Below are 54881 nucleotides of genomic sequence, written 5' to 3'. Positions count from 1 at the left end.
GCGGCGTCCGGCTCGGGGGAGAGCAGGTTGTTGGTCCAGGTCCGGAAGTCCTGGCGAGCGTCGGTGGGAATGCCGAGGAGTTCGCATATGACGGCCATCGGCAGCGGGTACGCCAGAGCCTGCATGAGGTCGGTCGGACGGTCGACGACGGCGTCCAGGAGCGCATCCGTGTGTGCCTGGATGCTGTGACGGAGTCCGTCGAGCCGGCGCGGAGTGAACGCCTTCGAGACCAGTCGGCGGAGTCTCGTGTGGTCCGGCGGATCCATGTTCAACAGGTGGGCGTCGAGCTCGGGCGGCATGGAGGACCGGTATCGGCCGGTGGTGTGGGCGTTGGCTTTGTTCAGCGACAGCCGTGGGTCGTTGAGAGCCTCGCGCACGTCCTGGTACCGGGTGATCAGCCACACGGGTGCCTCGTCCGGCGTGCTCGTGCGGTGGACCGGGCCGGCTTCCCGCAGCTCGGCGTAGACGTTGTGCGGGTCCGCCATGAGGCGGTCCGTGAAGAGCGTGGGGGTGGTGGTCATGGTTTCGCGGCTCCCATGGTCTGTGGGTGTCCGGTCCTGGTGCCAGCCACTTCCTGAACGACGTCGTTGCGTCGGAAGGCGTCGGCCACACGGATGAGCCAGTCTCGTTCGCCGATCATGTCGCCGGCCGCCGGGTCATGCGGGACGTCTGCGGCGTGGGAGCGATCCTGTCCGGCCTTGAGTGCTTGGAGGGCCGCCTTGATCTGGGCGGCTTCGATGATGGCTTCGACCTGGTCGGCCGGGACCTTGTTGGTCGTGCTGATGTCGCGTGCGGCATGAGCAACAGCGGGGTCGAAGTACGGCTGGAGAGCCAGTTGTCCGTCGCGGATCTCGATGACCTGACGGTTGACGAGGAACGCCAGGTCGTCGTCGCGCAGCGCCCGTCGTGGGTCGTCCGGGTGCAGATCGGGGAAGAGCACGACCTCGGGGAACGCGCGGGTCAGAGCAGACCACAGAGGCCAAAGCCGCCTGTAGGCGCGGTAATCGCCGACCCGCCCGCGAGCACGGTCGAGACCGACGCCCCAGGCCGGCATGGTGAACCCGAGTGAGAACAGCCAGGCGGAAACGCTGGCGCACATGGGTGCCACGACGTTGTTGACCGTGTCCAGCGGAGAGGTCCCGACGAGGTCCCAGACCAGAGTGACGACCTTGATCGGTCCGTAGCCGAGTCCGGCGATGGCAGCGGCGGCGATGGTGCGCAGACCGCGGCGCAGCCACACGCGATCGACCACCTTGGAGTACCGCCAGCACATCTTGACCAGGCCCACCATGCCGACCGTGTAAAGGAGTTGGTAGACCAGCAGGAACTGGGTGATGTACGGGGTCTCGGCATAGTGCGTGTCGAAGTCGACATGGTGCTCGCCGTCACTCACATCGCCGAGCGAGAAGAAGGTGATCATCGCGGCCACGGTGATGACCGCATACGACACGATCAGCCGGTGCCACATCTTGACCCGGTTCTGAGCGGACGACCAACTCACCAGCAGGGCCAGGAAGCACGTGATGCAGATCGCGACGGAGCAGTACACGATCAGGGTGGCGATGTTGGTGATGCCCAGCAGCCCGTCGATGCGCACATAGAGCCAGGGCGAAGCGACGACGAAGGGGGTGGCGAACGTGGCGATCGACAGGCACACCAGTCTCAGTTCGCGGTTTCTCCAGTCGCGGAGCAGATCGCGGAACTTGTAGAGGAACGCGCTCCAGGAGATGACGGCCAGAACGCCGTAGACGAGGTTGAACAGAAGCATCCCGCCAGTGTTCCCCATGTCAACTGCGCTCCAGCGAGCGCCCGATGTGGACGATGAGGTTGGCCACGCCCGGCGACACGTTCGCCACGGGACGGTGGACGGCCACATCGCCCTGCATGGGCATCAAAGAGGCGACCAGCTCGGCCGCGCGTTCTTCCTCGTTCGAGTACTGGGTCCGGCCGAGCACGCTGCGAACCAAGTCGGGTGACAGCGTGGGCATCAGCAGCCGAATCACCTCGTCGGGCATCACGGGCGCAGCCTCGTGCCCACACACCATGTGTCCGAGTTCATGGCGGATGATGTGTTGCTGATGCGCTTGCGTGGTGAACTTCTGGTAGCCGATGTAGTCGGCGTCGTCGGTGGACAACCACAGTCCGCACGGCTTCCCGGCACCGGTGGGCATCGGGAGCTCGATGAGGGAGATGGGGCGACCGCGGAGTTCCTCCATGCGGTCGCACAGGACGTTGACATCAGCCCGCTCGGGGATGTCCAGCGACTTGACCACGTCGGTGCAGTACCGACGAAGCTCCTTGTTGTTCATCCCCTCACCCCCCGGGTGACTGATCGACCAGCGCCATATCACGTACTCCACTGCACCCCTGCTTTCCCCACGCCCCGGCGGGGCTCATTGGCCGGCGGGGGTGTCAGGGTCCTCGTGCGAAGCGCTGCGTCGTGGCTGCAGCCTTCCGCGCGTTCCGTCGGCCTTCCCCAGATGCTCCAGCATCGGGACGAGCGCGCCGAGGGCTTCGTCGGGCAGTGAAGCGACGGTGCGCAGTGCAATCTGCCGGACGCCGGCCTGCTTGAGCGCGCCGAGGAGGTGGAGGTTCCGTCTGACCTCTTCGCCTTCGTCACCCTCGAAGAAGGTGGCGACAGGTACCTTGAAGAAGTCCGCAAGGTCCTTGATCAGCTCGTACCCCGGGTTGGTGCTCTTGCCCTTGCGGAGGTTGCCGATGTAGGTCTTCGACACATCGACCGCACGGGCCACTTCGGCGTCGGTGTACGGGTAGCCGCGCTCGACCGGGTAGACGGTCTCGAAGAGGTGGTTCAGCCTGTCGGCGAAGGTGTTTGCCTCGGGCTCAGCCGGCTGATCAGCTTGAGCGGCGTGAGCGTCCGCCATGCTACCTCCCTCGTTCAAGAATCAATTGACTTGCGAGCGAAGGCGCATGGTCGCGCCGACGGGCGTTGCTCGGACGGTTCGACCGGACCCATGGAGTCAACTTGCGGCGAGAATAGCAGACTTGGTCGTCCATATGAGTTGACCGCCGGGTGACGGTGGAGCAGAGCGGGTACCTCGATGCCGCAGCGCTCCGCAAGACAACAGGAAAAGGCTGCTCGCAGGCCCAATCGCCGGGGGACGCCTGTGAGGACGACGCCCGCTCCCGGCGGTCTCGGGGCCGGAAATGCTCGACACCACGGGCCGGTTGACTGCCTGCCGTCGACGTGTTCGGCGTCGATGTACACCCGGACGACGCTCCACCCCGCCTGCTTGGCGGTGTCGTTGAGTTCTCGCAGGTCCTCGGATGCGCCCTCGACGACCTTCTGGGACGGCTCAGGCCCGACCCCCACCGGGACGTCGACCCGGTCGTGCCCACGGCCACCGTGGCCATCGCAGCACAGACACTCGGCGCGGACCCAGTGGGATGGGCAGTGCAGACCGCCGACGCCATGGCGGCCGAGATCCTCGAGCAGGTGCCCGACCACAGCGGCGGCCGAGCCGCCGTGACGACCCTGCGGCGCTCCACCGAGTCGGCCGTCCTCACCGCGCTGCAACTGCTGCTGTCCGACTCCCCACGATCCATCACCGCACTGACGGACGAGACACTCGAAGGATGCCGCGAGTTCGCCCGCCGTGGCATCCCCCTCGACCAGGTACTGCGCGGCGTACGGCTCGGACACGCCCGGCTTGCGCACGAACTGGCGGCGGCGATCGAGGAACACCTCCCCGCCGCCGAGCGGCTCACCGAGCTGCGCCGAGTATCCGACCTGCTGTTCACCTATGCCGACGCTCACGCGAGTCTCATGGCCGAGGAGTACATCGCCGAACGGGACCGCTGGCGCGGCAGCGACCAGGCTGCCCGCCGCGCTGTCGTCGACGATCTGCTCGCCGGGCGCCCGTTCGATGCCCAGGCCGCCGCGCTGCGACTCCGATACGACCTCTCCCGCACCCACATCGCCGCCGTGCTCTGGTGCGACGACACGAAGACCACCATTCCTGCCGCCGAGCGCCTGCACCGTACGGCCAGGGCGATGGCACGCGCGATGGAGGCGACCGGCATTCTGCTCATCCCCGCCAACGAGACCAGCACCTGGGTCTGGTTCGCCCTCGCCGGCGAAGGGCCGTCCGACCCGGCCGAGCAACTACGCAGCGGCCTCGACAGCCCCGAGGGAGTACACGCTGCCCTGGGCCCACCCGCCCACGGCCCGCAGGGCATGCGCCGCAGCCATCTGTGCGCCCTCCAGGCGGAACGCATCGCCCTCCTCACCGCCGACGACTGGCTGTGCGATTACCTCGATCACCGTCTGGTGGCCCTGGCGACGACGGATCCCGAACCCGCACGCTGGTTCGTGCAGGACATCCTCGGCCCACTCGCCTCCGAAGGCGCCCGGATGAGGGAACTGAGGGAGACCCTGCGCATCTACCTCGCCGAGGAACGCAGCCTGCGAACCGCGGCCGAGCGCCTGCATGTCGCCCGGAACACCGTCACCTACCGCGTCAAACGCGCCGAGGAACTCCTGCCCGCAAGGACCGCAGCCGGCCGCACACTGGAATGCGCCTGGCACCGGAGATCGCGCAGACCCTCGGCTGCCGAGGCCTGGGAAGCGCGTGAGCGCACAGCCCGTCACCGCTCCGCCGCGCCGGGGAGCCCGGTCCGGAAGCAGCGGCTCGATCCGTGACCGATGTTCCCGGAGGGGACAGTCCCAGTTCGGAGCCGGGTATGGCCATCCGCCCGATGACTGTCGCGGCAGGCTCGGTTCACCGTCCGTCAGCCCTCATGGGATTCGGGAGAGTGTGAGAATTCGCCCGAGACGTCCCCGGAGAGGTCGAGCCCGTCGGGATTCAGCGTCATGACGGGGGCGCCGGGCGACAGATCGAAGTGATCGATCCGGGCCCACAGAAGGTTCGGGCTGGTGGCCAGTTCGAAGAAGTACCGCTTGCCGGTAAGGTCGCAGATGGTGCGGTACTCGGTGTTGTAGGTCTTGAACCTCCCCGAACGATACGGCGCGCCGAAGGGCACCGAGGCGTTGCGGGTGACGGCCAGGATGGCGGCGACCGCCTGCCGCTCGTCGGCCGGCTCGGGCAGCAGTGCGCTGAAGTAGGCGGCGCGCTGGAAGCGGTCGACCGCATTGACGTTTCCTGGCAGGGGGATCTCGCTGTTGGGCTCGTCGTGGCCGAGTTCCCGCACCCTCCGCACCTGCTCCTCCAGCAGACGGAGTTGTTCCCCGTAGGCGGGTTCGTTCGTCATGATCGTGTAGCTGCGGTGGTGATGCACCTGCCGTTCACCCACGATGTACTCGATGATCGCCGAGTCTCCGGACATGTCCTCCAGGGCCACATGAACCGTGGCCGCGAAGCCGCGCATCTCGACCGGTACCAACTGGAACGTGTCGAGCAGGTCCAAGGCCTCCTCGACGGTCCCGGCGCAGTCCAGCAGGTATTGGATCCACAAGGCGATCTGGAGACCCGGCTTGTCCGGATCACGGGGGCCGAGGTCGGTACTGTCCAGATAGAGCATGTGCGCCGCAAGGCCGGCTTCGTTGAGGCCGTCGGCCGTTCCCGCGCCGTAGACGGTCGTCACGAGGCTGCCGAATCTGCTCGTCCACAGGAGGGGGTTGTCGCTGATTACGGTTGCGCTGCCCAACTTGCCACCGTTGCGCTTCAGTCCCTGGGGGAAGACGGTCAGGACCGGCTCGGTCGACTCCGGCCAGTCCATCGTCCGGCCGGCGAAAACGGCATGATCGTTGGTGTTCCACAGAATCCGCGTGCACATGGGTGAATCCCTCTCTGTGTGAACCACGCCCATCAATTCGTGGACGAGGGATGTACCCCATGGTCCCGTTACGACGAGCGTGCCACCGACACCTATGCACAAGGACTGCCACGACCCGGTGGACCCGCCACCCCCGCACGGCCGAAAGAACCTGATCAGCCCTGTTCAGGCACCCTTGCATCGGCGGTGCCGGCGGCGTGGAACGAGACCGGTCTGTGGACAGTCCGCTCGCGTCCCGCTCACGGAGCTCGGCTCGGCGAAGTACCTGGACTGGTCACGTCCGGGCCGCTCGGCGGGGCCCACGAGGGGTCCGGGCCCGGTCGACCGCGGAAACGGCCGGGCAGCAACAGCACGTCCCCGTCGGCGAGCGGGGCATTGCGCTCGAGGTGGCGACGACCGGCGGGCACCGCAACGAATGTCCCCCAGCTCATGACCCTGCGGTCAAGGGCCCTCGTTTCCCCGGACCCGTCGGCCGGCCACAGAGCCGAAGGGAACCTCGCATCGACCCTCGCCACCTGCCTCAGCACCCTGTGACACGTCCCCGCCTTCGTCGGGGGCCTCTACTGAGCCTCGGGGCCGCCCCGTACACGCGCCGCCCGCCCGCCGCATGCCCGTCACATGCGTCGCTCAGGCCCTTCCTGACGGGTCCTGGAACCTGGCTGCTGCGGCCTGGACCTGGATCTCGATGTCGTAGTGCCCGCTCACGTGGTCATGGATGCGGGAGACCCGGAGCCGTTGCTTGTGCGCGTCGGGCACGTCCTGGTCCGCGCGTGCGGGGTCCAGCGTGCCTGCGTCCGACGACCGCGCCTGACCGGGTCCCCACGCAGCCCCACCGGGCAGTGGTCGGTTCGGCTGAACGGACGGCGATACGGCCGGATCGGGCGCCTCACTGTCGTTGCCCATCAGCGAGGAGACGGCGATGAGACCACCCACGGCCCCGACCCCGCACACGCCCGCGAGCCGCCCCGGCTTCACGACGAGCCGCGCGACGTCGATGCCTTTGGCTCTCGCCTTCGGTCGGGCAGGTGCGGGTGACGTCACCGGGGTCACGGGCCACGGGAAGCAGTTGGGCCCAGGGGTGAACGGCGGCACTGCATCCTCGTCCGCCGTGTCCCACAGGGGGTGACCGGGGCTCGGGGCGTTGTCAGGAGACGAGTCGGGCTGCGGGATGACATGGTGGTGGGTGCCGACGGGGGGCGATCCGACTGCCGCTGTTCGGCCTGCGACCCAATCCGGCTCGCGTGCGACCGTGGGCTCGTCATCCGGTTGGGTCCCGCGCTCCCACAGTGGCTCCACCATGACCGCCGTCGTGGCAACCGGGCGTGGACTGCGTGCCTCTCGCATCGGCCGTCGTGGTCGGAACGCGTCCCAGTCGTCGCCGGGCTGCCGTGATGGGTGCGAAGGCGCGGTCCCGGGGGCGGACGAGCCGCTGGAGTCCGTGCTGCGTCCCGCCCCGCCGAGCGGGTGTTCCATGGACGTTCGGATCTCGGGGGCTCGTGACGCACCGGCCGTTCCATGCAACGGGGCGACACCGCCGCGGAGTTCGGCACGAGCGGCGTCCAGCGCGTCCAGAACCTGCTGGAAGGAGTCCATGATCGAGCGCTCGAACTCAGGCCCTGGGGAATGGGCTTCCTGACGCTCGCTGTCGTCAACTTGCACCGGCAGTCCTCCTCGACCGACGTCCTCGGCACTGCCCGACCGGGACAGTTGGAGGATGTCTTGTAGCGGACGGATACGCATCGAAACGATTGAGCCGGCACCTTGGGGCACCGGGGTTGCAAAGGGGCGTTCGGTCACAGAGTCATACGCGGTCGGCGCGGGTTTGTCTCATGTGCTGTGCGAGGAACTGCTTCCTCGTCGATGAGCACCCTTGCCTGCCGGAGACATTTCTGCGGGCTGTCCGGTGCGCGGAAGGTACCGGCCCGGATGACCCGGGCCGGTGTCGTCGCGCGGCAGCGGAAGGCGACGGCGACGCGGATGAACGGACCGCCCGTACATACAGGAGCGCGTCCAGTCAGCAGCTCCGACCGCCGCACCGGATCGACGAGAGCCGCGACAGCACACTGCGGACCGGCGCAGAGGAACGGTCACCATGACCTGCGGTGTCGTCGAGAATGCACCGCCGCTGTGTCGACCGCGCGGTGCGTAGGCCCCCGCAGGCCGGCCGAGGCCACGGTGGCGATCGCGGGGTCCGTGATCAGGGTGCGGCGGTCGGAGCCGGATGCCCTGACTCTAAAGTTGGAGAGTCAGGGCTCTGTGGCTGAAGAGGGTGCCCCAACCGAACGGAAGTGGTGTTCCATGGCGAGACGTCACGCGGTGGTGGTCGGGGCCGGAATCGGCGGTCTCACGGCCGCCATCGCACTGCACCGTCGCGGCTGGCACGTCACCGTCTGCGAACGCGCCCCCGAACCCCCCACCACCGGCGCCGGCATCGGCCTCGCCCCCAACGCCCTGCGCGCACTCGATGCCATCGGCGTCGACGCCGCCCGCGCCGCCGGCAGCGCCGTACCCACCAGGATGGGCGTACGCCGTTCCGACGGCCAGTGGCTCACCCGCACGGACACCGCGGACATGGCGGCCCGCTACGGCATGGCCCCGATCGCCGTCCCGCGCCCGGCCTTCACCGCCGCCCTGACCGCCGCCCTGCCGCCGGAGGTCCTTCGCTACGGCACCGCCGTGACCGGCGTCGACGACGCCACGGGCCGCCCGACCGTTCGTACGGAAGCCGGCCCGGATCTTCCCGCCGATCTGGTCGTCGCCGCCGACGGCATCCACAGCCCGCTGCGCCGCGCGTTCTTCCCCGCCCACCCCGGCCTGCACTACATCGGAGAGACGGCCTGGCGGACCATGGTGGACGCCTCGGACCTCCGGATACAGGCCATGAGCGAGACCTGGGGGCGGGGGGAGCGGTTCGGCGTGACCCCGCTCTCCGACGGCCGGTTGTACCTCTATGCCACCGCAGTCGTCCGGGCGGGCACCCGGTCGGCCGACCCCCGCGTCGCACTCCGCCAGCGCTTCGGCTCGTGGCACGACCCGATTCCGGCCCTGCTGGACCGCGTCGACCGCCTCGACTCCACCGACCTCCTCCAGAACGACCTCTACGACCTGGCCGCCCCGCTCCCACACCTGCACCACGGCCGGATCGCCTGGCTCGGCGACGCCGCACACGCCATGGCCCCGAACCTCGGCCAGGGCGGCTGCCAGGCCATCGAGGACGCCGTGGTCCTCGCCCACCTGCTTCCCGCCGGAGACCGCGGAGACGGCACCGGTTCCGTCCCGGCCGCCCTCGCCGCGTACACGGCCGCCCGCCGCGACCGCACCGACGCCGTCCGCGTCCGTGCCCGCCGGATCGGCCGCCTGGGCGTCCTCCGCAACCCGCTCGCGGTGGCGGCCCGCGACCTCGCGGTCCGTGCCACCCCCGCCCGCCTGGCCCTGCGTGGCATGGACGACCTCTTCAACGGCTTCCGCCTCCCGGCGTAGCAGGTACTCGCGTGCCCGGGATGTGTGGCGCCCAGGGGAAGGATGACGAGGCAGCCGAGTCCGCTCCTCAGCCGGGCGGACCGAGGCCATCGGCCCGGGGAGGCCTGTCCGCAGTACCGAACGGGTTGTCGATCACGTACCGCCACAGGCCGTCCGGGCCGCGCCGGGCCACATCCGTGGCGGTGCCTTCGATGTGGACGTGTTCTCCGTCCGGACCCTCGCCGTCGATGACCCAATCGACGATGAGCAGCGCGATGTCGTCGGCGACGTAGGTGTGCCGAGGGCGAACGCTCATCGGCAAACCCAACGACTGGAACGCGGCGTTCGCGGCCCAGAGTTCCGCTCCGGTGACCGACTCGCCGGCGCGCGTGACGAACACGGCGTTCTGGTCGTAGACGGCGGCGAGGGCCTGCGGGCTGCCGGAGTTGAACGCGGCCTCGAGGACCGAGGGATGTTGCGCCGCGTGGGATGTCAGAGCGACAGTAGGGGCATGATCGTGCGCGAAATCCGTGTTGATGTCCACAACGGCAGTCAAGCCCGTGCCGACGTGGGTGACCAAACGGAAACCGACAGCCGGGGCTGGGACACCGGCTTGGTCCCCTCCGCGCCGGGCCGCACGGTACGCCCGGACGCCGACTGCCCGGTGGAGATCGCCCTGGCGGCGATCTCCGGCCGCTGGACCACGCTCGTGCTGCGTGAACTGATGCATTCCGACCACTCCTTCGGCGCTCTGCGGGAGAGGTTGCCGGACATCAGCTCCAAGGTGCTCACGGACCGGTTGCACATCCTCAGGGAACGCGGCTTGGTCACCCAGGAGCGCCTCCCGGGGTTCCCGGTGCGCACGCGCTATGCGCTGACCGAGGCCGGCCGGTCCCTGCGCCCGCTCCTCATCGAGCTCTACCGCACGGGCGAGATGCTGAGGGACGGCGGGCGCGGCGCGTCGCTGTGAGGGAATCCCCTGGACGAAAGTCCTGTTCCGGTCAGGCGATCGCCACAGAGGGTGACCTGCTCCCACAGCCCGGTTCACGCAAGAGCTGATCCTGGTCCACGGCGTACGCCGTACGTCCGGTTCCGATTGGGCATACCTGTGTCCGCCTGCAGCGTCCCTGCTTCGGCGGGGCATTTTCCTTGTTCGGATTCGCAGGCCCCGACACGTCGAGTCGGGACCTTCGCGCGCTGGTACGAGGGCAAGCCAGGTGGACATGGAGCTGGTCTTGTTGCGGGTCGTGCTGCTGGTGTTGTGGTGGCAGCGCTGGCGTTGGTTGCCGTCAATGTCCACGGGCACATCGTCGGCCGACTGGTGGAGCTTGCACGCCGCAAGAATCTCCCGCACCCGGCGTGTGCCAGTGGCACTCGGAAATCCGGCGTTGTTGGGGATCAGGAAGGCGTTCTCGGCTCCGATCGTCGCCACAACGAAGCGGCGAATGTCGTCCCGGACGGCGTTCTCGTACCCAGTCGCAGTGCTCGAGCGGCGCTGGACGCCGTCCGGTCGGAGGCGGCCGACGGGCCCGGGGTGGCGGAGCGCGCTGTCACAGGCTGGTGAGACAGTGGGTGGCATTGATCGAGAAGGAGTTGCACATGGGTGACTACTACGAGCGCATCATTGATGTCGAGGTGTCCCAGGAGGAGGCGGGTCCGCTTGCCGAGCGGATGGTCGACTGGATGGTCGGCGAAGGCCTGCTCACACGGCAGATGTCGGGCGACGCGATGTACAGCTTGCAGGTGGATCAGGGCCATGTGCACGGACCGAACTGGGCGCGGGCCGCCGAGGACTGGGGCGACGACCACATACCCGGACCGGTGGCGGTGATCGTCGGGCGTGACCACCATGTCGGGGGGCAGGGGGAGGACACCGCGGAGTACGCGGACTGCCCACGCTGCGAAACCCGGACCGTGTTCATCGACTATCCCGAGGCGTTCGAGCCCAACGAGGAGGTGTGGCAGCCGTTCCGGGCTGCTGTCGACACATGGAAGGAGACGGGCGAGGGCAGCGCCGGATGCGCCGGCTGCGGAGCGGCGGTACCGATCGCGGAGTGGCAATGGGATTCCGATTTCGCTCTCGGGGCGCTCGCCTTCGACTTCTGGGGATGGCCGCCGCTCACGGATGAGTTCGTCGCCGAGTTCGGACGGCAGTTGGGACACCGCACCGTGCAGCACATGGGGAAGTTCTGACATGGGTGACCGATTCCAGACAATCGTGGACCGCGATGCCACAGCTGCAAGCGCTTCGGCCCTCGCCGAGAGCGTGGTCGCATGGCTGGTCGCGCGGGGGATCGTGCTCGCCGAACGGACCGACTGCGTACCCGGGCAGCCGCTGGGCCACCTGCCCGGCCCCCGCTGGGCGGAGGCCGTTTCAGCTTCGGACGATGACCCGGAGCCGTCCGGCGGCTTGGTCGTGAGCACCGGACGGACCGTCTTCAACGGGGGCCAGGACGCTCCGGAGTGGGCCGACTGCCCGAGCTGCGGGGCCAGCAGCATGTTCAGAGCAGTGGTCCGGGGCGATCTGTGGGACGACGACGAGCCGTCCCATGGTGCCGGTGATCAGGAGTGGCAGCTCTTCTCGGAGGCCATCGACGCCTGGCACGCCACTGGGGAGGGAAGCGTCGAGTGTCGGAACTGCGCCGTCGACGTAGAGGTCACCGACTGGAGTTGGCAGCCCGGCGCCTTCGCTGTGGGCCACCTGGGCCTGGAGTTCTGGAACTGGCCGGAGTTCCGGCCGGAATTCAGAGCCGAACTCGGCCGGCGGCTGGGGGACCACCGGACAGCCTTGGTGTGGGGCAAGCACTGACGCCTTGAGCGGACATGACGGTGGGGCGGCGTCGTGCCTCCGCCCCCACCTCTCAAACCATGGCGGTGCCGCCACTGCTGGCTCGGCATGGCAGCCCACCTCCGAACTCCGTTGCGTCCCCGAGCCTTTGGGCTGCGCCTCCGGTGCCGCGGGGATACACAGCTGGTCATGTCGACATCGCTGCACGCCGGGCAGTCCCGTGTCGAGCCGAGCAGGGCGGGTGAGGCCCGCAGCAGATCCCGAGCGGGTCGTCGGGACCTGGACTTTCATGCCATGCCGACAAGCCTGCGGGCCACGCCATCGGCCGGTCCGAGGCGGGCTGACCACCAGATCCATCTCGCGCTGCGGCAACTGCAGACGGGTGGCTCGAAGAGTAGGGCATCCGCGTCTCATCGTGAGCGGATTCGGCAGCCAGCCCTACACCGCCGTTGTCCGCGAACGCGCGTGCCGACGGCGAGGCTCGTGAGATGCATCCCGGTCAGCTCCCGGTGACGGCACCGTTCCGGACATGGCCAAGGTCGATGGGCGTCGCCGGTGCACCGCCTTTCCGCATGCCGACGAGCAATTCGGGCAACTGCGGCGGCCACAATGCCTCGGAATCACCGGACAGGTCATCTGGAGACCACCATCGCCACCGGAGGATTTTGTCTGTGGCATGCGAAGCAGCAAGGTCGCCGACTGGATCTCGACGAGGGCCATGAGCGAGGAAGATGTGCTCGTGTTGGCGAACCGGCACCCCTGCTCTGGTGAAGTCGTGTTCCCACAGGCACAGCACGGTGCCGTCCACCTCGACGTCGGTCCATCCGGTCTCCTCGCGCAACTCACGCTCAGCTGCTTGCAGAGGTGACTCGCCCGGCTCCAGCCCGCCGCCGGGCATCGCCCAGTGGACGCCGACTTCCTCGTTGTCGTACCGGAACATGAAGATCGATCCCGCTGGGTCCAGGACCGCGACTCTGGCTGCTTGTCTGGGTATCCGCACCGCGTCAGCCTGCCAGTGCCGAACGCTGCTGTCGATCATGTCAGGGTCGCCTGCAGGCAGCCCACCACCGTGCCGTCGCCTCCCCGGTTGTCGGCGACTTCGACCAGGACCAGCATTTCGTGGCGCTGGTCCGCGTCAATCGCCGCGAAGCCGAGCTTGTAGGCCTTCGTGACCGTAACCGTCGCCGGGTCCACCACCATCTCCTCGTCCGGCGAGCAGTTTCTGTACACGTCCTGGACGTACAGATCGCCGTCGCCGCCGACGCCGAACGAGAAGCGGCTTGCCAGGCGAGGTCAGTTCACCCCGTGCCCGGAGCAACGACCGGGTCACGAAGCAGTCGCCTGATCGGACGTACAAGTCCCAGGGGGCGTGCCCCGGGTGTCACCGTCGAGTTCATCCTCGCGTTCGTCCCTGTCGTCGGGCACCGCCTCGTGGTCGGCGGCCCGGTGGTGGTACGCGTCCGCCCACCAGTCGTCGTCCACCCATTCCTCGTCCGCGTCACCCCCCTCGCGCTGCGGCGGCCCCGTTCGTCCCGGTCGGGCGCGGACTCCCCGCTCGGTGTCCCACCGCCTGCTGTGGTCGCCGATGCTCATGAGGACGCGAAACCGCTGCTGCTCGTCCAGCGCGGCGAGGGACGGATGCGGCTCTGCGCGGATCCGGTCCCCCAGCGGGTCCTCGCATGCCGTGCGCGCACGGACCGCCTGGTGGGCACCGTCAGCGAACCAGAGCGCCGCCAGGCCCGCGGCGGCCGCCGCGGCGGCCGCCCATTCCAGGAGGCCGTGCGGGCGCACCATCACCAAGAGCACGGCCGCCAGGATCCAGAAACTCACCAACAGGGTGACGCCCATGCAGGCGCAGCAGGCCATCAGCTGCCGCCCATCGCCGTCCGGCATGCGCGGAATCTCCGGCAGCAGGGCGTCCCGCTCGCTCCGGTACGCGCTGCGCCGCGCCTGGTACTCCTCGTCGTACCGGTCGATCCAGCCGATCGATACCGGCTCGGGATCCTGCCGGCGCACGGCCTCCAGCAGGGCAGCAGGCAGCGGATGAGCGGGCGTCCGGCCTGGGTCGCGGCCCGCCTCGGTAAGGAGCGCCACCCCTTCCCGGTCGATGTCGAGGCACCCACCGAGCAGCAGCTCGGCGGCGGCTGCCTCGGTCGCCCGGGATTCCAACGCGGCGGCGTGGTACGGCTCGAGGTCCAGGGCGGCGACCAGCCCGAGGATCTCGCGCCGGATCCGGGCCCGCCGCCGCCACCGGAGGCCGATGGCCCCGTACAAGGCGGCGGCCACGGTGAACACGGATACGGCAAGAACGAGTGGGAGCACGCCCCGAGGCTACGTCCGCGGCGGCCGGAGCCGACACGGAATATCTGGCCCGCCGGCGTGCCCACCGGGCGTCCCCTGGCCCGTCGTTGAGGGCGTCGGGCGAGCGCAAGCGGTTCTTCGTCAGGCCGACTTCGTGCCCGTGCTGGAGCACTTCCCCGGTTCGACCGCCGACCTGTCGGCAGAGACGGTCACCCGCCTCACCCAGCAGAGGCAGGCCGACCATGCCGGGTTCGGCGAGCATGACTTGTCCAAGGCGGCAGGGTGGCGATGACGTGGAGCCAGATCTTGGGGGCTCGTAGCCGTTGATAGCGTGCCACTTCCCGACGGGATCGATCAAGACAGGACGGAGCCGTGCAGGAAGTGGCGTACCACGCGGTGAGCGAGGAGCGCATCGCCCAGGCGCTCGACGATATCGAGGGGCGGGCCTTCAGCCGGTGGCACAGCATGCGCTACGACGCCTTCTCCCTCAGGAGACTGCGGGAGTTGGGCGACGAGCTGCTCGACCACGTCGCCGCGCGCGCCCTGGAGGACGGCGCGCTCGACGAGCCGTCGCGCACCGTGCTGCGGACGGCGGCGGAGTGCTCGCTGGGCGTGATCAGCCTCGGCTGCTACCCCAACGGCGACCAGGAGATTCCCCTTCCGCTCGTCGGCGAGCAGCTGACGAGCGAGGAGATCGCCTTCCACGCCGTCGTCGGCGACGCCCCCACGGCCCGGACGTGGCTCGACACGTTCGCGGCTGCTGTGGTCAGCGGCCTGGTGTGGGACTGGCAGCGGGTTGTCGGACTGCTGCTGCGCGGCGACCTCGCGCCCGCGATCCGCGACGGAGTGCCGTACTCGAAGCTGACGTCGACCTCGGAGCCGGCCGACCTGGCCGCGATGGAGGCGCTGTGCGCCTACCTGACCGAGGCGAGCGGGCACCTGCCCCGCGACTGGCCGACCGTGCCCCTGCGCAGGCCGGACGCCAAGGAGCGCGCCGAGGCGGCCGGGCGGCTGGACACTGCCGGCGCCCTGACGCCAGATCAGCGGCTGCTGCGCGTCCTGCTCGACGACGATCGGAGCGCCTTCGAGCAGGCCCTCGTGGCCCGGCTCGCCGAGCACCGGGAGAGCGTCGGCACGGACCCCGCTCCGCGGACGCTGCTGCCGCTCGACACCCTCGCCCTCGCGGCCCTCGCGGTCCAGGTGCACGGGTGGGAGCTGGAGGTCCGCTCCGGCTACCTGCCGCACGGCATGCTGGGCAGCACGGACGCGCTGCGGCGGGCCGCGGACGAAGGCGAGAACAACCTCGGGTACTGGCGCGCGAAGTAGCGGAAGCATTGGCAGGGGCCGCCTGCGGGGCCGCAGTGCGTGCTCGAGCACCAGTGCGTGGCAGGCGGTGCCACCGGTCGCCGCGATCACCTTCCGTGCCGCCGTCGAAACTCCGGAACGGTGGCCCATGGCGCGGCAGAGGGACCGCGCCATGGTGGTGGGGCAGCCTCTGGCGGCTGCTCGTAGCACTGCCCGGCGCAGGCGGAGGGTCTGGATCTGCACGTCCAGGGCGTCAGCGTGTGCTTCGGTGGGGAGACATGCGGGAACTCCTCTCCGATGTGGCCGTGGAGCGGCTCCGCCCGGAATCGGCACCGGCCGACATGGGAAGCCTGCACGGCGACCTGGAAGCATGGGCCGTGCAGTTCCTGGAGGAGATGTCCTCGACGGCAGGCCGCGCCTACATCCGCGACGCACTCGCTGACGATCCCGACGGCAGCAACGCAGGCCGGTGCTCCGCCTACGCCGTCGAACAGGTCGAGGCCATCCTCACCCGCGCGCGCGAACGCGACGAGCCGGCGCCCGCCGTCGATGTGGTCATCGACCACGTGGTGGCGCCGATGATGTACCGCATCCTCTTCCGCCCCGGCCTGCTGGACACCGACTACACCCGCTCGCTGGTGGACGAGGCCCTCACGGGCTGATGCCTCTGTGCCTCAACGCCGTGTGAGGCTGTGACGTCGTGTGCGGCCCACAGAGGGACCATCAGCTGAAATCACTCCGGTCCCTCGACACCTCATTCGCGCCATGCTCACCAACAGACCTTCGCCCAGATGGCGTTGAGGTCGCCGGCGTTACAACTTGTCCGTGTGTCGCCCGTAGAATCTCTGGACACGCAGAAGGAGCCCTGCAGCCCCGACTCGGTTTCCTAGGCCATGTGGTCGGGAGGGCTCCCTACGTGTGAACACGACCCCGAGAACAAAGGAGCAACGTGTCTCACGTGAAACAGGTTAGCAAGTTCTGTCGCGCGGTGTGCTACTCGAGTGGCACACGCCTTGACCTGCCCGGACGCATCGAACGACACCAGCGAGAGATCCGCCTGCGCTTGATCTACGGATCCGTCAGCGCCTTCGGCAGTTGGGGCGCGGGCATGATCATCGCTTGGTGGATGGCGCGCTAGCGATCGGACAGCCCGAGGCCCCGACTCCACTGTGGTGTCGGGGCCTTCGTCGTACCCGCCCCGGTATCGACGTCGGCACCGGAGCGAATCTGTATCTGTGGGTGCTACTGATGCGCTTCGATGGTGCCAACCCGCGGTCAGTCGGCAGCGGGTGCCAGGCGGAGCGGCATTGCGCGCCTGATCCCTTTACTTTCCATCCCATCAAAGCAGGCCGACCCCCACGTACCTGACCTTGGGTCGCGTGCGGCAGCCGTCGCAGCGCGGCGCTAACGGGAACGGCTCGTGCGGCTCCGAGGGAAACGCTGAGCTCTTGCGCGGCGGGAGCTCGGAGGCGCGAAGCTCTCTTCGGTGCCGTGCGGCGAGGGTCCGGAGAATCCCTGCGGTACGGCGGGCTTGGCCAGCTCGGCGGATGATTGAGCCGTTTTCTCGCCTGAGGTCCTGGGCGGGCGCGCCGCGCGGCCGACGATGCGGGCGTGGGGCAGGAGGGGTGCGCAGGTACCGCAGACCTCGGCGACCGTCCAGACCCGTCCGACGGTCGGGTCGTGCCGTACGACGAGGACGATCCCTCCGGCGCAGTGGACCCGCTGGTCTGCGTGACCGGCGCACTGCTGGGCGCGGCACTGGCAGGCAGCGTGCTGGCGGACGTTGGCCGCGCGGGCGTGGGCGGCAGCGTGCGCGGCGGCGAATGCGCGAAGGTCGGCAATGTTCTTGGACCGGGGCGGCATCCGGCAAGCAGTGATGGAGCAGGTGACGGCGGCGGTCTTGTCGCTGTAACCGGTCAGTCGGATGATCCAGGACCGGCCCGGGGCGCGGTCGGTGGAGGGGTCGCTGTACGCCGTGTTCACGGGCAGCCTTCCATTCATGATCGTGAGGATGTCCGTCCCCTATGGGATACCCGGCAGCAAACCAAAAGAGCGCCGACGACCAACTCTGCCTCAGCCATGGGGAGAAACGTGCATCGCCTCGCTGCCGCCACCGTGATCGTCGACGGCGGCCCTGCAGCACCCCACTTCTGCCGACTCGTGTGGTTGCGGGCGGCTGTCGCGACGGACTCCGATGAATCGGCCAGCAGCCGCGTCAGGTCCTCGGCCGGGAGCCGGGGATGGGTCGCTGCCGCACGGCGCACCGTGTGATCGGGAGCCAGCCGGGGGCCTGGCCGGGCGTGTGTCCCATCCGTCGTTGTCCCGCCGACCTGGCTCCCGGTCAGCGGCAGTACCCGTGTGCGGTGCCCATGATCTGGGCGGTCTGCTTCGAGGTGGTGCCGAGTTCCTTCATCGTCTTCTTCGCCTGGTCGGCGAGCGCCACGCCCTGGGCGGCACAGAAGGCATTGCCGTGGATGAGAAGCGCTTCGTCCTTGATGCTTGCCATGTCCGGATAGTTGTCCCGAATGGTCTTGAGATAGAGCTTGGACAGAACGTCTGTCAGCTGGCGCGGCTTGGCGCGGTCCGTGGAGGATCCCGCCGGAGTGCCTTCTTGAGAGGTTTCCGAGGGTGCGCCGGCAGCCGATGCCGCGGGGGCAGGGGCGCCGGAGCGGTTGTCGCCGGAGTCGTCGCACGCCGAGGTGCCAAGCAAGGTCACCGTCAGGCAGAGGATGAGCACAGGCAGGCGCTTGTACATGAATCTCCTGGTCGAGGGGGCAGCGGCGCTCATTCTCACCCGTGGCCGGTGGGTACGGCGAACGGATTCCTCGCCCTGTTCGCCGCGTTCAGCGCGGCAGGACCGGCCCGACGGTATGAGTTGGTGCGGGGGGCGTATGGGCGTTTCGGCCAGAACGTGCCAGGGTCGCGGATCCCCGCGCATGACCTCCGCAGCACACCCGCTCGATGTTCTGGCCGCGCTCTTCGAAGGCGACGGCAGCGCCGAGTACTTCGGCGAAGCCGTCACCCAGGCCGGTGCCCCGAGGCCGCCGGGGCTCCGCCGCACCTCGTTGCCGCCGCTCTGTTGCACGACGTCGAGCACTTCCAGGGTGCCATCACGGGCCGCGACCTGATGGAACGCGGCACCGACAACCGGCACAGCCACCGGAGCCGACTGGCTCGGCGAGTGGTTCGGCCCGGAAGTCACCGAGCCCGTACGGCTGCACGTTGCCGCCAAGCGCTACCTTTGCGCGGTCGAGCCCGGTTGCTTCGACCTGCTGTCCCAGGCCTCCGTGCACACCCTGGAGGTACAGGGCGGGCCGATGACCGCCGACCAGGTACGGGACTTCGAGACACACCCGGGGGCGCGCGACGCCGTCGCCGTACGCCGCTGGGATGAGCAGGCGAAGGACCCCGAAATGCTCACCCCGGACTTCGCCTACTCCCGGCGCCGCTACTGGAGGGACTGCTTCGCCCCGGCCCCGGCCGCTGAGCCGGCCGGGGCAAGCGTTCTGTCCCGACGCCCGCCCTGCTGCCGGGGGAGGCGGCACGCGGCTCTTGCGACGCTGTACAGGTACTCCTGCCACAGCCGGGCCGCGGCGGGGTGCGGCGCGTCCTTGTTGATCGCCTGCGAGTAGTACCGGGCGTAGACGCCGTCCGAGGGGACGGCGACCTTCCAGTCGAGGCCCTTGGCTTTGAACTGCTCCGCGTAGCCGGAGTTGAGGGTGACGGGGGCGGGCAGCACGGTGGAGTCGGGTCGGAGGCTGTGACGTCCGTGCTCGGGTCCTGAGCCTGTGCCGACCGCTCCCCCGGAAGGGGGAGGCGGATCGTTCGGGCGGTTGATGCTGCGCCGGCGGGGTCGATGGGACGTTCGGAGCGTGAGGGAAAATGAACAGGCGTTGGCGGCCCTCCGGGGCGTGTGGTGGCATGGATGGCCGCGTTGGGTTGGCCCGCTCTCAGTGCTCTGGGCGGTGGCGTACTCCGTCTTCGGCTTCGCCTGTGCACTGACCGGGACGCCGCTGTTCGAAGGCGGCGGCGCCCGGGCGTCCTCCGCGCTCGACTGGGCTGTCGTGGCGGTGGGCACTCTGGCGGCCCTGACCTGTGCGGCGGTAGTGCGCCACGGGTTGCGTCCGGGGCTGCGGGCGCTGCTCTGGACCGCAAGCGGGCTGTCCGGTGTCGCCGCGTTCGGCTTGCTGATGGACGTGATCACGCTGATATTCGGTCAAGGTGTGGACAGTTGGGCAGCAGCCGCGAACCATGCGCTGGCAGCCATCGGCGCGTTGCTGCTCACGGCAACCGGCCGCTCTCGCCACCGCCCCCCTCGCGGGGCCCTCGCACCGGCACCGTCCTGCGCCCCCGCGCGAGTCCAGCGCGCTGTCCTTGCGGGGACGTTGGCCTTCCTGCCGTACACCGCAATGAAGTTGCACTGGGCGCTCGGAGGCACCTTCGCCGGGGTGCGCAGCGAGGAGATGCTCACGATCTCCAAGCGCAACGGCGCCTCGGGATCTGGCTCACCCTCGCGTCCTGGGGCCTGGACGCCACCGCGTTGCTGGCCGCACTCGGCGTCTTGCTGCTCTGGGGCCTGGTCCGCCCCTGGGGGCAGGTATTCCCGCGCTGGACGCTGCTTCTGCACGGCCGACGCGTTCCGCGCTGGCTCCCGCTGGCCCCGGCCCTGATGGGCGCCGCCACTCTCGCTCCGTACGGGGTTCTCGGGGTCTCGGCTATCGCGCGCTGGCCACGGCCGGCGTGGTGACCATGCAGCCGGGCGACTTCCCTTCCTCGCAGGACGCGCTGACGGTCAGCTGGATCGGCATGACCGCGTTCGCCGTGTACGGAATCACACTGGCCATCGCAGCCCGCTCGTACTGGCTCCGAACCCGTCCGACCGGCCAGGCCGATCCTTGCGCCGAATGAAATCCAGGGCCACTCACCTCCCCGCTCACTGGCCGCCCCTGGGGCAGACCAACTGGCCACTGACGGGAACGTACATCCGGACAGAGGTCTGTCTTCGGAACTGCAGCGTCGCGGGCACCGGCTGCGAGCATTGCACCGCGTGGGAGAACTACGGCTGTTTTCCGTAAGCCCTGTCCCGCGTCGGCCCGGAGTGCGTAAGAACGGGTCTTCGTACTCCCGTACGCCGCCCTGCCGACAGCACTGGGCGGCGCCCCACGACGGGGATGGCTTCGGGATCTCGCGGCCGTTCCGCGCAGGTGCCCTCGCCCCGGCTAGGCGGGGGCACCAGAGGCCTTCGGCTCAAACGGGAGTGATGTTCTCGGCCTGGGGGCCCTTGGGCCCCTGGGTGACGTCGAATGTCACCTTCTGGCCCTCCTGCAGCTCACGGAAGCCGCCGCCGGAGATGTTGGAGTAGTGGGCGAAGACATCGGGGCCTCCTCCGTCTTGCTCGATGAATCCGAAGCCCTTCTCCGAGTTGAACCACTTCACAGTTCCGCTGGCCATGGACGTCCTCCAAGTGACTCGGGGTACGGTCCCCCCACCGTGTGGGGACCGGAGGTGATCGCCGGGTCCTCAGCGATGCTCAACAGCAAAACCGCCCGTACAAATGCTTACGGGCGGAAGGGACTTCGGAACCACGACAGCTGGAGGCGAAGCTACACGGGCTTCGCCCCCGCTGCCGCGAAAACCCGCCGTATTCTGCGGGGTGTCGCCTCACCGGCTGGTGGACGGGGACGACGTCTGGCCACAGAAGGAGAGGGCGCAGGGCTGAAAGGGTGAACGGCCCCCCGCGGGCGCGGGTGCGGCTGAGCCACTCGTTGGAATTTGTCCGGCGTGGTGAGAAGGATGGCTCCGAGAGCCTCCGATCCGGGCATTCGATCTGAAGCCCCGGTCCCCGGCCGCATCTCTCAAGGCGCACCAAGGCCGGCCCCCCGCTGAGGCGCTGCCCTTGCTGCGCCGGGTCGCCGACCAGGCCGTCTGGAGTTCACTCACGCCGACCCCGAGGCCTCGACCGTTTCGCCGAGTTCCTCGCGGATGTCTCCCACCCGCTCGCGCAGTTCCGCCGGGGTGGGCGTTCCGAAAAGAGCCATGCAGGCGGGCCGCCAGGGCCAGGGCCAAGGTCCGGCCGACGCGTTGCGGGCGGCGATGGGCGAGGCCGATCAAGGGAAATAGGATTCGAGCGTGCCGCGGCGCCGGACATCGAGGGTCGCGCAGTGGAATGAGCCACCGAACGGCGCGTAGTGCAGCAGGTTGCAGGGGATGGGCTCGAACCCCCACTTTTCGAGCGCCTTGAGCATGCCGGTGTGGTGACGCTCCGCGATCACCCGTTTGTCGTCGATCATGAGGACGTTCATGCTGAGCCACTTGCCGCACATCGAGGTGATTTTGAGCAGGTGGTCGTCGATCGGGTCGGGCTCGGGGGCGATCAGGATGTCCCACGAGCTCAGGACGTCGGGCAGGCGGTTGACGTCGATGTACTCCGGATTGACCAGTACTTTGCCGGGCGACAGCGGAACGAACGTCGTGTCGATGTGCATCGGTGTGCGGCAGCGACTCTCGATCTCGTGGATGCGATAGCCGGGTCCGAGGTGGCGGCGCAACCAGTCGATGCCCATCTCGTTGGTGACGTTGCTCCGCATGGCGAAGAGATCGCGTCCTGCGCGCACGAAATCCGCCGCGTCGAACACCGGCTCGAACTCGGTGAGGATGTAGCGCATAGGCTCGCCGACCTCGGGGGCGCGGAAATTCGCCTCGAACGATGCGCCGGCGAGCCGCGGCTTCGGCGCCGCCGTCCAGCGGGCGCCGCGCCGGAAGTAGTCGGTGAGGATCGAGCGATAGGAGTGGGTCTCGAAATATCGGCACGGCCACGCCATTGGGGTCTCGATGATCTCGTCGCCGATCACGAGCATGCTGTCACGCGGGCAGGTGTTGCCAAAACCGCGCGACGACCAGTCGGGGGTGCCGAATCGTTGCCTGTGGTCGACCGCGTCCGGGCGCGTGACCGTGATGCCCAGGGACTGCAGGAGAGCAATGAACTGATCGAGCTCCTGCTGCGCTGGCTCGATCAGCTTGCGCGGGAACTTGAAGCCCGCGGCGAGCCCGTGCAACCGTGCGGCCCATGAGGGGATATTGCACGCCACGACCGGGTGGTTGGAGGGGATCGTCGCGCCGTCGAGGCGCCCGACGATGATTTCTTCCAGTGGATCCCACTCGTTGTGTGAATTGACGGGCGAGACGTGGTGTTCCTCAGGGCTGCCGACCGTGCCCGATGGCGCCGACATCACTCGTATTCCAGAGCCCACGAAGGGGTGCTGCCGCTTGCGGCAGCCGAAGAAATACCGGGCTTTTGCACTACCACCACGCTCCATCGCTTTCGTTCACAGAAGGAGGGAACTCGATGGTATTCGACCTGATGCCCAAAGCCAGGCAGCGCGGTGGCTCGCAACGCCGAGACGTCAAGTCGTTGAAACGTTCGGTGTTCCCTGCTTGGTGAGTCCCATGTACATGCGTCCGAGGCCTTTTGCGGGGCGGTTCGGGGGTGGAGTTCCGGCCCAGCCGGGTGGGCGGGGGCGATGACGGTGGCCGCGGCGGCCGTCTGGCCTGGTTGGTGAGGGGCTGGTGGCGCGGGCTCCCATCGCCCTCATCGCCCTCATCGCCCTCATCGCCCTCATGGCGCCGTGGGCCGCGTGGCACGATCGTCAACGTCTGGTCCGTCACCAAGACGTTGACTGCGCTGTGCGCGCTGGTTCTCGCCGACCGTGGCGAACTCGATCTGGCCGCGCCGGTCGCCCGGTACTGGCCGGAGTTCGCCGCGGCGGGCAAGGAGAAGGTGCTGGTACGCCACCTGCTCGCGCACACGGCCGGCCTGCCCGACTGGGACGGGCCGGTGGCCGAGCTGTACGACTGGACGTCCGCCACGGCACGACTGGCAGCGCAGGCTCCGCAATGGGAGCCGGGTGGAGCGTCCCGCGCTCCCGGACCGGAGCAGCAGCGAGGGCTGCGCGAGATCGGCTCCACTCTGCGGGCCACGGCGCCTGACCTGATTCGCCACCAGCCTGCCCGCAACCCGTCCGGCAAGCCGTGACGGTCCGCCAGATTCGGCGGACCGTCACGGAAAGGCTGGGGCTGTCGACCTTTCTAAGAGACCGACAGGTCACCCATGAGGCGGATCGACTTACTCCGTGAAGACTTTCCACGGCGAGCACTTCACGGGAGAAGTGTCTTCAACTCCGTCAAACGTGCATACCTTGATCCGATAGACCCAAGGCTTCTGGACATCACGCTTGAACTCACTGTAACTGATGTAGCCGTTACCGTTGTACGAGGTGTGCAGCCGGTTCCAGCCGCCAACGGCATCACCCACCTCGAGGTAACCCCGGACACCGTGCCCGTCAGCGTAGTTGTCGTAGACGCGGAAAATATCTCCGTCGTCGACGTGGACCATGGCGGCCGAGTGCCCGTTCGGTGCACTTGAGTTCTTCAAGTACACCCAGGTGTTGCCGCTGGCGGCCAAGGCTTCAGTACTGAACCCCAGGGCGACCACAGGGGCAGCGATCAGCGCCGAAACGCGAAGTGACCAAGACTTGAACAAAGGAACTCCTCGGTCGGTGGAATTTTGTGCGACACCAAATTGCGGCCGAGTGCCATGAGCGTCACTTGTCGACTCATTCAAGGAAGCAACCAGGCGACTCGCGGAAAATTTCGTTACTCTGTGAAAGTCTGACGGATTGAGCATTTGTTGGGAATGGAATCTTCTATTCCGTCCACGGTGCACACCCTCATCCGGTACTGCCGATTGGGCTTGACGTCGTACCTGAACTCGCTGTAGGAGATATAACCCCTGCCGTTGTACGACTCGTGCACTCGTACGTAACCGCCTTCCAGTGGCTTGAGCTCATCAAGGTAGCCCCGGACGCCGTGCCCGTCAGCGTAGTTGTCGTAGATGCGGAAAATATCTCCGTCGTCGACGTGGACCATGGCGGCCGAGTGCCCGTTCGGTGCACTTGAGTTTTTCAAGTACACCCAGGTGTTGCCGCTGGTGGCCAGGGCTTCAGTACTGAACCCCAGGGCGACCACAGGGGCAGCGATCAGCGCCGAAAGGCGAAGTGACCAAGACTTGAGCAAAGGAACTCCTAGGTCTGAGGATTTGATTGGACTAGAGAATGCCATGAGCATGCCAAAGCTAATCGTCAGCTGCACAGCATTCTTTGGCAGGGAAGCGGATGCACCGGCGGTCGGTTGGGAACACGTCCCAGCCAGCCTCCTCTCCACACCCAGCCGTATCGGCCCTGGTTGCAGTTCTGCCGATGGTCGTGAGTTCTCCCCTGTTGGTCGATGCACTACTGGATACGCGGACGCGGTGACGACTCTTCGCTCACCGTCCCGGCGCCGTAGGTCCCCTGCGCCGGCCGCCGCGTCATCGACTCTCTCGCGGCCGCGGCGCAGCCACCACCGTCATGTTGTTGCACTGCAGGAAGCTGAGCCGTGCAGAGGCACCCCTGCCCGGACGTCGCCAAGGCCAGGCGGCTGGAAGGGCAGTTCTATCCGCCTTCCAGCTGAGCCATGAGAGGGCAGACCGTTACTCGTTTGCCCGAGCGGCCGGACGAACGCCGGGACTATCGGCTTGGGCTCGGCTGGGGTGCCCGGTGTGCGTCGCGAAGGAGATCGGGGGCCAACTGGCGGTGCTTCCTGGCCAGCGGTGGCCAGATGCGCGAGGCCACCGGGCGGTCGTACTGGATGAACGTGGCGAGCGAGACGTGTTCGTCATCGGCCTGGACGACCAGATGCCCGGTCAGGAACCGGGAACGGGCCTCGAGTCTGATCCAGTCGTCGCCACGGTCGGCGATCCGCCATCCGGCCACCCGGTCGGGTGAGGCCCTGAGCCGCAGGCCGAGCAGTACCCGCCAGATGAACTGTCCCCCGCGGCCCGCCACGTCCTCGAACAGGACCCTTGCCCATTGCTCCGGCGATCTGCCCGGCCGGCCGCCGGTCATGGTGAAGAGATCGACGTAGCTGGGATCGGTCATGGTGCTGAGGGCGCGGATCCGCTCCGGGACCGGCTGCTGTTGGCGGACGGCCGGGACAAAGGCTTTGCCCGCTCTCGAGTCACGTGCTGGTTCGACGTTCATACGGCCCCCGTTGTGGTCTGACTGCTCAGCGGTACGACGATGCTAACCTACGTGCATGTACGTATGTAAGTGGAGGGGGTGGTGGTGATGGCCGGGAAGCCGGAGGGGGTTCGCCGGACGCAGGCAGACCGGCGAGCCCGGACCAGGGCCGCTCTGCTGGAGGCCGCGGCGCGGGGGCTGTCGTTGTACGGGTACGCCAATCTGGTCCTGGACCGCGTGGCCGGGGAGGCGGGCTATACGCGCGGCGCCCTGTATCACCTGTTCGCCAACAAGGAAGAACTTGCGCTCGCGGTGGTGAAGTGGGTCGAGGAGACCTGGGAGGCCGAGGTGGGCCGTCTCGTCGCCGCTGAATCCGACCCTGTCGAGGCGCTGTTGGCGCTGGCGCGCGGGCATGCCGTCTACTGCCGCCGCGACGTGGCCGGCGTCCTGATGACCTTGAGGGTCGAGTTCGCGGGCCAGGACCATCCGGTCGGCCGGGCGATCACGGACAGCGTCGACCGGCTGGAAGCCGACTGCGCCGGCCTGATCGCCGCCGGGCGCAGCAGCGGGGCCATCCCGCCGGGGCCGCCGCCCGCCGAGACGGCGTCGGCCTATCTCGGCGTCGTCGAAGCGGTCGGGATCCAGCTCGCCGGCCACGCTCCCTACGACGTCGAACTCGCCGAAAGAGCCGTCCGAGGCGTGCTCAACCTGCCACCTGTCCTGGAGGTCCACACATGAGACTGGCCAATACCGCGCACACGTCGCGCCCGTGGCGGATCCACGAGATCACTCCCGACTTCGAGGTCGAGGACGTCTGGTTGCTGCCGACACCGGGCGGTCCCGACGAGTTCCCCCGGCTGGTGTCGATCATGGTCTCGGACGCGGAGTCGGAAAGCTTTCCTCAGGGCGCCCCCTTCCTGGTCCGTTGCCTCTGGACGGCCCGTCAGAAGATCGGAGGACTGCTGGGACTGGACCGCAAGGATGCCGGTGTGGACTCCCGGGTGCCTTCGCTCCGGGACCGGCTGCCGAGTGATCTGCGTACGGCACCACGGGGCCCGGATTTCACCGACGTGCCCTTCACCTCGCTGTATCTGCGCCAGGACGAGTGGGCGTCCGAGATGGCCAACCGGACCGTACACACCGTCATGCACATGAGCTGGGTTCCGGACGGCTCCGGCGGCTACCGCGGCCAGATGGCGGTCCTGGTCAAGCCGAACGGACGACTCGGTGCCGCCTACATGACCGCCATCAAGCCGTTCCGTTCCCTGATCGTGGTTCCGGCACTCATGCGCAGCATCGAACGCGAGTGGAAGGCCGGCGCCGCCGACGCCGCCAAGGCTTAGCAGCCGTCCCGCAAGGCGGGTTGTCCACCAGGGACGACCCGCCGCTCGGAACGCGCCCGGCTGTCCCGTCCTGGCTCGGAAGGTGCCAGGGCGCGTCCCGCGGGACTACAACGCGTCGACCCCTGCCACCTTCCAGCCGTCAGACGTCAGCGTGAGCGTCATCCGCACCCGGTTCAGATCGACGCGGGGCCCCTCGACCTGACTGCTCCGCGTCACCTGGTTCACGAAAAGCAGCACGATCGCCTTGTCGGACGAGGCCGACACCACCGACGCCGCGGGGGCGCCGCCTCCGGACGGGGACGCCACTGTCGCCTTGACCACCCCCTGGTACTTCTTCGCGGTCGGAGCCACCACGGTCTTGGTCGTCCTGCGGTACTCGTCACGGAAGGATCCGGTCAGATGTCCGCGCGCCGCGGCGAAGTCGCGGTCCAGATGCCGGTAGTCGTACGACAGGACGGCAGGCGCCGCTGTCCGCGCGGCCGCGAGTGCCTGTTGCCGTGCCTGCTCCGCCCGCCGGCCGTCCCAGTAGCCCTGGGCGAGCACGGCGGCCCCGACCAGGGAGGCTGCCGCCAGAACGGCGAGCAGGGCCATCACCAGCCTGCGCCGCCGGCCGCCCGAGGTCACGGCGGCGCCTTCGGCCTCCGGCTCCGCGGCCTCCGGCTCCGCGAAGTCCTGCTCCGCGGAGTCCTGCTCCGGCTCCGCGCCGGGAACGTACCGGTCGGAGTCCTCCCAGTCCGGTGCCTCCCAGTCCGGTTCGCCGGTGTCCGTTTCCGGGTCCTTCGTGCGCAGGGTGCGTCCGGAGACCGGTCCGGACGAGGACCGTCCGGTGGGCCGGTCCTCGGATACTGCCAGGGCGAGGCCGTCGCCGCGCGCGGTGCGCTTGGCCGCCGCTCGGGCGGCCGCGGTCATCGAGCGGCGAGCTGGGGAGCCGACGCCACGGCCTCGGGTGATCGGGTTCGCCACGGGCTTTCTCCTCACTGGTGGTGCGGGGGTACGGGTGTGCAGGGGGCTTGGTCGGCATCGGGAGTGCCTGTCGCGGCCCCGCCTTGGACGGGCTCCGGGCGCCCGTCAGCCGACGAACTCGACGTCGGACGTCAGCCATCGACCCCCTTCGAGCACAAGGTCGAGCTGCAGCCGGTACGTGCGCGCCTGGCCCTCGGGAGCGGCCGTGTTGGTCACCTTGCTGTCGGCGACCACCAGCACGCGGGCGGACTTCTCGTCGGCCCGGGTGATGCCGGCTTCGAGCACCTGCCCCTGGGACACCGACCTGTTCGCGGCGACCAGCTTCGTCAGTTCGCCCGTCTGCGCGGCGAACTCCTTCTTGAAGTCGCCGGTGGCGCCCTTCAGTACGTTCTCGCTGTCCTTCTTGTAGTGCCGGTGGTCGAGCGAGGTGAAGTTCAGGGCCGACTGGCGGGCCGCTGCCAGGATGTCCTGGCGTCGCTCTTCATCCGCTCGCTGTTCGTGCACCTGAAAGCCCAGCCAGACGGCGAGGACCGTCGTGACGACGGTCGCCGCCGCCAGCGACACGGGCATCGCCCTGCCACGGCCGGCGGCCTCCGCCGCCCTCGACCACAGTCGGCGCAGCAGCCGCGCCGCGCGCACCGCGAGGCTTCCTGTCATGCCATCGGTCCGACGAGCAGCCATTGCCACGAGTCCTTTCCGAATACGCTCTGTTCGCCGCCGGTCGAGCCGATCTCGACCAGCGTTCCGTCCGGCCCCGCAGCCGTGCCGGTCTCGGGGTCGTACGGGGTGACATGGGCGGCCCGGTCAGCGCCGGAGCCGCTGCGCCCCGAGTAGCCGGGCGCGTTCTGTGCGCCGCGCACCGAGGTGGGGCCGCCGCGCGGGGCCGAGCAGTGCGCCCCGGTGTTCGCGGGCCGGTCGCTCGTGTCCGCGGGGTCGCGTCGCTGGGTCCCGTATCCCTGCCGGCACGGCGGCGGTTCGTCCGCGTTGACCACCATCCCGAAGTGGGTGGTGCCGTCGCCCGGGATCACGGTGTAGCTGCCCGCCACCACCACGGGGAAGGTGACCAGGGCCTGCTCCACACCGGGCAGCCGCGCCACCGTGATCTGGCCGCCGCTGATCAGATTGCCCAGCAGCACCGGCAGATGGGGCCGGGTCGCCGTCAGCAGCGAGTTCACCTCCTGTGCCGCCGGAGCACCGGAGCCGATCAGCTTGCGGATGTCACCGTCGCTCGACTTCAACTCGGCGGAGAGCGCCGCGAGGTCGTGGGAGAAGGACTTGATGGCAGAACCCTTGTCGGCCTGTGTCTTGAGCACCTTCCGTGAGTCCTCGATCAGCGAGACCGTCTGCGGCAGGGAGCGGGAAGCGGACTCGACCAAGGCGTTGCCCGAGTCCACCAGCCGGCTCAGCTCGGGTCCGGTACCGGCGAACGCCTTGCCCAGTTCGTCCACCGTGATCCGCAGATCCTCCTTGCCGACGGAATTCACCAGCCGGTCCAGACTGAGCACGAGGTCCGTGGTGGGCATCGGGACCCTGGTGTCGTGGCGGGCGATGGTGCTGCCGTCGCGCAGATAGGGGCCGCCCGGGGCCCGCGGCTGCAGATCGACGTACTGCTCACCGACCGCCGAACGGTTCGCCACCACGGCCACGGTGTCCGCCGGGATGTCAGGCCCGTCCTCGATGTCCAGCGCTATCGAGACCCCGTCCCGGCCGGTGAGCCGCAGCTCCCCGACACGGCCCACTGGTACACCACGGTAGGTGACCTCGGCGCCGGGGAAGACGCCTCCCGAGTCGGCGAAGTCGGCCCGTACGGTGTAGCCGCGGTCGAGGAGGGCATCGGTCAGCCCCGTGTAGCGGGCTCCGACGTACGACACGCCGACGGCGGTGACCGTGGCGAAGGCGAACAACTGGATCTTGACCGTACGTGTGATCACGGCTGCATCCCCTTCAGCATCAGTTCCGCCAGGGCGAGATCGACCCCGGGCGGGAAGCGGCCCTCACTCCGGGTGCCGTACGACACATGACTGCCGGTGCAGACCGGCGGGCACAGCGGGGCGCCGTCCGAGGGCGGCGGGGGAGTGCCGGGCACGACCGGTGACGGCAGCGAAGTCGGCCGGGGGACTCCGGGCAGCTCGGGTACTCCGGGGATCTCGGGAACGGGAACGTCAGGGACACCCGGCTTCTTCGGGCCGCCCGGCTTCCCGGGTTTCTCGCCGAGATTCCCGTAGATGCCCGCCAGATCGAGATCTGCGGTGATCTTGAGGTTGACGTAGTCGCCCTTGATGGCTTCCGTCGCGTTGCGCGGGAACGGATACGTCGTCATGAGCTCCAGGGCGTTGGGCAGATCGTTGCCCGCCTTGTTCAGCTGTTCCAGGATCGGCCGCAGACTGCGCAGATTGGCCACCACGTCGTCGTGCGACGCATTGACCACCTTCGTGCCGGTCTCCCCGAGTTTCGACAGGGACGTGAGCATCGAGGTCAGCTTGGTCCGCTGGTCGGCCAGCACCTTCAGCGCGGGCGGGACGGTGTCGACGGCCTGGGCGATCGTCCTCTTCTCCCGCCCGAGCCGCTTGGCCAGCCGGTCGATGCCGTTCAGCGCGCGGATGATCTCCTTGCGCTGTGCGTCGAGCCCGCCGACGAAGGTGTTCAACTCCGTCAGCAGGGACTTGACCCGGTTCTCCCGGCCCTCCAAGGCCTTGTTGAGCTCCGTAGTGATCGTTTTGAGCTGGGCCACCCCGCCACCGTTGAGCAGGGCGGACAGCGCGGACAACACCTCTTCGATCTCGGGATTGCGGCCGCTGCGGGACAGCGGGATCCGGGCACCGTCGCCGAGCCTGCCGACGGGCACCGCGTCCGCCGGCGCCGACAGCGCCACGTACTTCTCGCCGAGCATGCTGGTCTGCCGCAACTCGGCGACCGCGTTGCCGGGAAGCTTCACCGACTCCGAGATGCGCAGACCGACCCGGGCGTGCCAACCGTTCAGCTCCACCTTCTCGACCGAGCCCACGGTGACGTCGTTGACCTTCACCGCGGACTGCGGCACGAGGTCGAGAACGTCCCTGAACTCGACGGTGACCCGGTAGGCGTCGCCGTCGGCGGCCGCTCCGCCGGGTAGCTCGATGTCGTACAGACCGTCGAAGTCGCAGCCCGACAGCAGCAGCGAGCCCGCCGCCGCCCATACGGCCGCACTCGTACGGAGCAGCCTCCTGCGCTCCACGCTCATGCGCCCGCCTCCAGGATTCCGCCAAGGGTCCGGTCGACGGAGCCGGAGCCGGACACCGGCCGGGTGCCGCCCGGTCCGAGCTCCGGCAAGGAGTCGAAGAGCTTCTCCAGGTCCCGGCAGTCCGCCGCCTTGCCGTCCCCGGTCGTCCTGAGCACCGAGCACAGCAGAGCGGCCGGGTCCTGCGGGTGGTCCGGGTTGTTGCGGGTGTCGAGGGTTCCGGAGGCCGGGTTGTAGGCGTTCTGCAGATTCGAAAGCCCCGCCGGGGCCACCTCCAGCAGCTCGGCCAGCGCGGCGCGCTGGGTGACGAGCACCTTGGTGACCTTGCTGAGGCCCTCCACATTCGACGTCAGCGACTTCTTGTTCTTCCTCACGAAGTCGGAGACATCGGCGAGCGCCACGCCCAGGTGCCGCAGCGCGGCGGCGAGGTCCTCGCGCTCCCCGGCGAGCTGGTCGGCCACGGTGGCCAGGCTGTCGTTGAACGACCGGACGTTCTTGTCGTCGGCGCCCAGCGCGGCCGTGAAGACCTGCAGATTGCGGACCGTGCCGAACAGGTCCTGCCTGCCGTCGGACAGCGTGGTCACGGCCAGCGAGAGATCCTCGACGGTCCGGTGCAGGTTCTCGCCCTGCCCCTCGAGGTTGTCCGCGCTCACGCCGAGCAGCCGGGACAGCGATCCGTCCTTGTTGGCTCCGCGCGGGCCCAGGGCCTCGGCAGTCGTGTGCAGACTGTCGAAGACCCGGTCCAGCTCGACGGGTACGGCCGTGCGCCGTTCCGTGATGACATCGCCGCTGCGCATCGCCGGCCCGGACCGGTACACCGGCAGCAGCTGGACGTAACGGTCGCTGACCACCGAGGAGTTGATGATCGCCGCCTTGGCGTCGGCGGGCACCTTCCGGCCGGCCTCGTACTCCAGTTCCACCCGCACCCGGCCGCCTTCCGGAGTGATCGCCTTGACCTCACCGATCCGTACGCCCAGCACCCGTACGTCGGAACCGGGATAGATGCCGACCGTGCGCGGGAAGTACGCCGTGACCCGGACCGGGTCCGGCTTCGGCCATATGACGAAGGCGACCGCGGCGACGACCGCCAGTGCCGTGGCCAGCGCCGCCCGGCGCAGCAGGCGCCTGCGCAGCGCACCCGAGTCCGGCAGACGCATACGGGGCAGACGCGTGCTCATGAGGAACCTCCCGTCCGCGGGACCACCGGGGTGGCGACCATGTTCTGGATGTAGCTGTCGAACCAGCGGCCGTTGCCGAGGGTGTTGGTGAAGACCCGCACATAGGGCGCGAGCAGCCTGACGCTGCGGTCGAGACCGGCCTGATTGCGTTCGAGCATGGTGACCACCGAGTTCAGGCCCGCGAGCGCCGGTCCGATCTCCTTGCGGTTGTCCTCGACCAGGCCGGACAGCTGGATGCCGAGGGCGGCCGAGCTCTTGAGCAGCGCGTGGATCGCCGCCCTTCGCCTGGAGATCTCCTTGAACAGCGCGTCACCGTCCTTGACGAGCTTGGAGAACTCGCCCGAACGTTCGGCCAGCACACCACTGACCCCGTTGGCATGACTGAGGAGTTCACGCAGCGCCTCATCGCGGGAAGCGACCGTACGGGAGATCTTCGACAGGCCCTTGATGGACGCCCGCACCTCGGCAGGGGAGTCCTCGAAGGTGGTGGAGATGGTCTCCAGGGCAGTCGCCAGCCGCTCCGTGTCGACCTTCTCCGTCGTCGTGGTCAGATCGCTGAAGGCCGCCACCACGTCGTACACGGAGGTCGTCCGGTTCAGCGGGATCTCGCTGCCCGGCGCCAACTGCCCGGACCCCTTCGGCTCCAGCGCGAGGTACTTGGCCCCCAGGATCGTCTTGACGCGGATGGCGGCGCCCGTCCTGCTGCCGAACCCGGGGTCCCCCTTGACCCGGAAGACCACCTTGACGTGGTCTCCGTCCAGATCCACCTCGTCGACCTTGCCGACCTTCACCCCGGCGATACGGACCTCGTCGCCGGGCTTGAGACCGCCCGCCTCCGAGAACGCCGCACTGTAGGTCTCGCCGTCGCCGATGAGCGGCAGGCCGTCCGCGTTGAACGCGGCGACCGCGAGGAGCGCCAGTGCGGTGAGGCCGACCGCCCCGATCACCACCGGATTGCGCTCGCGGAACGGCACCATCATGTGCACCTCGCACGGGCGACGTGGAGCTCGGGCGTGAGGACCTCACGGGTCTTCGGCAGCACGATCCGGCCGTCGAAGTCACAGAGGTAGAAGTTGAACCAGGAGCCGTACGAGGCCGTCCCCGTCAACTTGTTGAGCTTGTTCGGCAGCCGCTTCAGCACGCCCTCCACCGTCTTCTCGTTCTTGTTCAGCGTTCCGGTCAGATCGGTCAGCTCGGCGATGTCGTCGCGCAACGGCGGCCGGGCATCCTCCAGCAGGCCGGAAGTGGCCTCCGTCAGCTCGCCGATGTTCACCAGCGAGTCGCCGATGGGCTTGCGGTCGGCCGAAAGACCGGAGATCACCCGCTGCAACTGCTTGACCAGCCCGGAGAAACGGGCACCACGCTTGTCCAGCGTTCCCAGCACCGTGTTGAGGTTGTCGATCACCGAACCGATCAGCTTGTCGCGGTCCGCGAGCGTGGTGGTGAGCGAAGCCGTGTGCGCGAGCAGGCTGTTCACCGTTCCGCCCTCGCCCTGGAGCGTCCTGACGATCTCCGTGGCGAGCTGGTTCACGTCCTTCGGGCTCAGCGCGGCGAAGAGCGGCTTGAACCCGTTCAGCAGCGCGTTCAGATCGAGCGCGGGCTGGGTCCGGGACAGCGGGATCCGGCCACCCGGCGGCAGCCTGGTGGAGTCGCCTGCGCCCTCCGTCAGCGCGATGTACCGCTGCCCCACCAGGTTGCGGTACCGGATCACCGCGCCGGTGCTGGTGAGCAACGGGCGGTCCTGCGTGAGGGAGAAGGTGACCTCGGCGCGAGTGCGGTCCTTGATGCGGATGTCCTCCACCTCACCGACCCGTACACCGGCCACCCTGATGTCGTCGCCCTTCTCGAGGCTGGTGACATCACTGAACACGGCGCGGTACGTGTGCTCGGGAGAGAAGGAGACGGTGACGATCGTGGCCGCGAGCAGCGTCGTCGCGAGCACCGTCACCACGGCGAACAGACTGAACTTGATCAGCGGCGACGCGGTCTGCCTGGCGCCCTTGGCTCCTGCGGACGTCATGCGACACTCACCGCCGTACCCCGGGCCATCGGCCCGAACAGCAGCGTCGCCACCGCGGGCACCTCATCGGCCGGCACACCCATGACGGGCGACACGAGAGAACCCACGGCACGCTGCTCCGACTCCGTGGCGGACACCTGGGGCGCGCCAGACGTACCGTCGTCGAGCCTGGTGGCAGGTGCCGGGACCTGCGGATGGGGCATCCCGTGGCAGCTGGGCCCTGAACGCTCCGCATAGCGCGGTTCCTCGCCGGGCCGGTACGCCGGCCGGGGCCGGACGACTTCGAGAGTGATACGCATTTCTCCGCCTCTGAATGCCTGTTCCGACGCCGCCTCCTGCCTCACCAGGCCCTTGAGGAGACAGGGGTACTCCGGTGCGTAGCGCGCGAACAACGCCAGCGTGGGACGGGAGACCCGGCCCAGCGTGATGAGCCTCCCGGCGTTCTCGTCGAGGACCTCGTCCGTGGTCCTGGCGACGGTCGCCGTGGAGGTGAGCAGCTCGGCCAGCTGGTCCTGCTTCTCGACGATCGTGCGGCTCGTGGTGACCGTGTTCCGCACGATCCTCATCAGATCGGGAGCGGCGTCCCCGTACACCTCGGCCACATCGGCGAACCGTGAGATGTCCTCCTTGACCGAGGGCATATGGGGGTTGATCCGGTGCAGATAGTCCTCCAGGCGGGTGAGGTTGTCGCCGATCCGGTCGCCGCGGCCCTCGAGTGCCGTGGCGAATGCCGAGAGCGTGGCGTTGAGTTCGGCCGGCCGCACCGTGCGCAGCAGCGGCAGCAGGTCGTTCATCAGCTGCTGCAGCTCGATGCCGACCCTGGTGCGGTCCTGGGTGATGACGTCCCCTGCGCGGATGTGCCGGGCCGAGGACTCCCGGGAGGCCACGAGGTCGACGTACTTCTCACCGAACAGCGTCTTGGGCAGCAGCCTCGCCCGCACGTCGGACGGGATCCGGGCGATGTGTTCAGGCTTGAGCGCGATGTCGAGCGTCGCCTTCTCACCGTCCGCCCGCACCGCCCGCACCTCGCCGACCAACAGCCCGCGCAGCTTGACATCGGCCCGGGGCTCCAGCTGGTTGCCCAACGTGCCCGCCTCCAGCGTGATGCGTACGGCGGAGACGAACGCCTGTTGGTAGACGGCCACGGACAACGACAGCAGCAGCGCGATGACGGCGATGAAGACCATGCCGTACACCCTCAGTCTCACGATCCGCATCGGCCCTACCCCGCAATCCGTACGGTCGTGTTGGCGCCCCAGATCGCCAGGCTGAGGAAGAAGTCCAGGACGTTGATGGCGACGATGGAGGTACGTACCGCCCGCCCGACCGCGACCCCCACGCCGGCCGGTCCGCCGCTCGCGTAGTAGCCGTAGTAGCAGTGGACCAGGATGATCACGACGGCGAAGACGATCACCTTCCCGAAGGACCACAGCACGTCGACCGGCGGCAGATACTGCTGGAAGTAGTGGTCGTACGTGCCCGCGGACTGCCCGTAGTAGCCGGTGGTGATGGTCCGGGCGGCGAAGTACGAGGACAGCAGCCCGACCACGTACAGCGGCACCACGGCGACGAAACCGGCGATCATCCGGGTGGTCACCAGGAACGGCAGCGAGGGGACGCCCATCACCTCCAGCGCATCGGTCTCCTCGCTGATCCGCATCGCGCCGAGCTGGGCGGTGAATCCGGCCCCGACCGTCGCGGACAGTGCCAGCCCGGCCACCAGCGGCGCGATCTCACGGGTGTTGAAGTACGCGGACAGGAACGCCACGAAGTTGGAGGTGCCCAGCTGGTTGAGGGCCGCATAGCCCTGGAGGCCGACCTCTGTGCCTGTGAAGAACGACAGGAAGGCGATCACACCCACGGTCCCGCCGACGACGGCCAGCGCGCCGCGGCCGAAGCTCACCTCGGCCAGCAGCCGCAGGATTTCCTTCTTGTAGCGGCGCAGAGTGCGCCCGGTCCAGGCCAGCGAGCGTCCGTAGAAGGACAGTTGGGTCCCCAGCTCCTCGAGGGAACGGAGCGGGCGCCCCACGATACGGTTCAACAGAGCCACGGTCAGCCCCTCTGCGGAACGACTTGGAAGTACACGGCGGTCATCACGAAGTTCGTCACGAACAACAACATGAAGGTGATCACCACCGACTGGTTGACCGCGTCGCCCACGCCCTTCGGACCGCCCTTGGCGGTCAGCCCCTTGTAGGAGGCCACGACGGCCGCGATGGCCCCGAACACCAGGGCCTTCAGCTCGGCGGCCCAGAGATCGGACAGCTGGGCGAGGGTGGTGAACGAGGCCAGATAGGCGCCGGGAGTGCCGTTCTGCAGGACGACGTTGAAGAAGTAGCCGCCTGCCACTCCCACCACCGACACCAGTCCGTTGAGCAGCACCGCCACCACCATCGAGGCCAGGACCCTCGGGACGACCAGCCGGTGGATCGGATCGATGCCCAGCACCTGCATCGCGTCGATCTCCTCACGGATCTTGCGCGCTCCGAGGTCCGCGCAGATCGCCGTGCCGCCGGCGCCGGCGATCAGCAGCGCGGTGACGATCGGCGAGGCCTCCCTCAGGACCGCGAGCACCGAAGCCGCGCCCGAGAACGACTGTGCGCCCAGCTGTCGGGTCAGGCTGCCGATCTGGAGGGCGATGACCGCCCCGAACGGGATGGAGACAAGCGCGGTGGGCAGGATCGTCACACTCGCGATGAACCAGGCCTGCTGGATGAATTCCCGGAGCTGGAAAGGGCGCCTGGGCACCGTCCGCACGACGTCCAGGGCCATCGCGAACAGGCTGCCCGAATGCCGCAGCGCTCCGACCGGATCGATGCTCATGCGTCCGCCGCCCTTCCGCGGACCGCGGCCCGCACCTGCCGCAGCGACTCCCGTTCGGCGATCGTCTCCCAGCGCGGCGGACGGTCGATCCCCGCACTGGGCAGCAGCCGCGGGGTCAGTTCGGGCAGGCCGGGTGACGCCGGATCCGTATTCGCTCCGAGCTGCGCCAGCTCCTGTTCGACCTGGGCGGCGTCCTTTTCCTCCGCCATGCCGATCGGCCCCTGCACACGGCCGTTCAGGAACTGCCGTACGACCGGTTCGTCGCTGGTCAGCAGCTGCTCCCGGGGACCGAACATCACCAGCTCCCGGCGGAACAGCAGCCCGATGTTGTCCGGCACCTGCCGCGCCGATGCAATGTCGTGGGTGACGATCAGGAAGGTGGCGTCGATCTGCGCGTTGAGATCGACGATCAGCTGGTTGAGGTAGGCCACCCGGACCGGGTCGAGCCCGGAGTCCGGCTCGTCGAAGAGAATGATCTCCGGGTCGAGCACCAGCGCCCGTGCCAGCCCGGCCCGTTTGCGCATACCGCCGGATATCTCGCCGGGCAGCTTCTCCTCCGCCCCGATGAGCCCCACCATGTCCATCTTCTCGAGGACGATCCGCCGGACCTCGCTCTCCGGCTTACGGGTGTGCTCGCGCAACGGGAAGGCGATGTTGTCGTACAGGTTCATCGACCCGAACAGCGCGCCGTCCTGGAAGAGGACGCCGAACAGCTTCCGTATCTCGTACAGGTCGTGCTCGCGCAGGCCGGTGATGTCCGTGCCCGCGATCCGGATGGAGCCGCGGTCCGGCTTCAGCAGCCCGACCAGGGTCTTGAGGAACACCGACTTGCCCGTGCCCGAGGGGCCGAGCATCACCGAGATCGCCCCGGCGGGCAGCGTCAGCGAAACGTCCTGCCAGATGACCTGGTGTCCGAAGGACTTGGTCAGTCCTTCCACGCAGATCTCGACACCCATCCGGTTCACCCTTCAGCCGTGGAGCTCCGACATCTGCTCTACGGGGAGGGCGGGCCCGTCCGTCGCTGTTGGGTGGGATTTTTTTTCGCCGCCCCGAAATCGGCACGCGACGAGCGCGCAGCAAGGGCGTGGTCCGGGCGGTGCCGGTGCAGGGATTGCCGGCGCACCGGGCTCAGCGGCTGCGCAGCAGCTATGGTGCGGGCGCGCGCAGCCCGGAGGTGCGCGGTTCGGGCACCTCCGGTGTGTCACCCGGTTCCGGTGTGACGGCCAGGTCCGGCACGGGTACCTCCGGCACCGCCGTCACCTCGGGGACGTCCGGGACGGCGGGCGCGGTCAAGGGCACGGAGGGCAGCCGAGGCAGCGGGGGTACGAGGGTACCGGCGTCCCCGGACCGCCCTGGCCGGGTGGCGGCCGGCTGCCCGGCACCCCCACCGTCGGCAGGGGCGGACGCGGTGGGGTCCGCACCGGGCATGGTCTCCGAGGCCTGCGAGACCGAGGGGGAGGGGGGCCGCGAGGAGGGGCCTTCCGCGTCATGGGCGTAGGGCAGGATCAGCCCGGCCACCGCCAGGGTCGCCGCGGTCGAGGCCAGGGCCACCGCCTGGGCGTTCCCGCCCTGACGGCCGCGCCCGATCACCCAGAGCGCCACGCCCAGCGTGGCGGCCAGCGAATTGCGCAGTGTCCGGCGGGCCCGCGCCAGGAGGGACTCGACCGTCCGGTAGCTCAGGCCCATCCTCACCGCGACCTGGCTGACGTCGAGGTCCTCCGACTTCAGCCGCAGTGCCTCGGCCTGGCGGGCGGGGAGCTCCTCGGTCCGCACGGCCAGCCACTTCGCCTCGGCACGGTCGCAGACTGCCTCCTCCACCGGCACCGGGACCGGCGCGAGCAGAATGGGACTGCTGCGTACCTCGGTCTCACGGTGGACCTGCCGGTAGCGGTCCACACACAACCGCATGGTCACCGTGGTCAGCCAGGCGCCCAGCCGCTCGTCGTCCAGGTGGGGGTTCTCGGCGGCGCGGAGCATCGCCTCGTGCACGGCGTCCTCGGCGTCCTCCAGGCTCATCGACCTTCGGCGCGCCACCTTCAGCAGCTGCTCACGGTGGCTCCATGCGCGCTGCCACCGCTCGCGGGCCGCGTCAGCGTCCGTCGTCATGAGGGCCCCTTTGCTCTCACCGGCCGGGCAGGTGCGTGGCCCGGCACGGGGGAGATTACCGTTGGGTATCCGGGATTGTAGAGGGGCGGACGCTCATCGATTCCTTTCCGTTGCCCGGCTGTCCGTCCCTGGTCAGAGCCCCGCGCGGTTGCCGGTTGTCTGCTTTGTACGACAACGGTCTTTCGGTCCTCCCCCCTCTCCATCGCGCCGCACCAGCGACCGCCTCCGACGCTCCGGGAGTCGGAAACACATCCGCGACGGCCGCGATGAGGCCGCATGGCGGGTCGTCTTCGTGTCACACGTCGCCCAGAGCGGCGGCGAGCACCTGAGCACCGATGTCGTCGCCGGGGAGGACGTCCCTTCCTCCTCGACCGCATTGGCAGAGCTACGTCGGCAGGGGTGTGCGCACGGCCAGTACGGCCATGTCGTCGTGGCCGTCGCTGGGGTGGTGATCGACAAGAGTCTGGCAAAGGTCGTCCAGGGACAGGTCGCCGTGACTGGCCGCGGTCCGGGCGAGGGCGTCGAGGCTGCTGTCGATCGGGTGCCGGGGGTGCTCGATGAGTCCGTCGGTGAAGAAGACCACGGTGGAGCCGGCGGAGAGCGGGTGGGTGTGGTCGGGGCGGGGTTGGTCGGCGTCCACTCCGAGAGGGATCCCGGGATCGGCAAACAGGTACCTCGGCCGCCGGCCGGGGGCGATGAGCAGGGGCGGAAGATGGCCCGCGGCGCTCCAGTGCAGGGTCCAGGCAGACCCTTCGGGCTCGATGCGGGCCAGACAGGCGGTGGTGACGGGGTTGTCGGTGATGGCTTGAAGAGTGTGATCGAGCTGTGTGAGGACTGCGCTGGGCGGCGTGCCGCGATCGTAGAGCAGGGCGCGCAGCATGTTGCGGGTCTGGGCCATGGCCGCCGCAGCTTTCAGGTCGTGGCCTCCCACGTCGCCGATGACGGCGGCGCACGCCCCGTCCGGGAGCAGAAAGGCGTCGTACCAGTCACCGCCGACCCGGGCCGGGGCGGTCGCCGGCCGGTAGACGGCGGCGCCCTCGTACGGTCGCAGGTCGGACAGCGTCGGCAGCAGCAAACGCTGGAACTGCTCACTGCGCGCCCGGACATGCCCGAACAGGCGCGCATTCTCGATGGCCACTCCGGCGGCGCCGGCCAGTGCAACGACGACGTCCTCGTCGTACTCGTCGAAGGGCTCCCCGTCACGCCGGTCGGCCAGGTAGAGGTCGCCGTAGACCTCGCCCCGGACGCTGATCGCCACGCCGAGCAGGGTGCGCATCGGCGGGTGACCGGGCGGGAACCCTGCGGAATGTGCATGCGAGGAAATCTCTTCGACCCGGAGCGGTTCGGGGCGGTGAATCAGAGCCCCGAGCAGACCCCGGCCGCGCGGAAACTCGACGCCGCCCAGGTCGGCCCGCTCCTGCTCGCTCAGCCCCACGGGGATGAAGTGCGCCAGGCCCTTGCCCTGCTCATCGAGGACGCCCAGCGCACCATAGCGAGCCTGGACCAGGTCCATGGCAGCCCTGACGATCCGGTCCAGCACCACTGGCAGCTCCAACTCCCGGCTGACTGCCATGACCGCATCCAGCAGCGCCTGCAACCGGTCCCTGGTCCGGGCCAGCCCCCGGAGCTGCGCGGAGATCTGGTCGAGCTGGTCGTCAAGGAACTGATGCAGGTCAACGATGTTCGGATGTTGCGGTTGGTCACGTTCCATGGGCTCTCCCGACGCCGCCGCACAATCCGTCCTACCCGGCGGGCGTGCATTACTCAACCTCACCCGGGCGGAGCCCCGGCTCACCGACCCGCGGATGCGGCCTCTTGGACTGTGCGGCTTCCCGCGAGTTGCCACGTACGCGGGAATTGCCGGACCGCAGTACCTCACCACCCCGGGAAGCTGCGGAAGCTGCGGCGATGAGGTCCAGGGGATGACCGTCCTCAACCGGTGGAGTACAGGGCATCGGCAGGCGGAGTCACCGACCGCCCCGAGCAAATCCGATGGCGCCGACAGCCTTCGGACGACAAGACTGCACTGGTGGACCCCCTGCCGCCGTTGCCCGGCCCGCCACCTCTGCCAGTACCGGACCCGCGCGCCCGCGATGTCGCTCTCGACTATGCGGGCATGCACGCCCTGGTTGCCGACCTGGTTCTGCCCGAAGGCGCGTCGATGTACGTCATGAGCGCGATGGAAACCTCCCGCGAGCTCATCCGGCATTCCTACTTCCGGTACGAGTTCGCCACCGTTGCCGTCACGCATTCCCTGTTCGCCCTGGAGCACGTCCTTGCCGAGCGTCTGGCCGTCGACGAACCACTCCAGGAACTGATCGAGCGGGCCACCGGCGCAGGGCTCATCACGGCCGAACTCGCCGCCGAACTCGACCGCAGCCGACTGCTGCGCGACAAGCTCACCCAGGGCGCCGTGACAAGTGCCGTCCTCGGCCCCGCCAGGGCCATCGACATGGTGCGTGCCGTCTTCGATGCGATTTCCCTGCTCCTTCGCCCACCAGCTGCGGCAGATGCGGCATCCACGGACATGAGCGGAGCACAGCCTGACGACCGACTGGCCCGGCTGTGGGAGGAACACCGGCGTGCACTGTTCCCCGCAAGCTTCCGCGGGGTGGACATCGAGGGCGTGGAGCTGATCCTCCTGGACGCCGACGTCGCCGGCCTCCTCCAGCAAGAGCTGAACGGCGGACTCGACAACCATGGCATTGCCATCCTCTGGTCGTGCATCGCCGACCTCGACAGGATCGTGCCTCTGATCAACGAGGAGTACTGCGCCTCCTATTTCACAAGACTTCGATCGACGGCCGGACTCGCAGCAGCGCGCTACATCCCCACCGCGACCTGACCACCGGGGTTGTCAACGGACTCATAATCCGTCGGCCGTGGGTTCGAGTCCCACCCGCCCCACCACATAGTGGTGACGCAGAAACGTTCCGACCAGTGGAAACGCTGGTCGGGGCGGCTTCAAGAGGATCTTGGCGGCCCGTCCCGATCATGTTTTCATGATCGACAGGACAAATTCGGTGCCGACGGCGTCGTGGACTCGGGCACCGAGACGGCTGCGGTGACCGGCTGGCAGCCAGCCTTGCTCATCTTTGGGAGGGCCGGGCGGCGATGCGGCCCGGCCCTCCGCCTGCCCGGCGCACGCAGAGGGCGAGTGCCTGGACCGGTCGATCAGGTTACTCTCTTGCGCTGCAACCCCTCCTGGATCCGCCGCGTGAGGCAGGGGAGGGTAACGGCAGTCTGGCCGTGCGCCTGTGACGGTCCGGTGTTACGGCCAGCCCTGTGTCACCTTGGAGGGGGCAGTGTTCCAGCTCTTGGGTATGAACGTGACGACATAGGACCCGCGGTCGAAGTCTGCGTATCCGGCAGACCAGTTCTGGAACTTGCTCTCGTACACCTGCATGGGGCCCATGCCGCCGTTGGGCGAGTGATAGTGGTTGGCGTGGGTCCACACAGTCTGGCTGTGATCAGCTTCCTTCTGGTCCCCGAACCACCCGTAGTCGAAGTTGACGTAGCTTTCTCCGGGGTTGCTGGGGCTACGCGAGGTGTTCCTGTCCTTCGACATGTCGACCAGGCCTGTGCCCGGGTTGGGGCGGAAAGCGGCCGGGTCGCCGTACTTCCTCTTGTCGGAGGAGCTCCGCGGGTCCTGTCCGCTCCAGAAGTGCTTGGAGTAGATGACCGCCTTCATCTTGGACGGGTCGTAGTTGCCCCCATCCCTGTCCTTGAAGGAAGGTGTGTCCCTGAGAGCCGAGTAGAAGTTCGAGCGGGCGTCCTCGTTGCGCAGAGCGTCGTTGTTCCTTGTGAGTTCCGCCTTGAGGTTGTTGACGTAGGTCCCCTCGTCATGGGCGTTCTCCAGGGCATTGTTCATGATGGACGCCACATCACGAGCCCGTTTGAAGCCCTTGCCCTCGTCGAAGCTCTCCTTGGCGATGCGCCCTTCGAACTCAGCCCGCGTCTCGCCTGCCCTGGGGGTCGTGTTCTGCAGAGCGTTCTTGTACTTGTCCTCGTCGAAGGAGGCGAACGCCAGTTTGTTCGTCGGGTAGGGGCCTGAGTTGACCCAAGTGACCCCCACACAACCGTAGGACAGTTGCTCTCGCTGCGCTTCGGTCATCTGCCGTGCCTGGCCATCGCGATGGCTGTAGACCTGCTGCCACTTGCGTATGTAGTTGCTGATGCCTGTAGTCGCCCTGCCCCCGTACACCCGATACGCCTCCGGCATGCTCCCAAGCGGCTCGGCGGGAGGCGTCACCCTGCCGCTTGCCGCCGTGGAGGGCCTGAGAGATTCGATCGCGCTCGGCAGCGACGACCCCGAGGGCTTGCCGGGCTGACCCAGACTCAGAGCCCTCTCGTTCAGAGCGTTGATACGCCTGATGTCATCTGCCGTCAGGCCGTGCTCTTCGGCGTAGGACTCCCGGGACTCCCTCTTCTCCCCGTCGACCCTATTGGCCGCCTGGCTGACCGACGGCATAAGACCAGCCGTGCACATCACTACGCCCACAGCGGGTAGGACGAAAAACCTCAAGCGTCTGTGCATGAAAATCAATAACTCCTTTGCGGCGAAACGTCATGAAGGGATGGCATGCGAGAGGAACGGCACCGTGGAGGGGAACGCGAAACTGCCGCCCCGGGGCCTGGCTGCGCCCCTGCGTGGCTACACCGGAACGGTGAGTGTCGCCGGACAGGCGGCCACGTCGTCTCAACCGGCGGAAGGCACACCACGATTCAGGCTGGGTCCACCCCGGCCCGATCAGGCAGGACCGCCGACCACGTCGCGAGTGGCGGAGATCAGGAGGATGACGCAGTCAGGCGCACCTGACCAGGGGATAGCTGTGTGCACGGTGTTCGTAGCGCGGAGGAAGCCGAGATGACCTGCGTTGGGGCCAAGGCGCAGGCCTGCCCTGCGGCTTCCTTATGCACGACGATGGTCCGACAGTCCGGGGAGGTCCCCTGGACAGTGGCCGTCGGCAACACAGGTATCAGAAGGCGGCTCGCAGACTGCCCAGTCCGTCCTGTGGAGGGGTTGGTGCATCACATCTCGGCTCTCGCATGGATAGTCGGGTTGTACGAGAAAGGATCATGTCTTGGTGCCAACTCCCCGACAACACCGGAGGTTCAAAACCGGCCACACGGTCTCATAGAGCAGTATTCGGTCACCGCTCCGAGTCCGCCCAGCTCGGGATGCGGAGCGGCAGCCTTTCCCTTGTACCTGGCATATGGGCCGTGACGATGGTGGTACCAGTGACGTCGGGAATGCGGCGGAGTGTTCGATGACGGTGCTGCAGAACGGTACGAAGAGTTCCGTTGAGCGGTGGTGACCAGATGCGGAGGCCGCAGTGGGTCGGAAGCATACGAACCACGCCCGCCCCCAAGGACCATAAGATTTCCGCCATGCGCCACTCTGGGTCCTGGCCCGCTTCGCTCCGTCCACAGCCCCGTCACTCTCTGTGAAACGGCTGATAAAACCCCCTCCAGCGATCCACGGGAGATGCGCCGACACTGCGGCCACGACCAGGCCCTTGGTCTCCTCTGGCTGAGTGCGCTGCGTCTCCATCCATGAGGAGCGCGTCGTCGGCCTCGGCCTGCCTCTTGAATCGGGCCAGCGCGACGCCTGTTTCCTCGTCCCCGGTGATCCGGGTGGACTCAGGGTCTTGGGCCGCCGCCTCCTCGGCAGCGTCCGCGGCCTTGTCGGTGTGCTCCGCGGAGCTGTTGGCCGCGTCGCGTGCCACGGCAGCCGCGGACGCGGCACGGTTCGCCAATGTCTGCGCGGTGCGGTGCCGACGCGGAGGTGGTGGGGGCCGACGCAGCCGTGGGAGTCGCAGCGGTGGCAAAGGACGGGGTCTTCGGCGCCGGACCAGCCCAGGCGGGGTATCACTCCGTGGGCGAGCTGGAAGGCGAACAGGTGGGCCGGGACGGTTCCCCGGCGGGACGGGCCTGGCAGGCTCGCGGCGCGGAAGGAGCCGTGGCCCGTCGATGACACCGCCGCAAGTCATGGCCAGCACAGATCCTCGGGGCGGGTGTTCGCTTGGCCCCGAACCTGGCGACGATGAGCGGGTCGCTCAGCCACGAGCGCCAGAGCTGGGCGGGGACTTTGACGGGCTGGGGCTCGCCGAGGAGGGCGAGTTGTTCGGTCTCAGGCGCGGCGGCCTGGACGAAATGGGGCATGCCGGGCAGCGGCGGAGTTTCCTGCCTCAGCTTCGTGGCCATCAGCCCCTCCGCTCAGGTGGATGCTGTTACCGCGGCCTGGTCAGCGTAGGCGGTGAGTGTGACGACCGCTTGGCGTCTTCGGGGTTGAGGTCGTGGGTGCGGGCGGCCAGGTAGTCGGTCCAGTCGCGGCTGACCAGGTTGGTCCACCGGTTGGCGGAGGTGATGGGGAGCCCAAGGAGTTCGCCGAGAACGGGCGCGGGCAGGTCGCCGGCGAGCTCGCACAGCGCTCCGCCGCGGGCCGACCGGATGAAGACGCCGACGCGGTCGTTGAGGAGCGTGGTGAGGCGGTCGGCGTCGACGTGGGCGCCGGGCTGGGCGCTGGGGAACAGCCATGTGGAATGCGGGGCGTGAGTCACGCGCCCCTGCCACCCCATGACGGGGTGTCTGGACGGAGGCGTCCACCCCAGCAGCCAGCTGGGCACTACCTCCAAGCCCAGCCCTTCAGGACCGGGTCAAGGTGACTCGAGGACCGCGGTCGCTTCGATCTCGACCAGGTGCTCGGGCACGTCCAGAGCCGCAACACCCAACAGCGTGGCCGGCGGTGCGGCGGTGGTCCCGAGCTTGGCGGCGGCCCGGGTGAGGCCTTCCATGAGCAGGGGCATCTTCTCGGGGGTCCAGTCGACGACATGCACGTTCAGCTTTGCCACGTCGTCGAAGGAGGCGCCGACCCCGGCCAGGGCGGTGGCGATGTTGAGGTAGCACTGTTCGACCTGAGCGGCGAGGTCACCTTCGCCGACGGTGGCTCCTTCGGCGTCCCAGGCGACCTGCCCGGCGATGAAGACCAGCCTCGAACCGGTCGCGACCGACACCTGCCGGTAGGCGTCGATCTTGGGCAATCCGCTGGGGTTCACCAGGGTGATGGCCATGTTGTCCGTCTCCTCGACTCATGAGAGCCCACGGGATCGCTTCCATCGGTGAATGAAGCCGTGGTCTCTTCTGGTTACTCGGAAACCGTAGGAGACTGGGCGCTGACGTGGAAGAACGCACTTTTCAGTGACTGGGGTACCTCATGGTGACCAAGCAGTTCAGCGGCTCGGACAAGGACGCCGACCTCACGCGCGCGGACTCGTTGGGGCGGGAGATCTTCTCGGACGTCGCCAACAAGTGGGCGCTGCTGATCATCGAAGCCCTGGGTGAACGAACGCTGCGTTTCAGCGAGGTCCGCGACGGCATAGAGGGCATCAGCCACAAGATGCTCACCCAGAACCTGCGCATGCTGGAGCGCAACGGCCTGGTCGAGAGGAATGTGTACCCCACGGTGCCGCCGCGGGTCGAGTACACGCTGACCGAACCGGGCCGGGCGCTGCGCGTGACGATTGCCGGACTGTGTGACTGGACCCATCAGTTCCTCGGTCAGATCGAAGCCTCCCGCCGTCACTTCGACACCTGCCGGTGAAAGACCTGTGCGCAATGCCGCCCGCCTACCGTGTCGGACCAGTGTCGGCATGCAGTGGACCGGCACGGTCGTGTACCCGCAGTGCAGCGCCTCCCGCCCGGCACACAGGCGGCGACCGCCCGGCCGCCTCCTCGCACGGGCGGCCGGGCCGGGTGGCCGGGTCTGCGGAACCGGGGTGTCCGTGATGGAAGCGCGCCCGGTGGCCGCGCAGGGCTCAGGCAATGCGGTCCAGTGACGCCTCCAAGTCCAGTTCGCCCTCGCGGCTCTGAGCGCCGGCCGCCACAGCAGCTCGCATGCGCTCGACCACGGAATCGGGTGCAGGGTAGACCCCGCCCAGGGCCTTGCTCTCCTCGCCGAGCCCCTCCAGCAGGCTGGCACTGGTGGCTGCGGCCCCGACCGCCGCCTTCGCCGCGGTGATCTGTTCGGGGCGCAGCGCCGCGATGCGCCGGGCGAGGGCGTCGACGAATCCGTCGAGTTCCTCGGTTGGGAGGGCGCGGTTGATCCAGCCGTAGCGCTCGGCTGTCCCGGCGTCGAAGAGGTTCCCGCCGAGGATCACCTCAAGGGCCCTGGCGCGGCCCACCAGCGGGGGCAGCAACTGGGTGGCGCCGCCTCCGGGAATGATGCCCATCCGGGTCTCGGGCTGGGCGAGCCAGGTCCGTCCCGCGGCGGCGAAGCGCATGTCGAGTGCTATGGCCAGCTCGTTGCCGCCGCCCCGAAGACGCCCGGCGAGCTTGGCGATCGTCACCTGTGGCAGCGCGCGCATGCGCAGCATCAGCTTCTGCATCGGGTTGATCAGAGACTCGTCGCCGCCGGTCCCGGCGTCCGGGTTGGCCAGTTCCGCGAAGGTCTCCGGCTCGAGCATGAAGCCCAGGTCGACGTGGGCGACGAAGAAGTCCGGGTCGGCGCTCTGCACCACGATCACGCGCACCCGCTCGTCCTCGCGGACGGCTCCGACGAAGTCGTGCAGTTCGTTGATGAGCGTCGTGCCGAGCATGTTGACCGGCGGATTGTCGAGCGTCACCTGAGCGACGCCCGCGTCGATCGCCACCCGCAGTCCCTTGTAACCGTCGTACGGCATCTCGTCCTTCTCTCCATGGAATCTCTGGCCACAGGCCGTTGCATCGGTCACGCTAAAAGCTGACGTTGACGTCACAGGCAAGGGGAATGTGATGCGCATCGGTGAACTCGCCGCGAGAACAGGCGTGAGCGTGCGAGCACTGCGCTACTACGAGGAACAGCACCTGCTCGCCTCCGAACGCAGCTCCAGCGGGCAGCGGCACTACGCGGACAGTGCGGTCGACCGCGTCCGGCTGATCCAGCAGCTGTACGCGGCAGGACTACCCAGCAGATCGATCGTGGAACTGCTGCCGTGTGTCGTGACCGGCGAGGTGACGCCGGAGCTGCTGATGCGGCTCTCGGCGGAGCGGGAGCGCATCAACACCCAGATCGGCACCCTGGTGGACACCCGGGACAGGCTGGACACGGTCATCGCCGCGGCCACCACCACTTTCCGGACGGGCCGTCCCTGCCCCTGACGAGTGTGTCGGGCACGGGGTGGCGACCGGGGGCGGCCCAGTACACCGGCTGCGTCACCTCGCCGCATAGCCGGCAGAAGCAACCCCTCCTGGGTGTGCGGCGGTCTTACTGGCCGTCGTGCTCAGAGGACCAGCCTCTGTCGACTCGTACGGGTGAACCGACTGGGAAGGACGCACTCCATGGTGTTGGACCCCAACTTCTGCCTGGATGTTCCGAAGGGTTTCGACGACTCCGACGCTGAGACCGGGGTGCATCCCATGGCCAGGAAGCTGTTCCCCGCCACAACTGCCGCGGAAGCCTTCAAGAAAGCCCACGAGTGGGTGCGGGAGCAATCAATCCGCCTGGTGGACGTGTCGTGGGATTTCTTCCACGACGAGGACCAGCCCTGCTGTCTGAGCATCTATTTCACGTTCGAGTTGGATCCCGAAGACACCTGACCACGACTGTGCGGTTCCGTCTGGATCAGCCGGCAGGGTCGGTCCGGGTGTGCCGTTTCCTGACGCGCGGTCGGAGCGGATGAGCCGTTGCCACCGTTCTGATGGGCGAGCCCGACGCTGAAGAGGACGTGCCCTCGGGCTGCGGCCGGCTCTGATGGAAGCGGACACCCGGCGGGCGGGGCCCGGCAAGGATCACTGTCGGCCGCCGCTCCGGCCATCGAGATATTCGATCAGTTTCACCTCACTGCGCAGCAGTCGATCGCGCTCGTCCGCCGGGAGGGACGCCAGCGGGTCGGTGAGGACGCGCGTTCGAGGGATGTGAACCATCGCACCGGAGTAGATCCGGCACCCGGAACACCATGCCAGGCCGACGCACCGCTCGAACAACGAGGAATCAGGCGGATGGAACCGGAACTGATAGGAGCAGACTGCCGATTCGCAAGCGGCACAGATCTGGCGATCACCATCCCTGACCGTGTCCCAGGTCGCGAGCTTGACCCAGCGCTCCCGCCTGGCCGGTGCTCTTCAAGTCGTCATGCGCAGCATTCTGCCCCATGCCTGCCCCTGAACATCACCCAAGCCGAGCAAGCCCACAACAACGAGGACCGGCCAGTTGAGGCCGGAATCCGGAGCCACCTCGGGCCGGGACAATCGCTCCGTGTCAGCAACGAAGCGGGGCCAGCCCAGAAAGGTGGGGCCACTTCACGGCTCCTGCCCCCGGTCTGGTTACAGCACCGTTTGGCGGTGACGACTCTCCGCCGGCGCTGGCGTTCAAAGTCACGGTGGTCAACGGGCTGCCGTATTGGCCCATGCCTCGTCCCATGTGGCCATGCGAAGTCGGTCGAGCGCGCGGGCGGCGACTGCGTAGATCATCGCGCCTGTGACCGTTACGGCAGCGCCGGCTGTGGCAGCCCAACCCAGGGCGCGGTTACGGATCTCATAGGGCGACTGCGGCGGATCGGTGAGGTTGCCGTTGCGGTCAGCCCATACCTGGACGGTGCTTCCGGCTCGCTGGCTCGGTGGGACGTCGGCTTGCGCGGTCCGCGTTGTTCCGTCCGGGGCGTGGTAGCGGACTGTTACTGGGTACCGGCTGTGCAGGGCCTCTTCCGATCCAGGTTCTGGGTGGCGGGGGGCGTTCTGCAGCAGCACCGCGGTGGTGTGATGTCCGGACCGGGCTTGCTCGTCGGCGGCCGCGTGCAGGGAGTGGTGTACGGCGTGGCCCGTGTGCAGCATGGCCCACGGTGCTGTCGTCACCACGGCCGCGGTCAGGATCAGGCCGATCCAGGCTTGCAGCAGGTCCGATGGCCGGCGCAGGCGGTTCCTCCGCCATCGCCAGAGTCGAAGAGGGCGGACAGCGGGGGGAGGCTGGGGCTGAGGGATCAGGCCGGTCATGCCGCCTCGCTTTCGTTTCGGGAACGATGACCGTGGCGTGGGCACAAGGCCCAGGCTTTGCGTGGACGCGGTGCTCACATGTCACCGTCGGGGGCGATGACTGCGGGGTGGTGGTGGGCCGATTCCAGGACGGTGGCGGCACCGCGCAGGGCGACGGTGTGAGGCGAGGGTGCCGGCTGAACCGGGACGCGTAGCTGTCCAGCGAGTCGGTAGGTGATCTCCGGGCGCAGTGCTCCTCCGCCGACCAGGAGAACCCCGCGTTGCAGGGCGTCAAGGCTCTGTGTGGTGCGGTCCTTCTTCAGCATGTCGGTCACCATGGCGACCACGGTGTCGATGAGTTCGTGGCAGGTGGTGGTGGCGTCGAGATCTGCCGTGCCTACAGCCGTGCGGTGGGCGTCGGTCACCGCACCGTCGGTCAGCAGGGAGACTTCGGTGAGGTGGGCGCCGATGTCGGCGATGAGCAAGGGCTCGTTCAGGTCGGTGTGAGCGCCGAGGGCGGCGGCCTTTGCTGTGGGAATGGTCAGGACGGTACGGGGCCGCAGCACTTGCAGTGCGGCGCGAGCGGTCTTGGTGTAGGTGATGTTGCCGAGGACGGGCGTGGTGAGGACGATCAGGGGGCGGAGGGAGCGGGGGACTCGGTGGCTGAGCAGCCGGTCGAGCATGCGCGCGAGGCCCTCGGGGTCGATGATGGTGCCGCGCTGAATGGGGTAGACGGCGCCGGCACCGGGGAACGTCACCGTGGGGACGTCGACGATGACACCGCGGCCCGGTATCCAGGCACGGGTGCGGGAGCTGCCGAGTTCGATGGCAAGTCCCGGATGGAGTCGGCAGCCTGGCCACCTCGGTTCACGTCGGCCGGGCCGGAGGCGGAGGAGTGTCATCGCCTTGCCTCCCTGACCTGCTGGCAGCGTCCGCAGTGGCGGGCCTGCGGCACGATCTGCAGACGCTGCAGGTCGATGGGCTGCGCGCACAGCGCGCATATTCCGTACCGGCCGTTGTCCATGCGTACCAGGGCCGCTTCCACATCGGCCAGAACCATCCGGGCGGCGGCGGCCAGTTTCACCGTGACCTCGATCTGGGAGGCGGCCCGCTGGTCACGTGCCCGCTCTGCCCGGTCCGGCGATCGCTGACCGAGCCGACGAAGCTGCTCCAGGCGGAACTGGCGCTGCTCCACCAGGCTCTGACGCAGTGCCGCCAGGTGCTCGGCGGGAAGGCCGGCCCTGTGGGCACCAACGGTTGTGTTGCTCACGACATCACTCTCCACAGCGCGCAGAAACACATGGGACCTGGCTGATGCCGGGCCGCCAGCGGGTTGGTCCGCCTCAGGCGGTGCGGCTTTGGCAGGCGACGCAGGCCCGCGCGTAGGGCAGGATCTCCAGCCGTTCGACCGGGATGGGCTTGGCGCAGTCCTGGCAGGATCCGTACTCGCCGTTCTCCAGGCGGCTGAAGGCGGCGTCGATCTCCTTGAGTACGCGCTGAAGGGAGACTTTCTGCGTGGCCCAGAGGTCTTCGGCCGCCTGGTGGCCTGCTCCGTCGATCGCCCTGAGCTGGGTGAGCCGGGAGTTGCGCTCATGCTCGAGGCGCTGTCGTACCTCGGGGGTGTTCAGGCGCCCGGGGCGGGGCTCGGTGCGGGCGGTATCGAGCGGCATGAGTGCATCCTTCCTACGGGAGGCGTCAGGGTTCGAGGCCGCGGCCGGCCACCGGACGGGAGAGCCGGCGGCCCGGCCGGGTGATGTCCACCCTGGTCGTTGCCGTAGGGCAGGGCCATCGGTCCCAGCACCCATTTCCAGAAGGCTGAGGGATGCAGAAACCCCGGGAGTGCCCGGGGCTGGTGGCACGCAGATGGGTACAGCGGCCCATCGACGGCAGTGGTCCTCCGGGGCAGGCTGGTTGCCGGCCGCAATGGCGAGCACGCACGGCTGGTCGCCGCCGGTGACGGACGACGGACGACGCACGACGGACGGGGCAGGCTCACCTGCGAGGTGGCCGATAGTGGTAGATACCAGTAATAGCGTTCTGAGGAGGTACTGCGCGCCGTGTCCTTGTTCTGGCGGATCTTCGGGCTCAATGCTGTCGTGCTGGGTGTGGCCACGGCACTGTTGCTGTGGGCGCCGGTGACCGTCTCGGTGCCGGTGCTGCTCACCGAAGCCGTCATTCTGGTGGGTGGTCTGGCCGTCATGCTCGTTGCCAATGCCGTTCTGTTGCGTGTGGGGCTCTCCCCTCTGGAGCGGCTCACGCGGCTGATGGCCACCGTGGATCTGCTGCGCCCGGGGCAGCGGTTGCCGGTGGACGGGCACGGCGGGGTGGCCGAGCTGATCCGTGCGTTCAACGACATGCTGGACAGGCTGGAGGCGGAGCGTGCCCTGAGCAGTGCGCGTGCTCTGTCCGCCCAGGAGTCCGAGCGACGCCGCATCGCTCGGGAACTTCACGACGAGGTGGGCCAGAGCATGACCGCGGTCCTGCTGGCACTGAAACGAGCGGCGGACCAGGCACCGGAGGCGTGGCGGGGCGAACTGCACCAGGCGCAGGAGACCACGCGTGAAAGCCTGGACGAGGTCCGCCGGCTGGCGCGCAGGCTGCGCCCAGGCGTTTTGGAGGATCTTGGTCTGGTCAGCGCACTGACCTCACTGGCCACCGAGTTCACCACCCATACCGGGCTGCGTGTCACACGTCGCTTCGACACCGATATGCCGCCGCTGGATCAGCAGACGGAACTGGTGCTGTACCGCATCGCGCAGGAAGGGCTGACCAACGCTGCGCGGCATGCCGAGGCCGACCACATCGAGCTGGCCCTGCGCCACACATCCGACGCTGTGGTTCTGTCCATCAGCGACGACGGCTGCGGGATCGGGGTCACCCGGGAAGGCGCCGGGATCCGCGGCATGCGCGAACGTGCCCTGCTCGTCGGCGGAAAGCTGGACATCGACAGCGACCGACGAAGCGGTACACGCGTATCGCTGTCCGTACCCACCGAGGGGAAGGACGCATGAACATGCCCGAAGCAGCCGTCACGCGCATTCTGCTCGCCGACGACCACGCACTGGTCCGCCGCGGCGTCCGGCTCATTCTGGACGGTGAACCAGATCTCGAAGTCGTCGCCGAGGCCGGCGACGGAGCCGAAGCGATCGCCATGGCCCGCACCCACACAATCGACCTGGCGGTCCTGGACGTTGCCATGCCCCGTATGACGGGACTCCAGGCCGCGCGAGAGCTGGCCACCATCCAGCCCGGGCTGCGCATCCTCATGCTCAGCATGTACGACAACGAGCAGTACTTCTTCCAGGCCCTCAAAGCCGGAGCCTGCGGCTACGTCCTCAAATCCGTCGCTGACCGGGACCTGGTGGCCGCATGCCGTGCCGCGATGCGCGGTGAACCGTTCCTCTACCCCGGCGCGGTCACCGCACTCATCCGCAACTATCTCGACCGCGCCCGGCACGGCGAAGAAGTCCCCGACCGCCTCCTCACGCCCCGCGAAGAGGAGATCCTCAAGCTCGTCGCCGAGGGAAACTCCTCCAAGGAGATCGCCGAAACACTCGTCATCAGCATCAAGACCGTCCAGCGCCACCGCGCGAACCTGCTGCAGAAACTCGGCCTGCGTGACCGTCTGGAACTGACCCGCTACGCCATCAGGGCCGGCCTGATCGAACCTTGACCCGCTCACCGTGACGCCTGGCGACGGCGGCGTGCCGCATCCCGTGACTGGTGGTGGCCGGTGCCGGGGATGGGAACAAGAACAGGAGGCCGCGTGCAGCAGCGCCCATCGGTCGCAGACCGTCCGCCTCGCAGCAGCGCGCTGCTGACAGTCCTGGTCATCGTCCTCCTGGCAGTTCTGGGCATCTCCGCTCCGGCCGCCCCCGTCATCACGCACGGCCACGTGGCCCGGGCCGATGCGTCCTGGGACAGCGCGGACGCTGCCGTCCCCTGCGCCCCGATCTGCGGCACGCCGCACGTGTATCGCGACACCCCGGCGGAGCGGCCGACTGTCCCCGAAGGCGCGAGCGCGCCGCCCCCGTCAGGAGTGGCACTGCCCGGCCTTGTGCCCGGGGCGGCCCTGCGGACCGCGCACCCTGACGCAGGAATCCAGAACGCGACTCGTGGCAAGGGCCGCGCCCCACCGCTTCCTCCAGGCACCTGACACCCACCTCTCCTTTCCCCCGCGCCGCCATCGCGGCCGCGGTATGCCTGCTGGAGGCTCCCTTGACGCGCACCACGCGTGTGCGGGCGATCTTCGCCCTTGCTGTTCTTGCCCTGTCGCTGTACATCGCCGTAGCCGTGCCCGTCCGCCTAGGTCTCGACTTGCGTGGCGGCACACAGATCGTGCTGGAAACCCGTGATTCGCCCACCGCCAAGGCCGACGCCGAAGCGACCGACCGCACCCTGGAGGTACTGCGCCGTCGCGTCGACGCGCTCGGCGTCACGGAACCGACCCTCGCCCGCTCGGGAGATACCCGGATCGTCGTCGAGCTGCCCGGTGTCCAAGATCCCCGGCAAGCCGCCGACATCCTGGGCCGTACCGCGCAGCTCACCGTGCATTCCGTGCTCGGCCAAGCGGAAGCCGCGGATTCTTCGCGCAAGGCGCTGCCCAAGCGCCCGAAAGA

The 54881-nt window shown here is 68.4% G+C and carries 60 protein-coding genes and 3 pseudogenes (2 of these 63 running past the window's edge); 22 read left to right on the top strand and 41 right to left on the bottom strand.

The window, feature by feature from the left end; translation table 11 throughout:
* From AC068D_RS29000 to AC068D_RS28985, 4 genes are all read right to left on the bottom strand, one after another.
* On the bottom strand, nt 1–521 hold the 5' end (the start) of the coding sequence (locus tag AC068D_RS29000; protein ID WP_478826050.1) for a cytochrome P450 family protein. 661 nt of this gene lie to the left of the window's left edge; the window shows 521 of its 1182 coding nt (coding positions 1–521); it begins with the start codon at nt 519–521; its stop codon lies off the left edge, out of view.
* Nucleotides 518–1768: an MAB_1171c family putative transporter gene (locus AC068D_RS28995; RefSeq protein WP_478826049.1), complete on the bottom strand. Its 1251-nt coding sequence runs from the start codon at nt 1766–1768 to the stop codon at nt 518–520. Before AC068D_RS28995 ends, AC068D_RS29000 begins: the two co-directional genes overlap by 4 nt.
* Before the next feature lie 19 nt (nt 1769–1787).
* Nucleotides 1788–2309, bottom strand: a complete 522-nt coding sequence (locus AC068D_RS28990; protein WP_478826048.1) for a hypothetical protein — start codon at nt 2307–2309, stop codon at nt 1788–1790.
* A gap of 84 nt (nt 2310–2393) precedes the next feature.
* Complete coding sequence (locus tag AC068D_RS28985; RefSeq protein WP_478826047.1) at nt 2394–2885, bottom strand: helix-turn-helix domain-containing protein; 492 nt, start codon at nt 2883–2885, stop codon at nt 2394–2396.
* Nucleotides 2886–3208: 323 nt separating this feature from the next.
* Between AC068D_RS28985 and AC068D_RS28980 the strand changes: the two genes are divergently transcribed.
* Nucleotides 3209–4663, top strand: coding sequence for a PucR family transcriptional regulator (locus AC068D_RS28980; RefSeq protein WP_478826046.1), 1455 nt, complete (start codon nt 3209–3211; stop codon nt 4661–4663).
* Between the two features lie 89 nt (nt 4664–4752).
* Here the strand turns inward: AC068D_RS28980 and AC068D_RS28975 are convergent, their stop codons facing one another.
* Together AC068D_RS28975 and AC068D_RS28970 are read right to left on the bottom strand one after the other, a co-directional pair.
* Nucleotides 4753–5757, bottom strand: a complete 1005-nt coding sequence (locus AC068D_RS28975; protein ID WP_478826045.1) for a linear amide C-N hydrolase — start codon at nt 5755–5757, stop codon at nt 4753–4755.
* Nucleotides 5758–6384: 627 nt separating this feature from the next.
* A complete protein-coding gene (locus AC068D_RS28970) occupies nt 6385–7416 on the bottom strand; it encodes a hypothetical protein (protein WP_478826044.1) in 1032 nt (343 codons plus the stop codon).
* Nucleotides 7417–8055: 639 nt separating this feature from the next.
* Between AC068D_RS28970 and AC068D_RS28965 the strand changes: the two genes are divergently transcribed.
* Nucleotides 8056–9237, top strand: coding sequence for an FAD-dependent oxidoreductase (locus tag AC068D_RS28965; protein WP_478826043.1), 1182 nt, complete (start codon nt 8056–8058; stop codon nt 9235–9237).
* Between the two features lie 67 nt (nt 9238–9304).
* On the opposite strand, the gene AC068D_RS28960 is transcribed toward AC068D_RS28965, so the two are convergent.
* A complete protein-coding gene (locus tag AC068D_RS28960; RefSeq protein ID WP_478826042.1) occupies nt 9305–9760 on the bottom strand; it encodes a YybH family protein in 456 nt (151 codons plus the stop codon).
* A gap of 24 nt (nt 9761–9784) precedes the next feature.
* Between AC068D_RS28960 and AC068D_RS28955 the strand changes: the two genes are divergently transcribed.
* The 3 genes from AC068D_RS28955 (at nt 9785) to AC068D_RS28945 (ending at nt 12025) form a co-directional block, all read left to right on the top strand.
* Nucleotides 9785–10186: a winged helix-turn-helix transcriptional regulator gene (locus tag AC068D_RS28955; RefSeq protein ID WP_478826041.1), complete on the top strand. Its 402-nt coding sequence runs from the start codon at nt 9785–9787 to the stop codon at nt 10184–10186.
* A gap of 629 nt (nt 10187–10815) precedes the next feature.
* The gene (locus tag AC068D_RS28950) at nt 10816–11409 is read left to right on the top strand and encodes a hypothetical protein (protein WP_478826040.1); all 594 of its coding nucleotides are present in this window, start codon (nt 10816–10818) and stop codon (nt 11407–11409) included.
* 1 nt (nt 11410) lies between these two features.
* The gene (locus AC068D_RS28945) at nt 11411–12025 is read left to right on the top strand and encodes a hypothetical protein (RefSeq protein ID WP_478826039.1); all 615 of its coding nucleotides are present in this window, start codon (nt 11411–11413) and stop codon (nt 12023–12025) included.
* A gap of 478 nt (nt 12026–12503) precedes the next feature.
* Here AC068D_RS28945 and AC068D_RS28940 read toward each other — a convergent pair whose 3' ends face one another.
* The 3 genes from AC068D_RS28940 to AC068D_RS28930 form a co-directional block, all read right to left on the bottom strand.
* Nucleotides 12504–13043 carry an NUDIX hydrolase gene (locus tag AC068D_RS28940; RefSeq protein WP_478826038.1) on the bottom strand — a complete coding sequence of 180 codons (540 nt, stop codon included), beginning with the start codon at nt 13041–13043 and terminating at the stop codon, nt 12504–12506.
* Entirely contained in the window at nt 13040–13234 is a 195-nt protein-coding gene (locus AC068D_RS28935; protein ID WP_478826037.1) for a hypothetical protein, read from the bottom strand. The genes AC068D_RS28940 and AC068D_RS28935 overlap by 4 nt, the downstream gene beginning before the upstream one ends.
* Before the next feature lie 96 nt (nt 13235–13330).
* Complete coding sequence (locus AC068D_RS28930) at nt 13331–14326, bottom strand: hypothetical protein (protein WP_478826036.1); 996 nt, start codon at nt 14324–14326, stop codon at nt 13331–13333.
* Nucleotides 14327–14459: 133 nt separating this feature from the next.
* Here AC068D_RS28930 and AC068D_RS28925 point away from each other — a divergent pair, with 133 nt between their 5' ends.
* From AC068D_RS28925 to AC068D_RS28915, 3 genes and pseudogenes are all read left to right on the top strand, one after another.
* Nucleotides 14460–14597: a hypothetical protein gene (locus tag AC068D_RS28925; RefSeq protein ID WP_478826035.1), complete on the top strand. Its 138-nt coding sequence runs from the start codon at nt 14460–14462 to the stop codon at nt 14595–14597.
* Between the two features lie 80 nt (nt 14598–14677).
* Complete coding sequence (locus tag AC068D_RS28920) at nt 14678–15631, top strand: immunity 49 family protein (RefSeq protein ID WP_478826034.1); 954 nt, start codon at nt 14678–14680, stop codon at nt 15629–15631.
* A gap of 245 nt (nt 15632–15876) precedes the next feature.
* A pseudogene (locus AC068D_RS28915) lies at nt 15877–16272 on the top strand (TetR-like C-terminal domain-containing protein); the annotation flags it as partial.
* A gap of 742 nt (nt 16273–17014) precedes the next feature.
* Here AC068D_RS28915 and AC068D_RS28910 read toward each other — a convergent pair.
* The 3 genes from AC068D_RS28910 to AC068D_RS28900 all read right to left on the bottom strand — a co-directional run bounded on the left by AC068D_RS28910 (nt 17015) and on the right by AC068D_RS28900 (nt 18365).
* Nucleotides 17015–17611, bottom strand: coding sequence for a hypothetical protein (locus tag AC068D_RS28910; protein ID WP_478826033.1), 597 nt, complete (start codon nt 17609–17611; stop codon nt 17015–17017).
* Nucleotides 17608–17874: a hypothetical protein gene (locus AC068D_RS28905; protein WP_478826032.1), complete on the bottom strand. Its 267-nt coding sequence runs from the start codon at nt 17872–17874 to the stop codon at nt 17608–17610. Before AC068D_RS28905 ends, AC068D_RS28910 begins: the two co-directional genes overlap by 4 nt.
* Before the next feature lie 77 nt (nt 17875–17951).
* Entirely contained in the window at nt 17952–18365 is a 414-nt protein-coding gene (locus tag AC068D_RS28900; RefSeq protein ID WP_478826031.1) for a hypothetical protein, read from the bottom strand.
* Between the two features lie 181 nt (nt 18366–18546).
* Between AC068D_RS28900 and AC068D_RS28895 the strand changes: the two genes are divergently transcribed.
* The gene (locus AC068D_RS28895; protein ID WP_478826030.1) at nt 18547–18738 is read left to right on the top strand and encodes a hypothetical protein; all 192 of its coding nucleotides are present in this window, start codon (nt 18547–18549) and stop codon (nt 18736–18738) included.
* Nucleotides 18739–19169: 431 nt separating this feature from the next.
* Here AC068D_RS28895 and AC068D_RS28890 read toward each other — a convergent pair.
* Nucleotides 19170–19328, bottom strand: a pseudogene (locus AC068D_RS28890) (ABC transporter substrate-binding protein); the annotation flags it as partial.
* Nucleotides 19329–20353: 1025 nt separating this feature from the next.
* Between AC068D_RS28890 and AC068D_RS28885 the strand changes: the two are divergent.
* Nucleotides 20354–20518, top strand: a complete 165-nt coding sequence (locus AC068D_RS28885; RefSeq protein WP_478826029.1) for a hypothetical protein — start codon at nt 20354–20356, stop codon at nt 20516–20518.
* Nucleotides 20519–20857: 339 nt separating this feature from the next.
* Here the strand turns inward: AC068D_RS28885 and AC068D_RS28880 are convergent, their stop codons facing one another.
* Nucleotides 20858–21061 (bottom strand): cold-shock protein, encoded by a 204-nt coding sequence (locus tag AC068D_RS28880; protein ID WP_478826028.1) that lies wholly within the window; start codon nt 21059–21061, stop codon nt 20858–20860.
* Between the two features lie 656 nt (nt 21062–21717).
* Nucleotides 21718–22839 carry an amidinotransferase gene (locus AC068D_RS28875; RefSeq protein ID WP_478826027.1) on the bottom strand — a complete coding sequence of 374 codons (1122 nt, stop codon included), beginning with the start codon at nt 22837–22839 and terminating at the stop codon, nt 21718–21720.
* Between the two features lie 239 nt (nt 22840–23078).
* Between AC068D_RS28875 and AC068D_RS28870 the strand changes: the two are divergent.
* Nucleotides 23079–23525, top strand: a pseudogene (locus AC068D_RS28870) (serine hydrolase domain-containing protein); the annotation flags it as partial.
* Between the two features lie 207 nt (nt 23526–23732).
* Here AC068D_RS28870 and AC068D_RS28865 read toward each other — a convergent pair.
* From AC068D_RS28865 to AC068D_RS28855, 3 genes are all read right to left on the bottom strand, one after another.
* Nucleotides 23733–24149, bottom strand: coding sequence for a hypothetical protein (locus AC068D_RS28865; RefSeq protein WP_478826026.1), 417 nt, complete (start codon nt 24147–24149; stop codon nt 23733–23735).
* A 113-nt stretch (nt 24150–24262) separates the two neighbouring features.
* Nucleotides 24263–24757 carry a hypothetical protein gene (locus tag AC068D_RS28860; protein ID WP_478826025.1) on the bottom strand — a complete coding sequence of 165 codons (495 nt, stop codon included), beginning with the start codon at nt 24755–24757 and terminating at the stop codon, nt 24263–24265.
* Between the two features lie 416 nt (nt 24758–25173).
* Nucleotides 25174–25584 (bottom strand): hypothetical protein, encoded by a 411-nt coding sequence (locus AC068D_RS28855; protein ID WP_478826024.1) that lies wholly within the window; start codon nt 25582–25584, stop codon nt 25174–25176.
* A 189-nt stretch (nt 25585–25773) separates the two neighbouring features.
* Between AC068D_RS28855 and AC068D_RS28850 the strand changes: the two genes are divergently transcribed.
* Both AC068D_RS28850 and AC068D_RS28845 read left to right on the top strand, forming a co-directional pair.
* The gene (locus tag AC068D_RS28850) at nt 25774–26403 is read left to right on the top strand and encodes a TetR/AcrR family transcriptional regulator (RefSeq protein WP_478826023.1); all 630 of its coding nucleotides are present in this window, start codon (nt 25774–25776) and stop codon (nt 26401–26403) included.
* A complete protein-coding gene (locus AC068D_RS28845; RefSeq protein ID WP_478826022.1) occupies nt 26400–27008 on the top strand; it encodes a DUF2867 domain-containing protein in 609 nt (202 codons plus the stop codon). The genes AC068D_RS28850 and AC068D_RS28845 overlap by 4 nt, the downstream gene beginning before the upstream one ends.
* 105 nt (nt 27009–27113) lie before the next feature.
* On the opposite strand, the gene AC068D_RS28840 is transcribed toward AC068D_RS28845, so the two are convergent.
* The 13 genes from AC068D_RS28840 to AC068D_RS28780 all read right to left on the bottom strand — a co-directional run bounded on the left by AC068D_RS28840 (nt 27114) and on the right by AC068D_RS28780 (nt 41026).
* A complete protein-coding gene (locus AC068D_RS28840) occupies nt 27114–27971 on the bottom strand; it encodes a hypothetical protein (protein WP_478826021.1) in 858 nt (285 codons plus the stop codon).
* A gap of 105 nt (nt 27972–28076) precedes the next feature.
* Nucleotides 28077–28628: a hypothetical protein gene (locus AC068D_RS28835; protein ID WP_478826020.1), complete on the bottom strand. Its 552-nt coding sequence runs from the start codon at nt 28626–28628 to the stop codon at nt 28077–28079.
* A complete protein-coding gene (locus tag AC068D_RS28830; protein ID WP_478826019.1) occupies nt 28625–29902 on the bottom strand; it encodes an MCE family protein in 1278 nt (425 codons plus the stop codon). Before AC068D_RS28830 ends, AC068D_RS28835 begins: the two co-directional genes overlap by 4 nt.
* Nucleotides 29899–31191, bottom strand: coding sequence for an MCE family protein (locus tag AC068D_RS28825; RefSeq protein WP_478826018.1), 1293 nt, complete (start codon nt 31189–31191; stop codon nt 29899–29901). The genes AC068D_RS28830 and AC068D_RS28825 overlap by 4 nt, the downstream gene beginning before the upstream one ends.
* A complete protein-coding gene (locus tag AC068D_RS28820) occupies nt 31188–32345 on the bottom strand; it encodes an MCE family protein (protein ID WP_478826130.1) in 1158 nt (385 codons plus the stop codon). The genes AC068D_RS28825 and AC068D_RS28820 overlap by 4 nt, the downstream gene beginning before the upstream one ends.
* 17 nt (nt 32346–32362) lie before the next feature.
* A complete protein-coding gene (locus AC068D_RS28815) occupies nt 32363–33343 on the bottom strand; it encodes an MCE family protein (RefSeq protein ID WP_478826017.1) in 981 nt (326 codons plus the stop codon).
* Nucleotides 33343–34386, bottom strand: a complete 1044-nt coding sequence (locus AC068D_RS28810) for an MCE family protein (protein ID WP_478826016.1) — start codon at nt 34384–34386, stop codon at nt 33343–33345. The genes AC068D_RS28815 and AC068D_RS28810 overlap by 1 nt, the downstream gene beginning before the upstream one ends.
* Complete coding sequence (locus AC068D_RS28805) at nt 34383–35603, bottom strand: MCE family protein (RefSeq protein ID WP_478826015.1); 1221 nt, start codon at nt 35601–35603, stop codon at nt 34383–34385. Before AC068D_RS28805 ends, AC068D_RS28810 begins: the two co-directional genes overlap by 4 nt.
* A 5-nt stretch (nt 35604–35608) precedes the next feature.
* Complete coding sequence (locus AC068D_RS28800; RefSeq protein WP_478826014.1) at nt 35609–36436, bottom strand: MlaE family ABC transporter permease; 828 nt, start codon at nt 36434–36436, stop codon at nt 35609–35611.
* 2 nt (nt 36437–36438) lie between these two features.
* Nucleotides 36439–37209, bottom strand: coding sequence for an MlaE family ABC transporter permease (locus AC068D_RS28795; RefSeq protein ID WP_478826013.1), 771 nt, complete (start codon nt 37207–37209; stop codon nt 36439–36441).
* Entirely contained in the window at nt 37206–38165 is a 960-nt protein-coding gene (locus tag AC068D_RS28790) for an ABC transporter ATP-binding protein (RefSeq protein WP_478826012.1), read from the bottom strand. Before AC068D_RS28790 ends, AC068D_RS28795 begins: the two co-directional genes overlap by 4 nt.
* Nucleotides 38166–38355: 190 nt before the next feature.
* Nucleotides 38356–39315 carry an RNA polymerase sigma factor gene (locus AC068D_RS28785; RefSeq protein WP_478826011.1) on the bottom strand — a complete coding sequence of 320 codons (960 nt, stop codon included), beginning with the start codon at nt 39313–39315 and terminating at the stop codon, nt 38356–38358.
* 385 nt (nt 39316–39700) lie between these two features.
* Complete coding sequence (locus tag AC068D_RS28780; protein WP_478826010.1) at nt 39701–41026, bottom strand: PP2C family protein-serine/threonine phosphatase; 1326 nt, start codon at nt 41024–41026, stop codon at nt 39701–39703.
* 405 nt (nt 41027–41431) lie between these two features.
* Between AC068D_RS28780 and AC068D_RS28775 the strand changes: the two genes are divergently transcribed.
* Nucleotides 41432–42160, top strand: a complete 729-nt coding sequence (locus tag AC068D_RS28775; protein ID WP_478826009.1) for a hypothetical protein — start codon at nt 41432–41434, stop codon at nt 42158–42160.
* Between the two features lie 426 nt (nt 42161–42586).
* On the opposite strand, the gene AC068D_RS28770 is transcribed toward AC068D_RS28775, so the two are convergent.
* Nucleotides 42587–43852, bottom strand: a complete 1266-nt coding sequence (locus AC068D_RS28770) for a protein-glutamine gamma-glutamyltransferase (protein ID WP_478826008.1) — start codon at nt 43850–43852, stop codon at nt 42587–42589.
* 1221 nt (nt 43853–45073) lie between these two features.
* Between AC068D_RS28770 and AC068D_RS28765 the strand changes: the two genes are divergently transcribed.
* Nucleotides 45074–45292, top strand: coding sequence for a hypothetical protein (locus tag AC068D_RS28765; protein ID WP_478826007.1), 219 nt, complete (start codon nt 45074–45076; stop codon nt 45290–45292).
* A gap of 256 nt (nt 45293–45548) precedes the next feature.
* Here the strand turns inward: AC068D_RS28765 and AC068D_RS28760 are convergent, their stop codons facing one another.
* Both AC068D_RS28760 and AC068D_RS28755 read right to left on the bottom strand, forming a co-directional pair.
* A complete protein-coding gene (locus AC068D_RS28760) occupies nt 45549–45878 on the bottom strand; it encodes a hypothetical protein (protein ID WP_478826006.1) in 330 nt (109 codons plus the stop codon).
* Nucleotides 45879–45974: 96 nt separating this feature from the next.
* Nucleotides 45975–46388 (bottom strand): RidA family protein, encoded by a 414-nt coding sequence (locus AC068D_RS28755; protein ID WP_478826005.1) that lies wholly within the window; start codon nt 46386–46388, stop codon nt 45975–45977.
* Nucleotides 46389–46531: 143 nt separating this feature from the next.
* On the opposite strand from AC068D_RS28755, the gene AC068D_RS28750 reads away from it, so the two are divergent.
* Nucleotides 46532–46918, top strand: a complete 387-nt coding sequence (locus AC068D_RS28750; RefSeq protein ID WP_478826004.1) for a winged helix-turn-helix transcriptional regulator — start codon at nt 46532–46534, stop codon at nt 46916–46918.
* A 214-nt stretch (nt 46919–47132) separates the two neighbouring features.
* On the opposite strand, the gene AC068D_RS28745 is transcribed toward AC068D_RS28750, so the two are convergent.
* The gene (locus tag AC068D_RS28745; RefSeq protein WP_478826003.1) at nt 47133–48047 is read right to left on the bottom strand and encodes an enoyl-CoA hydratase/isomerase family protein; all 915 of its coding nucleotides are present in this window, start codon (nt 48045–48047) and stop codon (nt 47133–47135) included.
* 40 nt (nt 48048–48087) lie between these two features.
* On the opposite strand from AC068D_RS28745, the gene AC068D_RS28740 reads away from it, so the two are divergent.
* Nucleotides 48088–48453 (top strand): MerR family transcriptional regulator, encoded by a 366-nt coding sequence (locus AC068D_RS28740; protein ID WP_478826002.1) that lies wholly within the window; start codon nt 48088–48090, stop codon nt 48451–48453.
* Nucleotides 48454–48633: 180 nt separating this feature from the next.
* Nucleotides 48634–48891 carry a hypothetical protein gene (locus AC068D_RS28735; protein WP_478826001.1) on the top strand — a complete coding sequence of 86 codons (258 nt, stop codon included), beginning with the start codon at nt 48634–48636 and terminating at the stop codon, nt 48889–48891.
* Nucleotides 48892–49083: 192 nt separating this feature from the next.
* On the opposite strand, the gene AC068D_RS28730 is transcribed toward AC068D_RS28735, so the two are convergent.
* From AC068D_RS28730 to AC068D_RS28710, 5 genes are all read right to left on the bottom strand, one after another.
* On the bottom strand, nt 49084–49218 hold the full coding sequence (locus AC068D_RS28730; protein WP_478826000.1) for a hypothetical protein: 135 nt from the start codon (nt 49216–49218) through the stop codon (nt 49084–49086).
* A gap of 459 nt (nt 49219–49677) precedes the next feature.
* A complete protein-coding gene (locus AC068D_RS28725) occupies nt 49678–50283 on the bottom strand; it encodes an Rv1733c family protein (RefSeq protein WP_478825999.1) in 606 nt (201 codons plus the stop codon).
* A gap of 74 nt (nt 50284–50357) precedes the next feature.
* Nucleotides 50358–51164 carry a rod shape-determining protein gene (locus tag AC068D_RS28720; RefSeq protein WP_478825998.1) on the bottom strand — a complete coding sequence of 269 codons (807 nt, stop codon included), beginning with the start codon at nt 51162–51164 and terminating at the stop codon, nt 50358–50360.
* Nucleotides 51161–51532, bottom strand: coding sequence for a TraR/DksA family transcriptional regulator (locus AC068D_RS28715; RefSeq protein WP_478825997.1), 372 nt, complete (start codon nt 51530–51532; stop codon nt 51161–51163). The genes AC068D_RS28720 and AC068D_RS28715 overlap by 4 nt, the downstream gene beginning before the upstream one ends.
* A gap of 73 nt (nt 51533–51605) precedes the next feature.
* Nucleotides 51606–51932: a TraR/DksA C4-type zinc finger protein gene (locus AC068D_RS28710; RefSeq protein WP_478825996.1), complete on the bottom strand. Its 327-nt coding sequence runs from the start codon at nt 51930–51932 to the stop codon at nt 51606–51608.
* A gap of 387 nt (nt 51933–52319) precedes the next feature.
* On the opposite strand from AC068D_RS28710, the gene AC068D_RS28705 reads away from it, so the two are divergent.
* From AC068D_RS28705 to secD, 4 genes are all read left to right on the top strand, one after another.
* The gene (locus AC068D_RS28705) at nt 52320–53273 is read left to right on the top strand and encodes a HAMP domain-containing sensor histidine kinase (RefSeq protein ID WP_478825995.1); all 954 of its coding nucleotides are present in this window, start codon (nt 52320–52322) and stop codon (nt 53271–53273) included.
* Between the two features lie 2 nt (nt 53274–53275).
* Entirely contained in the window at nt 53276–53935 is a 660-nt protein-coding gene (locus AC068D_RS28700; protein WP_478826129.1) for a response regulator, read from the top strand.
* Between the two features lie 93 nt (nt 53936–54028).
* Entirely contained in the window at nt 54029–54418 is a 390-nt protein-coding gene (locus tag AC068D_RS28695; protein WP_478825994.1) for a hypothetical protein, read from the top strand.
* A gap of 62 nt (nt 54419–54480) precedes the next feature.
* On the top strand, nt 54481–54881 hold the beginning of the coding sequence (gene secD / locus AC068D_RS28690) for a protein translocase subunit SecD (RefSeq protein WP_478825993.1). It continues 1888 nt past the right edge of the window; the window shows 401 of its 2289 coding nt (coding positions 1–401); it begins with the start codon at nt 54481–54483; its stop codon lies beyond the right edge, outside the window.

It is taken from the genome of Streptomyces sp. NPDC043861 (genome assembly GCF_056435905.1).
Note: the sequence above shows the minus strand (reverse complement) of the source record. Positions and strands in the feature narration are given on the sequence as shown.

Excerpts from the sequence above, each read along its gene's own strand:
- AC068D_RS28765 (WP_478826007.1), top strand. The coding sequence starts at position 45,074 with ATGTCTGCGCGGTGCGGTGCCGACGCGGAGGTGGTGGGGGCCGACGCA.
- AC068D_RS28750 (WP_478826004.1), top strand. The coding sequence starts at position 46,532 with ATGGTGACCAAGCAGTTCAGCGGCTCGGACAAGGACGCCGACCTCACG.
- AC068D_RS28805 (WP_478826015.1), bottom strand. The coding sequence starts at position 35,603 with ATGCGGATCGTGAGACTGAGGGTGTACGGCATGGTCTTCATCGCCGTC.
- AC068D_RS28725 (WP_478825999.1), bottom strand. The coding sequence starts at position 50,283 with ATGACCGGCCTGATCCCTCAGCCCCAGCCTCCCCCCGCTGTCCGCCCT.
- AC068D_RS28940 (WP_478826038.1), bottom strand. The coding sequence starts at position 13,043 with ATGATCGACAGCAGCGTTCGGCACTGGCAGGCTGACGCGGTGCGGATA.
- AC068D_RS28735 (WP_478826001.1), top strand. The coding sequence starts at position 48,634 with ATGGTGTTGGACCCCAACTTCTGCCTGGATGTTCCGAAGGGTTTCGAC.
- AC068D_RS28780 (WP_478826010.1), bottom strand. The coding sequence starts at position 41,026 with ATGGAACGTGACCAACCGCAACATCCGAACATCGTTGACCTGCATCAG.
- AC068D_RS28825 (WP_478826018.1), bottom strand. The coding sequence starts at position 31,191 with ATGAGCGTGGAGCGCAGGAGGCTGCTCCGTACGAGTGCGGCCGTATGG.
- AC068D_RS28820 (WP_478826130.1), bottom strand. The coding sequence starts at position 32,345 with ATGCGTCTGCCGGACTCGGGTGCGCTGCGCAGGCGCCTGCTGCGCCGG.
- AC068D_RS28795 (WP_478826013.1), bottom strand. The coding sequence starts at position 37,209 with ATGAGCATCGATCCGGTCGGAGCGCTGCGGCATTCGGGCAGCCTGTTC.
- AC068D_RS28770 (WP_478826008.1), bottom strand. The coding sequence starts at position 43,852 with ATGCACAGACGCTTGAGGTTTTTCGTCCTACCCGCTGTGGGCGTAGTG.
- AC068D_RS28730 (WP_478826000.1), bottom strand. The coding sequence starts at position 49,218 with ATGGTTCACATCCCTCGAACGCGCGTCCTCACCGACCCGCTGGCGTCC.
- AC068D_RS28835 (WP_478826020.1), bottom strand. The coding sequence starts at position 28,628 with ATGACAGGAAGCCTCGCGGTGCGCGCGGCGCGGCTGCTGCGCCGACTG.
- AC068D_RS28945 (WP_478826039.1), top strand. The coding sequence starts at position 11,411 with ATGGGTGACCGATTCCAGACAATCGTGGACCGCGATGCCACAGCTGCA.
- AC068D_RS28815 (WP_478826017.1), bottom strand. The coding sequence starts at position 33,343 with ATGGTGCCGTTCCGCGAGCGCAATCCGGTGGTGATCGGGGCGGTCGGC.
- AC068D_RS28720 (WP_478825998.1), bottom strand. The coding sequence starts at position 51,164 with ATGACACTCCTCCGCCTCCGGCCCGGCCGACGTGAACCGAGGTGGCCA.
- AC068D_RS28775 (WP_478826009.1), top strand. The coding sequence starts at position 41,432 with ATGCACGCCCTGGTTGCCGACCTGGTTCTGCCCGAAGGCGCGTCGATG.
- AC068D_RS28950 (WP_478826040.1), top strand. The coding sequence starts at position 10,816 with ATGGGTGACTACTACGAGCGCATCATTGATGTCGAGGTGTCCCAGGAG.
- AC068D_RS28910 (WP_478826033.1), bottom strand. The coding sequence starts at position 17,611 with ATGAATGGAAGGCTGCCCGTGAACACGGCGTACAGCGACCCCTCCACC.
- AC068D_RS28985 (WP_478826047.1), bottom strand. The coding sequence starts at position 2,885 with ATGGCGGACGCTCACGCCGCTCAAGCTGATCAGCCGGCTGAGCCCGAG.
- AC068D_RS28810 (WP_478826016.1), bottom strand. The coding sequence starts at position 34,386 with ATGACGTCCGCAGGAGCCAAGGGCGCCAGGCAGACCGCGTCGCCGCTG.
- AC068D_RS28875 (WP_478826027.1), bottom strand. The coding sequence starts at position 22,839 with ATGTCGGCGCCATCGGGCACGGTCGGCAGCCCTGAGGAACACCACGTC.
- AC068D_RS28740 (WP_478826002.1), top strand. The coding sequence starts at position 48,088 with ATGCGCATCGGTGAACTCGCCGCGAGAACAGGCGTGAGCGTGCGAGCA.
- AC068D_RS28790 (WP_478826012.1), bottom strand. The coding sequence starts at position 38,165 with ATGGGTGTCGAGATCTGCGTGGAAGGACTGACCAAGTCCTTCGGACAC.
- AC068D_RS28845 (WP_478826022.1), top strand. The coding sequence starts at position 26,400 with ATGAGACTGGCCAATACCGCGCACACGTCGCGCCCGTGGCGGATCCAC.
- AC068D_RS28975 (WP_478826045.1), bottom strand. The coding sequence starts at position 5,757 with ATGTGCACGCGGATTCTGTGGAACACCAACGATCATGCCGTTTTCGCC.
- AC068D_RS28990 (WP_478826048.1), bottom strand. The coding sequence starts at position 2,309 with ATGAACAACAAGGAGCTTCGTCGGTACTGCACCGACGTGGTCAAGTCG.
- AC068D_RS28965 (WP_478826043.1), top strand. The coding sequence starts at position 8,056 with ATGGCGAGACGTCACGCGGTGGTGGTCGGGGCCGGAATCGGCGGTCTC.
- AC068D_RS28895 (WP_478826030.1), top strand. The coding sequence starts at position 18,547 with ATGACCTCCGCAGCACACCCGCTCGATGTTCTGGCCGCGCTCTTCGAA.
- AC068D_RS28700 (WP_478826129.1), top strand. The coding sequence starts at position 53,276 with ATGCCCGAAGCAGCCGTCACGCGCATTCTGCTCGCCGACGACCACGCA.
- AC068D_RS28880 (WP_478826028.1), bottom strand. The coding sequence starts at position 21,061 with ATGGCCAGCGGAACTGTGAAGTGGTTCAACTCGGAGAAGGGCTTCGGA.
- AC068D_RS28995 (WP_478826049.1), bottom strand. The coding sequence starts at position 1,768 with ATGCTTCTGTTCAACCTCGTCTACGGCGTTCTGGCCGTCATCTCCTGG.
- AC068D_RS28855 (WP_478826024.1), bottom strand. The coding sequence starts at position 25,584 with ATGACCGATCCCAGCTACGTCGATCTCTTCACCATGACCGGCGGCCGG.
- AC068D_RS28755 (WP_478826005.1), bottom strand. The coding sequence starts at position 46,388 with ATGGCCATCACCCTGGTGAACCCCAGCGGATTGCCCAAGATCGACGCC.
- AC068D_RS28785 (WP_478826011.1), bottom strand. The coding sequence starts at position 39,315 with ATGACGACGGACGCTGACGCGGCCCGCGAGCGGTGGCAGCGCGCATGG.
- AC068D_RS28900 (WP_478826031.1), bottom strand. The coding sequence starts at position 18,365 with ATGTACAAGCGCCTGCCTGTGCTCATCCTCTGCCTGACGGTGACCTTG.
- AC068D_RS28850 (WP_478826023.1), top strand. The coding sequence starts at position 25,774 with ATGGCCGGGAAGCCGGAGGGGGTTCGCCGGACGCAGGCAGACCGGCGA.
- AC068D_RS28710 (WP_478825996.1), bottom strand. The coding sequence starts at position 51,932 with ATGCCGCTCGATACCGCCCGCACCGAGCCCCGCCCCGGGCGCCTGAAC.